At 58.8% G+C, this 57,671-nt stretch carries 54 protein-coding genes (2 of these 54 running past the window's edge); 36 read left to right on the top strand and 18 right to left on the bottom strand.

The window, feature by feature from the left end:
* The 7 genes from HKD27_RS08295 to HKD27_RS08265 all read left to right on the top strand — a co-directional run.
* Positions 1–802, top strand: the 3' portion of a protein-coding gene (locus tag HKD27_RS08295) for a molybdopterin molybdotransferase MoeA (protein ID WP_194689140.1). Its footprint begins 395 nt before the window's first position; 802 of the gene's 1,197 nt are visible here — the last part of the coding sequence; its start codon lies off the left edge, out of view; it ends in the stop codon at positions 800–802.
* The gene (gene moaA / locus HKD27_RS08290) at positions 792–1,826 is read left to right on the top strand and encodes a GTP 3',8-cyclase MoaA (protein ID WP_194689139.1); all 1,035 of its coding nucleotides are present in this window, start codon (positions 792–794) and stop codon (positions 1,824–1,826) included. The genes HKD27_RS08295 and moaA overlap by 11 nt, the downstream gene beginning before the upstream one ends.
* Before the next feature lie 46 nt (positions 1,827–1,872).
* Positions 1,873–2,355 carry a cyclic pyranopterin monophosphate synthase MoaC gene (gene moaC, locus HKD27_RS08285; protein ID WP_062447451.1) on the top strand — a complete coding sequence of 161 codons (483 nt, stop codon included), beginning with the start codon at positions 1,873–1,875 and terminating at the stop codon, positions 2,353–2,355.
* Positions 2,352–3,191, top strand: coding sequence for an NTP transferase domain-containing protein (locus HKD27_RS08280; RefSeq protein ID WP_194689138.1), 840 nt, complete (start codon positions 2,352–2,354; stop codon positions 3,189–3,191). Before moaC ends, HKD27_RS08280 begins: the two co-directional genes overlap by 4 nt.
* Complete coding sequence (locus HKD27_RS08275) at positions 3,188–3,700, top strand: molybdenum cofactor biosynthesis protein MoaE (RefSeq protein ID WP_194263648.1); 513 nt, start codon at positions 3,188–3,190, stop codon at positions 3,698–3,700. Before HKD27_RS08280 ends, HKD27_RS08275 begins: the two co-directional genes overlap by 4 nt.
* A gap of 112 nt (positions 3,701–3,812) precedes the next feature.
* Positions 3,813–4,403 carry a hypothetical protein gene (locus tag HKD27_RS08270; RefSeq protein WP_228518388.1) on the top strand — a complete coding sequence of 197 codons (591 nt, stop codon included), beginning with the start codon at positions 3,813–3,815 and terminating at the stop codon, positions 4,401–4,403.
* Positions 4,403–4,618 carry a hypothetical protein gene (locus tag HKD27_RS08265; RefSeq protein ID WP_194689136.1) on the top strand — a complete coding sequence of 72 codons (216 nt, stop codon included), beginning with the start codon at positions 4,403–4,405 and terminating at the stop codon, positions 4,616–4,618. Before HKD27_RS08270 ends, HKD27_RS08265 begins: the two co-directional genes overlap by 1 nt.
* 26 nt (positions 4,619–4,644) lie before the next feature.
* Here HKD27_RS08265 and HKD27_RS08260 read toward each other — a convergent pair whose 3' ends face one another.
* Together HKD27_RS08260 and HKD27_RS08255 are read right to left on the bottom strand one after the other, a co-directional pair.
* A complete protein-coding gene (locus HKD27_RS08260) occupies positions 4,645–4,851 on the bottom strand; it encodes a molybdopterin-binding protein (RefSeq protein WP_041112564.1) in 207 nt (68 codons plus the stop codon).
* A 130-nt stretch (positions 4,852–4,981) separates the two neighbouring features.
* On the bottom strand, positions 4,982–6,121 hold the full coding sequence (locus HKD27_RS08255) for a type III PLP-dependent enzyme (protein WP_194689135.1): 1,140 nt from the start codon (positions 6,119–6,121) through the stop codon (positions 4,982–4,984).
* A gap of 414 nt (positions 6,122–6,535) precedes the next feature.
* Between HKD27_RS08255 and HKD27_RS08250 the strand changes: the two genes are divergently transcribed.
* On the top strand, positions 6,536–7,582 hold the full coding sequence (locus tag HKD27_RS08250) for a YihY/virulence factor BrkB family protein (protein ID WP_194689134.1): 1,047 nt from the start codon (positions 6,536–6,538) through the stop codon (positions 7,580–7,582).
* A gap of 25 nt (positions 7,583–7,607) precedes the next feature.
* Here HKD27_RS08250 and HKD27_RS08245 read toward each other — a convergent pair whose 3' ends face one another.
* On the bottom strand, positions 7,608–8,258 hold the full coding sequence (locus HKD27_RS08245; RefSeq protein WP_194689133.1) for a septal ring lytic transglycosylase RlpA family protein: 651 nt from the start codon (positions 8,256–8,258) through the stop codon (positions 7,608–7,610).
* Between the two features lie 153 nt (positions 8,259–8,411).
* Between HKD27_RS08245 and aroQ the strand changes: the two genes are divergently transcribed.
* The 4 genes from aroQ to HKD27_RS08225 are packed head-to-tail and all read left to right on the top strand — an operon-like array spanning position 8,412 to position 11,249.
* Entirely contained in the window at positions 8,412–8,861 is a 450-nt protein-coding gene (aroQ, locus tag HKD27_RS08240; RefSeq protein WP_041112562.1) for a type II 3-dehydroquinate dehydratase, read from the top strand.
* Entirely contained in the window at positions 8,858–9,313 is a 456-nt protein-coding gene (locus HKD27_RS08235) for an acetyl-CoA carboxylase biotin carboxyl carrier protein subunit (RefSeq protein ID WP_194689132.1), read from the top strand. The genes aroQ and HKD27_RS08235 overlap by 4 nt, the downstream gene beginning before the upstream one ends.
* Positions 9,313–10,665 carry an acetyl-CoA carboxylase biotin carboxylase subunit gene (gene accC, locus HKD27_RS08230; protein WP_062509723.1) on the top strand — a complete coding sequence of 451 codons (1,353 nt, stop codon included), beginning with the start codon at positions 9,313–9,315 and terminating at the stop codon, positions 10,663–10,665. Before HKD27_RS08235 ends, accC begins: the two co-directional genes overlap by 1 nt.
* Before the next feature lie 14 nt (positions 10,666–10,679).
* Positions 10,680–11,249 (top strand): NIPSNAP family protein, encoded by a 570-nt coding sequence (locus tag HKD27_RS08225; protein ID WP_194689131.1) that lies wholly within the window; start codon positions 10,680–10,682, stop codon positions 11,247–11,249.
* An 80-nt stretch (positions 11,250–11,329) separates the two neighbouring features.
* On the opposite strand, the gene HKD27_RS08220 is transcribed toward HKD27_RS08225, so the two are convergent.
* Positions 11,330–12,031, bottom strand: a complete 702-nt coding sequence (locus HKD27_RS08220; protein WP_194689130.1) for a YfdX family protein — start codon at positions 12,029–12,031, stop codon at positions 11,330–11,332.
* Positions 12,032–12,443: 412 nt separating this feature from the next.
* On the opposite strand from HKD27_RS08220, the gene edd reads away from it, so the two are divergent.
* From edd to HKD27_RS08155, 13 genes are all read left to right on the top strand, one after another.
* Positions 12,444–14,291, top strand: coding sequence for a phosphogluconate dehydratase (edd, locus tag HKD27_RS08215; protein ID WP_194689129.1), 1,848 nt, complete (start codon positions 12,444–12,446; stop codon positions 14,289–14,291).
* A gap of 12 nt (positions 14,292–14,303) precedes the next feature.
* Positions 14,304–14,927, top strand: a complete 624-nt coding sequence (gene eda / locus HKD27_RS08210; protein WP_194689128.1) for a bifunctional 4-hydroxy-2-oxoglutarate aldolase/2-dehydro-3-deoxy-phosphogluconate aldolase — start codon at positions 14,304–14,306, stop codon at positions 14,925–14,927.
* Positions 14,928–15,049: 122 nt separating this feature from the next.
* Positions 15,050–15,613 carry a metal-dependent hydrolase gene (locus HKD27_RS08205; protein ID WP_194689127.1) on the top strand — a complete coding sequence of 188 codons (564 nt, stop codon included), beginning with the start codon at positions 15,050–15,052 and terminating at the stop codon, positions 15,611–15,613.
* Positions 15,610–17,187 carry a bifunctional phosphoribosylaminoimidazolecarboxamide formyltransferase/IMP cyclohydrolase gene (purH, locus tag HKD27_RS08200; protein ID WP_194689126.1) on the top strand — a complete coding sequence of 526 codons (1,578 nt, stop codon included), beginning with the start codon at positions 15,610–15,612 and terminating at the stop codon, positions 17,185–17,187. Before HKD27_RS08205 ends, purH begins: the two co-directional genes overlap by 4 nt.
* The gene (locus HKD27_RS08195) at positions 17,184–17,534 is read left to right on the top strand and encodes a hypothetical protein (protein ID WP_194689125.1); all 351 of its coding nucleotides are present in this window, start codon (positions 17,184–17,186) and stop codon (positions 17,532–17,534) included. Before purH ends, HKD27_RS08195 begins: the two co-directional genes overlap by 4 nt.
* Before the next feature lie 212 nt (positions 17,535–17,746).
* Positions 17,747–19,072 (top strand): flagellar hook-length control protein FliK, encoded by a 1,326-nt coding sequence (locus HKD27_RS08190; RefSeq protein WP_194689124.1) that lies wholly within the window; start codon positions 17,747–17,749, stop codon positions 19,070–19,072.
* 15 nt (positions 19,073–19,087) lie between these two features.
* The gene (locus tag HKD27_RS08185; protein WP_194689123.1) at positions 19,088–19,828 is read left to right on the top strand and encodes a flagellar hook assembly protein FlgD; all 741 of its coding nucleotides are present in this window, start codon (positions 19,088–19,090) and stop codon (positions 19,826–19,828) included.
* 174 nt (positions 19,829–20,002) lie between these two features.
* Positions 20,003–21,682: a flagellar basal-body MS-ring/collar protein FliF gene (gene fliF / locus HKD27_RS08180; RefSeq protein ID WP_194689122.1), complete on the top strand. Its 1,680-nt coding sequence runs from the start codon at positions 20,003–20,005 to the stop codon at positions 21,680–21,682.
* Positions 21,679–22,692: a flagellar motor switch protein FliG gene (locus HKD27_RS08175; protein WP_194689121.1), complete on the top strand. Its 1,014-nt coding sequence runs from the start codon at positions 21,679–21,681 to the stop codon at positions 22,690–22,692. The genes fliF and HKD27_RS08175 overlap by 4 nt, the downstream gene beginning before the upstream one ends.
* A complete protein-coding gene (locus tag HKD27_RS08170) occupies positions 22,692–23,342 on the top strand; it encodes a hypothetical protein (RefSeq protein ID WP_194689120.1) in 651 nt (216 codons plus the stop codon). The genes HKD27_RS08175 and HKD27_RS08170 overlap by 1 nt, the downstream gene beginning before the upstream one ends.
* Positions 23,343–23,351: 9 nt before the next feature.
* A complete protein-coding gene (gene fliN / locus HKD27_RS08165) occupies positions 23,352–23,669 on the top strand; it encodes a flagellar motor switch protein FliN (protein WP_194689119.1) in 318 nt (105 codons plus the stop codon).
* A gap of 52 nt (positions 23,670–23,721) precedes the next feature.
* Complete coding sequence (gene flhA / locus HKD27_RS08160; protein WP_194689201.1) at positions 23,722–25,821, top strand: flagellar biosynthesis protein FlhA; 2,100 nt, start codon at positions 23,722–23,724, stop codon at positions 25,819–25,821.
* Between the two features lie 373 nt (positions 25,822–26,194).
* Complete coding sequence (locus HKD27_RS08155) at positions 26,195–26,953, top strand: NAD kinase (protein WP_062496143.1); 759 nt, start codon at positions 26,195–26,197, stop codon at positions 26,951–26,953.
* A gap of 3 nt (positions 26,954–26,956) precedes the next feature.
* Here HKD27_RS08155 and HKD27_RS08150 read toward each other — a convergent pair whose 3' ends face one another.
* The 3 genes from HKD27_RS08150 to HKD27_RS08140 are packed head-to-tail and all read right to left on the bottom strand — an operon-like array spanning position 26,957 to position 29,371.
* Positions 26,957–27,889 carry a 2-hydroxyacid dehydrogenase gene (locus HKD27_RS08150; protein ID WP_194689118.1) on the bottom strand — a complete coding sequence of 311 codons (933 nt, stop codon included), beginning with the start codon at positions 27,887–27,889 and terminating at the stop codon, positions 26,957–26,959.
* A gap of 37 nt (positions 27,890–27,926) precedes the next feature.
* Positions 27,927–28,394, bottom strand: coding sequence for a low molecular weight protein-tyrosine-phosphatase (locus tag HKD27_RS08145; protein WP_194689117.1), 468 nt, complete (start codon positions 28,392–28,394; stop codon positions 27,927–27,929).
* The gene (locus HKD27_RS08140) at positions 28,391–29,371 is read right to left on the bottom strand and encodes an AEC family transporter (protein WP_062496058.1); all 981 of its coding nucleotides are present in this window, start codon (positions 29,369–29,371) and stop codon (positions 28,391–28,393) included. Before HKD27_RS08140 ends, HKD27_RS08145 begins: the two co-directional genes overlap by 4 nt.
* 160 nt (positions 29,372–29,531) lie before the next feature.
* On the opposite strand from HKD27_RS08140, the gene HKD27_RS08135 reads away from it, so the two are divergent.
* Positions 29,532–29,843: a hypothetical protein gene (locus tag HKD27_RS08135; RefSeq protein ID WP_062496060.1), complete on the top strand. Its 312-nt coding sequence runs from the start codon at positions 29,532–29,534 to the stop codon at positions 29,841–29,843.
* A 20-nt stretch (positions 29,844–29,863) separates the two neighbouring features.
* On the opposite strand, the gene acs is transcribed toward HKD27_RS08135, so the two are convergent.
* From acs to HKD27_RS08100, 7 genes are all read right to left on the bottom strand, one after another.
* A complete protein-coding gene (gene acs / locus HKD27_RS08130) occupies positions 29,864–31,771 on the bottom strand; it encodes an acetate--CoA ligase (protein WP_194689116.1) in 1,908 nt (635 codons plus the stop codon).
* Positions 31,772–31,887: 116 nt separating this feature from the next.
* Positions 31,888–32,889, bottom strand: a complete 1,002-nt coding sequence (gene holA / locus HKD27_RS08125) for a DNA polymerase III subunit delta (protein ID WP_194263630.1) — start codon at positions 32,887–32,889, stop codon at positions 31,888–31,890.
* 3 nt (positions 32,890–32,892) lie between these two features.
* Positions 32,893–33,564, bottom strand: a complete 672-nt coding sequence (locus HKD27_RS08120) for a hypothetical protein (RefSeq protein WP_062496065.1) — start codon at positions 33,562–33,564, stop codon at positions 32,893–32,895.
* Positions 33,564–36,161, bottom strand: coding sequence for a leucine--tRNA ligase (gene leuS, locus HKD27_RS08115; RefSeq protein WP_194689115.1), 2,598 nt, complete (start codon positions 36,159–36,161; stop codon positions 33,564–33,566). The genes HKD27_RS08120 and leuS overlap by 1 nt, the downstream gene beginning before the upstream one ends.
* A 7-nt stretch (positions 36,162–36,168) precedes the next feature.
* Positions 36,169–36,687 carry a DUF3576 domain-containing protein gene (locus tag HKD27_RS08110; protein WP_228120134.1) on the bottom strand — a complete coding sequence of 173 codons (519 nt, stop codon included), beginning with the start codon at positions 36,685–36,687 and terminating at the stop codon, positions 36,169–36,171.
* Positions 36,688–36,822: 135 nt separating this feature from the next.
* The gene (locus HKD27_RS08105) at positions 36,823–38,931 is read right to left on the bottom strand and encodes a hypothetical protein (RefSeq protein ID WP_194689114.1); all 2,109 of its coding nucleotides are present in this window, start codon (positions 38,929–38,931) and stop codon (positions 36,823–36,825) included.
* A 927-nt stretch (positions 38,932–39,858) separates the two neighbouring features.
* Complete coding sequence (locus tag HKD27_RS08100) at positions 39,859–42,282, bottom strand: TonB-dependent siderophore receptor (RefSeq protein ID WP_194689200.1); 2,424 nt, start codon at positions 42,280–42,282, stop codon at positions 39,859–39,861.
* Positions 42,283–42,541: 259 nt separating this feature from the next.
* On the opposite strand from HKD27_RS08100, the gene HKD27_RS08095 reads away from it, so the two are divergent.
* Positions 42,542–43,738, top strand: a complete 1,197-nt coding sequence (locus HKD27_RS08095) for an SMP-30/gluconolactonase/LRE family protein (protein ID WP_062496076.1) — start codon at positions 42,542–42,544, stop codon at positions 43,736–43,738.
* 78 nt (positions 43,739–43,816) lie between these two features.
* Here HKD27_RS08095 and HKD27_RS08090 read toward each other — a convergent pair whose 3' ends face one another.
* The 4 genes from HKD27_RS08090 to minC form a co-directional block, all read right to left on the bottom strand.
* Positions 43,817–44,356: a YidB family protein gene (locus HKD27_RS08090; protein WP_408872035.1), complete on the bottom strand. Its 540-nt coding sequence runs from the start codon at positions 44,354–44,356 to the stop codon at positions 43,817–43,819.
* A complete protein-coding gene (minE, locus tag HKD27_RS08085; protein ID WP_062496080.1) occupies positions 44,241–44,519 on the bottom strand; it encodes a cell division topological specificity factor MinE in 279 nt (92 codons plus the stop codon). The genes HKD27_RS08090 and minE overlap by 116 nt, the downstream gene beginning before the upstream one ends.
* Before the next feature lie 4 nt (positions 44,520–44,523).
* The gene (gene minD / locus HKD27_RS08080; RefSeq protein ID WP_041110869.1) at positions 44,524–45,336 is read right to left on the bottom strand and encodes a septum site-determining protein MinD; all 813 of its coding nucleotides are present in this window, start codon (positions 45,334–45,336) and stop codon (positions 44,524–44,526) included.
* Between the two features lie 148 nt (positions 45,337–45,484).
* The gene (minC, locus tag HKD27_RS08075; RefSeq protein ID WP_194689113.1) at positions 45,485–46,213 is read right to left on the bottom strand and encodes a septum site-determining protein MinC; all 729 of its coding nucleotides are present in this window, start codon (positions 46,211–46,213) and stop codon (positions 45,485–45,487) included.
* A gap of 77 nt (positions 46,214–46,290) precedes the next feature.
* On the opposite strand from minC, the gene HKD27_RS08070 reads away from it, so the two are divergent.
* The 9 genes from HKD27_RS08070 to HKD27_RS08030 form a co-directional block, all read left to right on the top strand.
* Positions 46,291–46,959, top strand: a complete 669-nt coding sequence (locus HKD27_RS08070) for a glutathione S-transferase family protein (protein WP_194689112.1) — start codon at positions 46,291–46,293, stop codon at positions 46,957–46,959.
* 11 nt (positions 46,960–46,970) lie between these two features.
* Positions 46,971–48,146 (top strand): aminoacetone oxidase family FAD-binding enzyme, encoded by a 1,176-nt coding sequence (locus HKD27_RS08065; RefSeq protein WP_194689199.1) that lies wholly within the window; start codon positions 46,971–46,973, stop codon positions 48,144–48,146.
* A gap of 146 nt (positions 48,147–48,292) precedes the next feature.
* Positions 48,293–48,538: a hypothetical protein gene (locus HKD27_RS08060; protein ID WP_024717246.1), complete on the top strand. Its 246-nt coding sequence runs from the start codon at positions 48,293–48,295 to the stop codon at positions 48,536–48,538.
* Positions 48,539–48,584: 46 nt separating this feature from the next.
* Positions 48,585–49,817 carry a DNA recombination protein RmuC gene (locus HKD27_RS08055; protein ID WP_194689111.1) on the top strand — a complete coding sequence of 411 codons (1,233 nt, stop codon included), beginning with the start codon at positions 48,585–48,587 and terminating at the stop codon, positions 49,815–49,817.
* Between the two features lie 63 nt (positions 49,818–49,880).
* Positions 49,881–50,612, top strand: a complete 732-nt coding sequence (locus HKD27_RS08050) for a response regulator transcription factor (protein WP_370543913.1) — start codon at positions 49,881–49,883, stop codon at positions 50,610–50,612.
* A complete protein-coding gene (locus tag HKD27_RS08045; RefSeq protein WP_370544254.1) occupies positions 50,599–52,029 on the top strand; it encodes a sensor histidine kinase in 1,431 nt (476 codons plus the stop codon). The genes HKD27_RS08050 and HKD27_RS08045 overlap by 14 nt, the downstream gene beginning before the upstream one ends.
* Positions 52,030–52,199: 170 nt before the next feature.
* Positions 52,200–55,367 (top strand): efflux RND transporter permease subunit, encoded by a 3,168-nt coding sequence (locus HKD27_RS08040; protein ID WP_194689197.1) that lies wholly within the window; start codon positions 52,200–52,202, stop codon positions 55,365–55,367.
* Complete coding sequence (locus HKD27_RS08035; RefSeq protein ID WP_194689110.1) at positions 55,364–56,656, top strand: efflux RND transporter periplasmic adaptor subunit; 1,293 nt, start codon at positions 55,364–55,366, stop codon at positions 56,654–56,656. The genes HKD27_RS08040 and HKD27_RS08035 overlap by 4 nt, the downstream gene beginning before the upstream one ends.
* Positions 56,656–57,671, top strand: the 5' portion of a protein-coding gene (locus tag HKD27_RS08030) for an efflux transporter outer membrane subunit (RefSeq protein WP_228518386.1). The gene runs 655 nt beyond the window's last position; 1,016 of the gene's 1,671 nt are visible here — the first part of the coding sequence; its start codon is at positions 56,656–56,658; the stop codon falls past the right edge of the window. Before HKD27_RS08035 ends, HKD27_RS08030 begins: the two co-directional genes overlap by 1 nt.

Below are 57,671 nucleotides of genomic sequence, written 5' to 3'. Positions count from 1 at the left end.
TCGCCGGGGTTCCGACTGTGCAGCGGGAACGGAGCTTCTCGCGCCAGGTCAGCGTCTTGATGGCCCCGCCCTCGCTGTTCTGGCGGGAAATGGTCATGCCCAGGTTAGCGTATCGCGGATTCCGTCCATCGGGATTGTGGCCACGGGCGATGAACTTGTGGATGTCAGCGCGCCGGTACGGGACTGGGAGATCCGGCGTTCCAATGAATACGCCCTGACGGGTGCTCTGCTGTCACGCGGCTTCAACTGCATCGAGCGGTCCGTCGTACCCGATGATCTCGCGGAGACGGTCGTGGCCCTGCGAGAACAGCTCTCGCGCCATGACGTCCTGATCCTGAGCGGCGGCGTGTCGATGGGGGCGTTCGATCATGTCCCCAAAGCGCTGTCGAAAATCGGGGTGGAGCGCGTCTTCCATAAGGTTGCGCAGCGTCCGGGCAAGCCGCTGTGGTTTGGCGTTGGCCCTGAAGGGCAGCGCGTGTTCGGTCTGCCGGGCAATCCGGTGTCGGCCACGACCTGTGGCGTGCGGTATGTCATGCCCATGCTGCTGGCCGGGCAGGGGCTGTGTCGCCCCGAGCCTTACACGGTCATGCTCGATGCAGACGCCGATCTGATCCCGACGCTGACCCGTTTCCTGCCGGTCAAAGTCCGCCATGACGCTACGGGACAGGCTCTCGCAACACCGTGCCCCATGCCGACCTCTGGCGATTTCAGCTTCCTGGCATCTACGGACGGATTTGTGGAACTGCCGCGCGGTGAAGGTGTGGCCCCCCGTGGAACAGCTGCGATGTTTCATGGCTGGTAACCCGACGCCTGTTCTGACCGATCGTTTCAGCCGTCCGCTGCATGATCTGCGGATTTCCGTCATGGACCGCTGCAATTTCCGTTGCCCCTACTGCATGCCGGAAGCGACCTATCACGAGCATTTCCGCTTTCTGGAACCGAAAGAGCGCCTGAGCTTCGACGAGATCGAGCGTGTGGCGCGTGTGGCGGTTTCGCTCGGTGTTCGCAAGCTGCGGCTGACGGGTGGGGAGCCGCTTCTGCGTCCGAAACTGCCGGAACTCGTGGCGCGTCTGGCCGCCATTGAAGGCGTGGAAGATATTGCCCTGACCACCAATGGCGTCCTGCTGGAACGGCATGTCCGGGATCTGAAAGAGGCCGGGCTGAACCGCGTGACGGTCAGCCTCGACAGTCTGGATCCGGCGGTCTTTGCGCGAATGAGTGGTGGCCGGGCGCAGCTTGAGCCGGTTCTGGATGCGATTGACAGCGCCGCGCAGGCCGGATTTTCAGGCGGCGTGAAGCTTAATACCGTCATCCAGCGTGGACTGAACGATGCGGGTGTCGAGGCTCTGGCCGAACGCTTCCGTCATAGCGGCGTCGTGCTGCGCTTCATCGAATACATGGATGTTGGAACGCGCAATCACTGGGAGCGCGCCGAAGTGGTACCGTCGCGTGAACTGCGCGAGCGCATTGACGCCCGCTGGCCGCTCGAACCCGTGGATGCGCATTATCGTGGGGAAGTGGCCCAGCGGTACCGTTATTGCGACGGGGCTGGGGAAGTCGGCTTCATTTCCTCCGTGACTGCGCCGTTCTGCGGAGACTGCTCTCGTGCGCGTCTGTCGTCGGAAGGGCAGCTTTATACCTGCCTGTTCGCCTCGGAAGGCACGGATCTGCGCACGCTTTTACGCAGCGATGCGGATGACGCAGCCCTGTGCGACCTTCTGGCCGGGGTGTGGCGCCGCCGGACGGACAGGTATAGTGAGGAACGGGCTGCCTCTTCGGATGCGCCCGCACGACGCCGCATCGAGATGAACTATATCGGCGGCTAGAATTTGGTGGCCAGAATTCGGTGACCAGACCGGGAGATCGAAGACGATGAAGACGCTCACCCATGTCAACGAGCGCGGCGAGGATCCGCGCATGGTCGATATCAGCGGCAAGGATGTGACGGAACGCAGCGCCCATGCCCAGGCGCGTCTGGTTTTCCCGTCCGAAATGGCGCGGACCTTGTCGGATGCCGGGTTCATGACGGCCAAGGGTGCAGTGCTGACCGTGGCGCAGATTGCGGGCGTGATGGGCGTGAAATCGACGTCGCAGCTCATTCCGCTGTGTCATCCGCTGTCGCTCAGTGGCTGCCGGGTGGACATCACGATCGAGGGCGATGAGGCGGTGATCGACTGCCGGGTCTCGTGCAAGGGGCGCACGGGCGTGGAAATGGAAGCGCTGACAGGCGCGTCCGTGGCCGCGCTCACGATCTATGACATGTGCAAGGCCATGTCCCATGACATGGTCATCCGCGAGGTCCGGCTGATGGGCAAGGCCGGCGGCAAGCGCGACTTCCAGCGGATTGAATCATGACACCACTTTACGGCCTGATCCTTGCGGGCGGTGCCAGCAAACGCATGGGAACGGACAAGGCCGCGCTCGACTATCACCGCAAACCGCAGCTTCAGGCGGCGTTCGAAGTTCTGACGCCTGTTGTGGACCGGTGTTTCGTTTCAGTGAGGCCGGATCAGGCGTCCGACCCACTGCGGTCCAGCTTTCCGCAGATCGTTGATACGGTGGACGTTGATGGACCTGCGGCGGGGCTGCTGTCAGCCCATCGGGCTTATCCGGATGTGGCTTGGCTGGTTCTGGCCTGTGATCTGCCGATGCTGGATCGCGGTACGCTCGATACCCTGATCGCCGCAAGGGATGGAGAGCATGTCGCCGTGTCCTACCGCAGCGAGCATGACGGTTTGCCCGAACCGCTCTGTGCCATCTGGGAGCCGGAAGCGCTTGATCGACTGGAAACGCAGGTCGCGGGTGGGCGAATTTGTCCGCGCAAGCTGCTGATCAACAGCCCGACGAAGCTGCTGGAGCCGCATAAGCGTGGTGCGCTCGATAACATCAACACGCCGGAGGAACGCGACGATGCGGCCCGGCGCCTGAAGGATCTGCCGGGAGGGCCGATGATTCGCCTGACACTGGAATATTTCGCGCAGCTCCGGGAGCTGGCCGGAACGCGGGAGCAGTCGCTTGAGACCGCCTTCGCGACCGTGGGGCCGCTTTACGAGGAACTGCGTGAGAAATACGCTTTTCCGTTCGAAGCCTCGAAGCTTCGTGTAGCGATCAATGGCGATTTTGCGCCCTGGACACAGACTCTGAAGGACGGGGACCATATCGTGTTCATTCCGCCGGTGACGGGCGGATGAGCCGCTTTCGCATGGCGTCCGCGCCCGTGGATCTGAACGTGCTGCGTGAGGATCTTCATCTGGCCGAGGCAGGCGGGTTCTGTACGTTTGAAGGCTGGGTCCGCAACAGGAACGAGGGCCGTCCGGTGGATGGTCTGGAATATGAATCCTATGAGGCGCTGGCCCAGCTCGAAGGCGAGCGGATCGTGGCCGAGGCTCTGGAGCGTTTCGAGATCAGCCAGGCCGTGGCGATGCACCGCACGGGAAGCCTGAAAGTCGGGGATGTCGCGGTCTGGATCGGGGTCTCGGCGCCTCACCGGGATGCGGCGTTCCGGGCCTGTCGCTACATCATCGACGAGATCAAGCACCGGGTGCCTGTCTGGAAGAAGGAACATTATCTGGACGGGGATGCCGAATGGGTGGCCTGCCATCACTGCCAGACTGCTCCGCGTGCCTCGGAGACGGGGACGCATGATCACGATCATGACCACGGCCACGATCATGGAAGCTGCGGCCACCATCATCACTGACTGAGCGTTTCCGCGGGACCATATCTTTATGCCCTGCGGAGCGTTTTTAAGTTGTAATTGCAAATCATTCTCAATTAGGGTGACTCCGGTTCTGCTGATTCGGAGTTTTCCCATGACACGGCTGTCGCTTTCCCTGTCCGACCTCTGCTGCTGTGAACGCCTCGCGCTGTGGAGTATCCGCTGCCTCATCAGCCATTACCGCTTGCCAAGCTGCCCCGAGACAAAAACGACCGACGGTCTGTTTCCCGCCTGTTTCCGCCCGGCCCTTGATGCCGCGGAAGGGGCTTTTGCGGACGCCACCCACCTTCTGAAAGTTGCGGATCAGCCGCGCCTTGCGGTGAACGCACCGGGCATGCAGTCTCTCACGGCGCTGGAGGAACGCTTCCTGCGCGGGATCATCGCAGCCCAGAACGAGGGTCAGCGCGAAGTTTTCGTGCTTCTGGCTGAAGTCTTTCCCGACAGGTTTGTCCAGGGCTGCCTGGCCACCGCGCTGACCCTGCTGGCGGACTGTCTGGCAGGAGCCGGGCACTGGCTGCCCAAAAAACTGCTTAAAGACGAGACCACGATTTCGGGGGGAGGGGCGCTGTCCTCGATCAACCGCTGGCGGTCGGTCAGTCCGTCGCGGATGCGGGTTCTCTGGCCGCAGGATAGTGGGCCCTTACATGCTGGCATGTCGCATGACGCCAGCCGGATGATGCACTGATGATGTCGCTGAGTGGACGCCCCGCCCGGAACGGGGCAGAACCGCAGCGTCCGGGACTTGAGGAACTGGAACACATGACGGTCTGTCTGCTGCTATTGGCTGTCGGAGCAGTCGGGTTCTGCTGGCTGGCGTGCCTGAACCTTGAGATTTCCGTGGAAGATCTTCTTTCCGCGCTCGGATACCAGTCCGGACTGGAAGCGTCTTTCAGGAACTGAGGCTCCCGAAGGCGCTTCCTTGACGATCAGTCCACGCCGACCATGACGCTGGAGGCCTTGATGACGGCATAGGCCTCTTTGCCGACTTCGAGGCCAAGATCCGCGACGGCTTCATTGGTAATGGCGCTTGTGATGACCGTGCCGTTGACGTCGATGGTGATGTGGGACGTCGTCGCGCCCTTGAGAATGTTCGTGATCCGGCCCTTGAGCTGGTTGCGTGCGCTGAGCTTCATGAAAAAACCTTCCATAAGGATGGCAGACAGGAATGCCTGTCTGTCCCATATCGGAAGGCTTCACGCCCGCGTCCAGAGAGACGGGGCTGGAAAATGCCTCCGGACCCCGATTGGTCCGGAGAGGCCGTTTTCAGATGTAATATTCGGTCAGTGGCGGGAAGCCATTGAAGCCCACGGAGGCGTAGGTCGAGACATACGCGCCCGTGGCGAGGATCTCGACCCGGTCCCCACATTCCAGAGAGTCCGGCAGGGGGATGCGGTTCTTCTCATACATGATGTCCACGCCGTCGCAGCTTGGGCCGGCGACCACGCAGGGGGAGCGGGTGGCGTCGTCTGAATCGCGGGACGTGCGGAAAGTGTAGCGGATGGCTTCACCTTCCGTCTCGGCCAGGCCACCGAAGCGCCCGATATCAAGATAGACCCAGCGCGGATCGGTTACGGCACCGCCGCGACGGCTGACGAGAATGACCTCGCTCGACACCACGCCGGACTGCCCGACCATGTAGCGGCCTGGCTCCAGCAGGATTTCAGGCGCACCGTCCGGAAAATGCGTCCTGAGGGACGCATGGATCGTGTCGGCGAAATCCTGAACGGAGGGCACGTTCTCGCGGTAATGCGTCGGGAAGCCGCCACCCAGATTAAGCATCTGAAGGTTCACGCCCTGCGCGCGCAGATCATGATACAGGCCGGCCGCCTTGGCGATCGCATGATCATAAGCGGCCACGCCCGTCTGCTGGCTGCCGACATGGAAGGACAGGCCGTAAGGCTTCAGGCCCAGTTCACGGGCACGCAGCATCAGCGCGTGCGCGTTGCTCAGCGTGGTGCCGAACTTGCGCGACAGGGGCCAGTCCGCGCCTTCGTTCTCGACGGCCAGGCGGCAGAAAACGCGCGCGCCAGGAGCGTGCTTTGCAAGCTTCTCCAGCTCTTCGATGCTGTCGAAAACGAACAGGCTGATGCCCAGATCATGCGCTTCGCGGATCCATTCGGCCTTCTTCAGCGTGTTGCCGTAGGAAATCCGGTCCGGGGTTGCGCCGGCATCCAGGCACATCCGGATTTCCGCAGGGGATGCGACATCGAAGGACGAGCCCAGGGCCACAAGGCGGTCGAGGATGGCCGGGGCCGGGTTGGCCTTGATGGCGTAATAGATTTTCGCTTCCGGGAGCGCATCGTGCAGGGCACGGTAATGCGCCCCGACGACGTCGAGATCGACGACGAGGCAAGGGGTTGCCGGCTGCTGCTCGGCAAGGAAGCGGGTGATTTTGGGAGTCATGACACTCAATTCCCAGAACCGGACTCGTCAGGGAACGATATCGCCCTGCGAGTATGTTGCGAAACGGTCGAACGGACCGGCGAATAGCGGGAACCCGTAAAGGATGGATTCCTGAAGGCCAGAACGCTTGACGTCGTTGCGTAACCTCGAGTGGGCCAGTGGCACGTGCGTTGCTGCGTGAGGGCGGGATATGAGACCAAATCCCCCGCCACGCAACCGATAATTTTGCATTGTGATGGTTTTGCCAATATTGGTGAGCTGAATCAGGGCGAATTCGGAACGCTGAAGGCATCTTCCGCGTCTGTACTGGCTCATGTCGTTCAATCCGGACTGTTCGTTACGGATATTCCGGTACGGAACGGCAAAGACGCCAAGACTGCTGCCCCCAACAGGACACTGCCGAGGACACCCTGCGTGAGTTTGACCCCCGAATCTGCGACCCTCTCCGGCTCCCGAACCGCGCCCGGACATGCCGTACCTTCGGAGGCCGGACACTCACCTGCTGCGGCAGGCACAACAGATTCGGAACCCGTATCCTCTCCAGACAGGCTGCACCATGCGGCCTGGCGCGTCATCGCGAAGCATCTGTTTGCCGAAGTGGGCTCAAGCCAGACATCCCTGTCGGCAGCGGGTTGCGCCTTCTACGCCACGCTTTCCCTCTTTCCTGCCATTTCCAGCCTGATTTCCCTGTATGGTCTGGCCTTTGATCTTCAGACAGTCGAGCCGCAGCTCGAAGTCCTCCGCCATCTCCTGCCGCCCTCGGCTTACGATCTGATCGGGGACCGGATTCACGAACTGATTTCCCAGCCTCATTCGTCCCTGACGATCGGGCTAATCTTCTCGCTCGCGGTCGCCCTCTGGTCGGCTTCGGCGAGCACGAAGTCGATCCTTTCCGCGCTCAACATGGCCTATAATGCGCAGGAAACCCGGAGCTTCCTGAAATTTCAGGCCATCGCGCTGTCCACCACGCTGACGGCCATTCTGGGGGCCGCGCTGACACTGGCCCTGATGGTGGCCGCGCCAGCACTTGTGGATTACCTGCCGCGTCACGTCAGTTTCCTGAGCGATCCGCCGTTTCCGGTTGATCTGCTGCTCTCTTACGGCGCGCCGATGGTCGTGCACACGCTCGCGCCGCTTCTGATGCTGCTGTTCGTCTTCATCGCAGTGACGTTGCTCTACCGGTTTGCGCCCTGCCGCGTGCATACGCAGTGGCGCTGGATTTTTCCGGGTTCGGCGCTGGCAACCGTCCTGTGGGTCATCACGTCGCTCGGCTTTTCATGGTATGTCGCGCATTTCGCAAGCTACGGTGCAACCTACGGACCGCTCGGTGCCGTAGCTGCCATCATGATGTGGTTTTTCGTGAGTGCGTATGTGGTGCTGTTCGGGGCGGAACTGAATGCCAGCCTCGAGGCCCGGGCCGGTCAGAGGCAGGAAGTGCCCCCTCAGACCGGAGCAGCCTGACAATCAGGTCAGGCCACCGTGAAGATCAGTGATGGTAGTGCGGCGTACGATGTGTGCCGCTGCCCTGCCGTGAGGCAGGGGCGATGCTGGTTCCCGCTGCCTGAATGGCCTGTGCGCTCGTGTCCGACGGATCGGCTTCGGCCACTTCCGGCTCTGTGGCGGGATGCACGGACGGCGCAATATCCGTCATTTTCGCAATCGTGACATGGGCCGTGCCTGCGCCGAGCATGCCGATCTTTGCGGCGGCGGCATGAGACAGATCGATGATGCGGCTGTTGAAAGGCCCACGGTCATTGACCGTCACCACGACGGAGCGTCCCGTATCCTGCGACGTTACGAGAAGCTTCGTGCCGAGGGGCAGGGAGGGATGCGCTGCTGTCAGATCGTTGGTGTTGAATGTCGTCCCGCTGGCCGTGCGGTGTCCATGAAAGTGCCGTCCATACCAGCTTGCCATTCCATGCTGGGACCATGCGTGCGCGGCCTGGTGGGCACGGTTTGCAAGTGCGGCCCGAACGGAGTCTGCCCAGCTCGTCTTCGGCGTCCCATCAGCAGCAGAATCGTCGCTCGCGTGAGCGGCGTGATGACTGGCCAGCCCGGCAAGCGCAACGGCGAACGTCATGCTGCGCAGGGGGATGCAACGGAAGGGATTGCGAAGGACAGACAGATCAAAGCGCACTATATCAGGTTCTTCTCCAGTGGACGGGACGGGCTCAGATCGTACCAGATAGCACAAAAATGCGGCCCTGTCCCCTTTTGGACACCCTGAAGACGGCAGCAATAGGGCAATGACGCTTTCATGACAGCTCCGAAAGTGCTATCGCGCGGCCAGATGAAACGCCCTCTGATCACCGTTCTCAACGGTCCGAATCTCAACATGCTGGGTCTTCGCCAGCCCGGAATCTATGGTCACGCCACGCTCGATGATGTCGAGCAGGTGTGCATTCAGGCTGCCGAACGGCTTGATGTCGCCATTGATTTCCGCCAGACGAACGGAGAGGGTGAACTCGTGTCCTGGGTGCAGGAATGTCGCGGCCGTGCAGACGGAATCGTGATCAATCCTGCCGCTTACGGGCATACCTCGATTGCCCTGCTCGATGCGCTTCTGGCGGTCGAACTGCCCGTGGTTGAGGTTCATATTTCCAATATCCATCGCAGGGAGCCGTTCCGTCATCACACCTACGTCTCGCAGGCCGCCATCGGCGTGATCTGTGGCCTCGGCGTCAGGGGATACGCGCACGCGCTTCAGGCAATAACCGACATGATCGAAGACGAAGGATGAGCCGTATGCTCGTGGACAAGGATGCCATTCGGGCATTGGCCGATATTCTGACGGAAACCGGCCTGACCGAAATCGAGATCTCCGAAGCTGACAGCCGGATCCGTGTGGCCCGCAATGTCAGCGTGGTCCAGGCTGCTGCTCCGGCCGCCGCGCCTGTGGCACCTGTTGCCCCGGTCGCCGCAGTGCCCGTCGCTGCTCCGGCAGATCCGGCCAAGCATCCGGGCATGGTTCCGAGCCCGATGGTCGGCGTGGCCTATCTGACGCCGGATCCGGCATCCCCGCCATTCGCTGTTGAAGGTCAGCTGGTTGCTGCCGGCCAGACGATCATGCTCATCGAAGCCATGAAGACCTTCAACCAGATCAAGGCGCCCCGCGCCGGTACGCTGACGAAGTTCCTGGTCGAGTCCGGTCAGCCGGTCGAGTTCGGCGAAGCCCTGGCGATCATCGAGTAATGATTTCCAAGGTCCTCATTGCCAACCGGGGCGAGATCGCGCTGCGTATCCAGCGCGCCTGCCGCGAGATGGGCATCAAAACCGTTGCCGTGCATTCGACGGCAGACGCCGATGCAATGCATGTGCGTCTTGCCGATGAAGCCGTCTGCATCGGTCCGCCGAGCGCACGCGATTCCTATCTGAACGTCGCAGCCATTCTTTCGGCTGCGACGATCACGGGAGCGGACGCCATTCATCCGGGCTATGGCTTTCTGTCGGAAAATGCCGAATTCGCCGAGACCGTGGAAGAACACGGCCTCGCGTTCATCGGCCCGACAGCCGAGCATATCCGCACGATGGGCGACAAGATCACGGCCAAGACGACCATGCGCGCGCTCGGCGTGCCGCTGGTTCCGGGCTCTGATGGCGCCCTGCCGGATCTTCAGGCCGCTCGTGAAGTGGCTGAGAAGGTCGGTTATCCGGTCCTGATCAAGGCTGCCGCCGGTGGCGGTGGACGCGGGATGAAGGTCGCCCAGACCGCGGATGATATCGAGGAAGCCTGGTCAGTGGCTCGTGCGGAAGCCCGTGCAGCCTTCGGCAATGACGAGGTCTATCTCGAGAAGTACATGAACCGTCCGCGTCATATCGAGCTTCAGGTTCTCGGTGATGCGCATGGCAACGTCGTGCATTTCGGTGAGCGTGACTGTTCGCTCCAGCGCCGTCACCAGAAGCTTCTGGAAGAAGCCGGTTCGCCGGCCCTGACGGATGCCGAGCGTGAGGAGATCGGCCGCACCGCGACCGAGGCCCTGTCACGCATGGGCTATCGCAATGCCGGAACGCTTGAGTTCCTGTATCAGGACGGTCAGTTCTGCTTCATCGAGATGAACACGCGTCTTCAGGTCGAGCATCCGGTGACGGAGATGGTCTGCAATGTGGATCTCGTGCGCGAACAGATCCGCATCGCATCCGGTGAACCGCTCGGTTACACGCAGGCTGACGTCAAGATGTCCGGCCATGCGATCGAGTGCCGCATCAATGCGGAAGATCCGGAAACCTTCATGCCGAGTCCCGGTACGATCAAGGTGTTCCATGCGCCGGGCGGGCTGGGTGTCCGCATGGACAGCGCCATTTACGCTGGCTATCGCATTCCGCCTTACTACGACAGCATGATTGCCAAGCTGATCGTGCATGCCCCGACCCGCGCCGAAGCCATTGCCCGCATGCAGCGTGCTCTGGACGAATGCGTGGTTGACGGTGTGAAAACGGTCATTCCGCTGCATCAGAAAATTCTGGCGGACCCGTCTTTCCAGAAGGGGGATTATACGATCCACTGGCTGGAGAATTTTGTCGCTGCCCAGCAGGCAGGGAAATAAACCGGAGACAGCCCATGAGTTACGCAGAAACCATCGTTCTCGATGTCCGTATCGGACAGATGCCGCAGGTGGTTTCTGCCCTCACGGGGCGTGACGGGCTCGCCGTCTGGGTGAGCGAGATCGGTGTTCTGAACCGGGTCGTCCTCTTCCGGACGGCAGACACTTATGACGCCCTTCTGGAAGGGCGTCCGGATGTGCTTGCAGCCATTCCTGAAGAACCTGTGCAGAATGTCGAGGTGACAAGCTGGCGCGTCATTTCCCCGCTGCTTCCGGCCGGGGAGCACGGTAGTCTCTATGAATGGCGCTGCTACGATCTGAAGCTTGGACAGGTCGGGAACGTGGAAGAGGCTTTTGCCGCTGCGGTTACGGCACGTCTGGAACTGTCTCCGCTGCTTTGCGGGATGATCTCGATCGAGGGAACGCCCCGGCTGGCGCATATCTGGCCGTATGCGGACATGAATGCCCGTCTGGAGATCCGGGCGCAGGCTGTGGCCAGCGGTGTGTGGCCGCCGAAAATCGGTGGCGGTCTGGTTGCTATGGAAAATGCGATCCTGCTTCCGGCACAGGGCTCCGCCTGGAGCTGAGATATCCTGGAAAACAGGCACAAAAAAAGCGCTGCAGGCCAAACCTGCAGCGCTTTTTTTTATATGAGGGCCTTTGAAGATTACTTCGTGGCAACTGCCGGAGCCGGAGCCGGAGCCGCGGTGGCCGGGGCCTGTGATTCAACGGCGTTTTCGGACACGAAGATCACCGAATCCAGAGCCTGGTTCAGTGCATCAACGGCGTCCTGCGGGTGATGGCCCTCCGTGAACACGGTCGCACGATAGACCGCGCCCTGGACCGGGGTGATGGGAGCAAGCGCCAGAATGAAGTCCGTATCTTCGCCGACGACCTTCATGGTTTCAGCGGCCTGATCCGTATTGCCGGATTTCAGCTGCGCATTGGCCGAGGCAACAGCCGTCTTCTTTTCAGGAGCAAGGGTTTCGTTCACGATGAATTCACCGCCAACCGGGAGCCAGTCGGTCTGTCCCACAACAGGCTGGTGGTTTGCTGCAACAGGATGCTGCGGGGCGGGGTGCAGATCGTTTTCGGCGGCCTGAAACTTCTTGTCAGCCTTTTCGGCGGCGGCAAGACGCTTCTGGGCATCATAAAGTGCCGGGATGGCGGCTTCGGTCTTGCCGCCCGTCTGAAGGATATCACGGGCGTTCATGATGTCCTGGAAGGCGCGCTGTCCATCAGCGGAAAGGTGATGAAAAGCCCGGTGTGCCTTGAACTGCTCCCAGTGTGAGTGAAGTGAAGCGGCACCGGCCAGAGGTGTTGCGCAGAGAAGGGCTGAAATCGCAGCCATGGCGGGAATGAATTTCATGATATCGTCTCCGTGAATATTCGGTTCTGACTCTCATGGATATTTCATGGGGACAGATCGGGCAAATTACCGATCATTTAGTGACTGTGGGCGTGGCTGATTTCTTTTGCAGCCGTGCCCCGCACTGCGCGTCAGCCTTCGTGCGGGGGCATCCGGGATTTATGAAAACCGGTATTAACACATCTTATTCACATTGTTGCTCTGACGGTGTTATTTTTGGAACTAAGAGACCATATGGCGTGATGTCTTGAAATAAAAATGAGAATATCAAGGTTTTCATTTGCGGATGGCTTGCTCTGGGAAGGGGCTTTCCGTATGTACGATGCCTCAATCACGATACCGTGCCTTGCGCCGGAAAGTCGGCCTTTCCTGAACGCATTGCAGGCATCAGCCGAGTAGCGAGTATTTCCAGATGTCTCTGAATCCCGTCGTCGAGAGCGTGACTGCCCGTATCATCGAGCGTTCGAAAGTCTCCCGTCGCCGGTATCTCGCCCTGATGGAGCGCAACCGCGCCAAAGGCGTGCTCCGGCCCAAGCTGGCCTGCGGTAATCTGGCGCATGCCATCGCAGCATCCAGCCCCGACAAGCCGGATCTGATGCGTCCCACCGGGACCAATATCGGCGTCATCACGACCTATAACGACATGCTCTCGGCGCATCAGCCGTATGGTCGTTATCCCGAGCAGATCAAACTGTTCGCCCGTGAAGTCGGTGCCACGGCCCAGGTTGCGGGCGGTGCGCCTGCCATGTGTGACGGTGTGACGCAGGGGCAGGAGGGCATGGAACTCTCCCTGTTCTCCCGTGACGTGATCGCCATGTCCACGGCGGTCGGGCTGAGCCACGGCATGTTCGAAGGCGTGGCGTTGCTGGGTATCTGCGACAAGATTGTGCCGGGCCTTCTGATGGGCGCCCTGCGCTTCGGTCATCTTCCGGCCATGCTGATCCCGGCAGGCCCGATGCCGTCTGGTCTGCCGAACAAGGAAAAGCAGCGCATCCGCCAGCTCTATGTGCAGGGCAAGGTCGGTCAGGACGAGCTGATGGAAGCGGAAAATGCCTCCTATCACAGCCCGGGCACCTGCACGTTCTATGGTACAGCCAATACGAACCAGATGATGGTCGAGATCATGGGTCTGATGATGCCGGACTCGGCCTTCATCAATCCCAACACGAAGCTGCGTCAGGCCATGACGCGCTCGGGCATTCACCGTCTGGCCGAGATCGGTCTGAACGGCGAGGATGTGCGTCCGCTTGCCCATTGCGTGGATGAAAAGGCCATCGTGAATGCGGCAGTGGGGCTGCTGGCGACGGGTGGTTCGACTAACCATTCGATCCATCTTCCGGCCATTGCCCGGGCCGCCGGTATCCTGATCGACTGGGAAGACATCAGCCGCCTGTCGTCTGCGGTTCCGCTGATCACCCGTGTTTATCCGAGCGGTTCCGAGGACGTGAACGCGTTCAACCGCGTGGGTGGCATGCCGACCGTGATCGCCGAACTGACGCGCGCCGGAATGCTGCACAAGGACATCCTGACGGTGTCACGTGGCGGTTTCTCCGATTATGCCCGTCGCGCTTCGCTGGAAGGCGATGAGATCGTCTACACCCACGCGAAGCCGTCCACGGACACCGATATCCTGCGCGATGTGGCTACGCCTTTCCGCCCCGATGGCGGTATGCGCCTGATGACCGGTAATCTGGGCCGCGCGATCTACAAGAGCAGCGCCATCGCGCCTGAGCATCTGACCGTTGAAGCGCCGGCACGGGTCTTCCAGGACCAGCATGACGTCATCACGGCCTATCAGAATGGCGAGATGGAGCGTGATGTTGTCGTGGTCGTCCGGTTCCAGGGACCGGAAGCCAACGGCATGCCGGAGCTTCACAAGCTGACGCCGACGCTCGGCGTGCTTCAGGATCGCGGCTTCAAGGTGGCTCTGCTCACGGATGGTCGTATGTCCGGTGCGAGCGGCAAGGTGCCGGCCGCCATTCATGTCGGTCCCGAAGCGCAGGTTGGCGGTCCGATCGCCCGCGTGCGGGACGGTGACATGATCCGCGTCTGTGCCGTCACGGGACAGATCGAGGCTCTGGTGGATGCCGCCGAGTGGGAGAGCCGCAAGCCGGTTGCTCCGCCGCTCCCAGCATTGGGAACGGGCCGCGAACTGTTCGCGCTGATGCGTTCGGTGCATGATCCGGCCGAGGCTGGAGGGTCGGCCATGCTGGCCCAGATGGATCGCGTGATCGAAGCCGTTGGCGACGACATTCACTAAGGAAGAGTTCTGATGATCGATACTGCCAAACTCGACGCCGTCATGAGCCGTTGTCCGGTCATGCCGGTGCTGGTGGTCAATGACGTGGCGCTGGCCCGCCCGATGGCCGAAGCACTAGTCGCCGGTGGCCTGTCCACGCTGGAAGTCACGCTGCGCACGCCCTGCGCCCTGGAAGCCATTCAGGAAATGTCGAAAGTGCCGGGCGCGCTGGTCGGTGCGGGAACGGTGCTGAATCCGTCCGACATGGACCGTGCCGTAAAGGCTGGTGCCCGCTTCATCGTCAGCCCGGGTCTGACGGAAGCGCTGGCAAAGGCGTCGGTCGAGCATGACGTCCCGTTCCTGCCGGGCGTTGCCAATGCTGGCGACATCATGCGTGGTCTGGATCTGGGCCTGTCGCGTTTCAAGTTCTTCCCGGCCGTGACGAATGGCGGCATTCCCGCGCTCAAGAGCTTGGCCAGTGTTTTCGGCAGCAATGTCCGCTTCTGCCCCACGGGCGGCATTACGGAAGAGAGCGCGCCGGACTGGCTGGCCCTTCCGTCCGTGGCCTGCGTCGGTGGATCCTGGGTGACGGCCGGGACGTTCGATGCGGACAAGGTCCGGCAGCGCGCCACGGCTGCGGCACTCTTGACGGTCTGACCGAACCGCTTCTGGTCTGATCGTCAAAGCGTTTTTCGGATGCCGTCAGAATGTTGCGGCATCCGTGAACGTTTTGTGAACAAATGGTTTGCGAGACACGTCGAAGCAGACCATAAGGACGCGTGACCGGACGTTCCCATCTGCTGATTGGCGGCTTTGCCGTGCTGTGCGCGATGCGCTGGCATATCCTGTCGCCTGAACCGCTCTCCGTCTGCACGGGATTGCTGGGTAGTCTTCTGCCAGACATCGATACCGAACGCTCCATGCTCGGCAGCCGGCTGAAATTCCTTTCCCGTTTTCTGGCAAAGACCTTTGGTCATCGTGGCCTCACACATTCCGGGGTGATGCTGCTTCTGGCCGCGGCCGCGCTGCACGGTCTGATGGGACCCGAGAGCCTGCGTGGCCCCTGGGGTGCGCTTCTGCTGGGGGCAGGGACGCATATCGCGGCTGATCTCCCGACAGGGGGGTGCCAGTTCTTCGCACCGCTCAGCCGCTCGCGACTCTCGCTCTGGCCCTATGTCCGGACTGGCGGGATCGGAGAAATCATGCTTCTTGTGCCCATTCTCTGCCTTCTGGGTTGGGCAGGATTTTCCGGAAATGGCCCTGTTCCGGGTCATGTTCCTCCCTCTGCGCATCACTCGCGGTTGCGCGGACATGTTTTGAAGGATATTTCATTCTCATCATGACTGAGACCCGACTCCCCGTCCGTCGCGCCCTTCTCTCCGTTTCTGACAAGACGGGACTGATCGAACTGGGGCGTGCGCTCGCCGCCCACGGTGCGGAACTGCTTTCGACGGGAGGGTCTGCGAAGGCCCTTCGTGAGGCGGGTCTGACAGTCAAGGATGTCTCGGAGCATACCGGCTTCCCTGAAATCCTGGACGGCCGGGTCAAGACCCTCGTCCCGCAGGTGCATGGTGGCATTCTAGGTCGCCGCGACCTTCCGGCCCATGTCGCGCAGATGGCGGAACACGGCATTGCGCCGATCGATCTGGTCTGCGTGAACCTCTATCCTTTTGCCGCGACTGTCGCGTCCGGGGCAGGGGACGAGGACTGCATCGAGAACATTGATATCGGTGGGCCGGCCATGATCCGCGCCGCCGCCAAGAACTTCGATCACGTCACGATCCTGACCGATCCGCGTCAGTATGCGGCTGTCATCGCCTCGCTGGAACAGGGTGGCACGGTTCTGGCGGAACGTCGCGATTACGCTGCCTCCGCCTATGCCCATACGGCTGCCTATGACAGCATGATCTCCCGCTGGTTCGCGAAGCAGGCCGGTGAGATCCTTCCTCCCGTTCTGACACTGAGCGGCACCCGCGATGATCTGCTGCGCTATGGTGAGAACCCGCACCAGAAGGCCGCCTTCTATCGCGACGGCAGCCAGCGTCCGGGCGTTGCAAGTGCACGTCAGGTTCAGGGGAAGGCCCTGAGCTACAACAACATCAACGACACGGATGCCGCATTCGAAGCCGTCGCTGAGTTCGACGAGCCGACGGTTGTGATCGTCAAGCATGCCAATCCGTGTGGCGTGGCTTCTGCTACCACTCTGGAACAGGCCTGGATCGCGGCCCTGCGCTGTGATCCGGTCTCGGCTTTCGGTGGCATCGTTGCGGTCAACCGGACGCTGGATGGCGCCACGGCCCAGAGGGTCAGCAAGATCTTCACCGAAGTGATCGTGGCTCCCGATGCTGATGCGGAAGCAATCGAGATCCTGTCGCGCAAGAAGAACCTGCGTCTGCTGCTGACACAGGGCGTGCCGGATCCGGCCGCCGAAGGGCTTGCGTTCCGCTCCGTCGCGGGTGGCTTCTTGGCTCAGACCCGTGATGCGGGCCGTGTGACGGAAGCCGATCTGAAGGTCGTGACCAAGCGCGCACCAACGGCTCAGGAAATGAAGGACCTGCTGTTTGCGTTCCGTGTCGCAAAGCACGTGAAGTCAAACGCTGTCATCTATGTCCGTAACGGGGCAACGGTCGGCATTGGCGCCGGGCAGATGTCCCGCGTAGACAGCGCGCGTATCGCAGCGCGCAAGAGCGAGGATGCTGCGAAGGAAGCCGGAGAGCGCGCACCGCTGACGACAGGTTCGGTCGCGGCGTCGGACGCCTTCTTTCCCTTCGCTGACGGTCTTGAGAGCGTCGTTGCGGCGGGCGCTGTGGCTGTCATTCAGCCAGGCGGCTCCATTCGCGATCAGGAGGTGATCGATGCGGCAGATGCTGCCGGGATCGCCATGGTATTCACCGGCATGAGGCATTTCCGACATTGAAAAAGCTCGCTTTCGCCAGCCTGGTCCTGGCTCTGTCCGTCTCCGCAGCCGAGGCTGCTCCCTGCGTCTATGACATGACGCCGCTGCCCGTCACGCAGGGGATCGTCTCCGGCATCACGCCTACGGGCGTGAAATTGCGCGATGGAACCGCAGTCATTCTGCCGGACGAACTCCTGGCAGGTGTCCGGCTGAACCAGAAACTGGCTGTCAGGGGTCTGATCTCTACGACGACGCATACGGTTCAGGCGCTGGCTCTGGAAGGCAACCCGCCTGTATGCCCCAGCGCGCCCACAATCCCGCGCGGACCTTTTGCGGGGTCTCCGGCTTATGATGCGATCCATCCCTGAGTCCTAAGGTGCCAGTCGCTGCATGTTTCTGAGGGGATGAGCCTTTCAGTTCTGTAGCCCCTGACATTGTGCTCTAGCGCCCCCGAGAAAGCCTGAAAAAAGGTTTTCTCGGGGGTGTATGCTTTTGGGGCCGCTAAACGCTTTCTTTACTGTTCCTGTGCCAACAGTTTCCCCGGGTTTCCCATTGTCAGCGGATCCGGAGGCACACAGTTTTGTCACATGTCACGACATCCGCAGTTGTAACGACAACGGGGGCAGGACGGCTCGAAACCCTGCCGCAAACCCAGCTGGCGTCGAATGAGCGTTTTCGTGATTTTCTGGAAAGCTATGTGCACCAGAAAACCCCTGCACATGCAGATGCGAGCCAGAAAGCTTCAACAGACAAGCCCCGCGCCATAAAAGCTGCGGCATCTTTATCCCAGGAGAAGGGGCAAACCCAGATTCAGAAAACCAGCTCTGAAATGGCCGCCGCCACGAAGCGCAATGAAACTGCAAGCTCTCAGCAGCATTCTGCTTCTGCGAAGCAGGTTAGTGCAACGGCTCAGAATACTGTATCGCCCCATGCCGCTCAGACGAGCGCCATGGCAGTTAGTAAGGAACAGCCTCAAAAAGTCGCCGGGGACGGGCAGCAGAAGACGTCTCAAACGAATTCCACAAAGAGCAGTGACAAATATTCGGTTGCTGGTGGGCAGAAGGCAGAAAAACCTGCCCTGACGCAGGGTGAGGGGGCTGACGCTGCTGATGACCATTCAACGGAGAACGTATCGCCACAGGCAAATATCCCTGTGGCTGGATCGAACGTCTCTGCTGCGGACGATGCGGTGCAGAAAAACCACCCGTCATTAGCTGACACCACACAGTCAAATTCAGAAACGGGTGGGATCGAAGCATCCACTCAAAAAGAGACCAGCTTTTCGGTAGAGCAGGATAGTGCAGAAGTAAAAGGAAATACTGTCTCGGATATGACGACTGCAGCACAGAGCGTTCCGGCATTTCAACTGGACTCTGTATCCGCGGAGAAAACATCCACTGATTCAGCCACTGAGACGTCTCATGCCGCTCAGTCAGAAAATGCTTCCGAGACGGCGGGCAATAATGAACAGGTCTCCCGTCATGACGAGCAGCAGCCTTTGCTCTATCAGAAGAACAGTAACGGAAGCACGACAACTCATATTGAAATAAATGTCGGCCACCACGAAAAAGTCCATGTGGAAATTGGTGAAACGACTGCCATGGAGCAGCGGATTCACATCAATACCGACAATCCGGAAGTCTATCAGTCTTTAAAAGACGACCGCGATACATTGCTTGCAAGTCTGGCGCAGAGTTCCGTTTCCGTGACTGCCTCGCAGAGCATCATCCCCCCGAATATCCAGATCAGTCTTTCGCAACCCTCTTTTCTGGGCATGTCATCCCAGGATGAGCGGCAGGGAAGCAATAATCAGTCAGGAGGGGAAGCAAGGGGGACCTCATCTGCGACTGATACTCCAGCCCCTGAACGCCGATTTCTGCGTGGCGTCGTCGATCTCACCGTCTAACATAGGATTCGAAACATGGTTTCTTCAGTTGGTACAACGACCGCCAGCACGTCGCTTCTAAGTCAGGCTATTGCAGCCGCGAAAAGCAATGCGGCAGCAAACGCAGCCTCTGCTTCTTCCAGTACGTCAACGAGTGCCAGCAGTTCGAGCAGCTCGCTGTCATCTCTGGGGGGGAATTTCAACCAGTTCCTCACGCTGCTTACAACACAGCTGCAGCATCAGGACCCCAGTAACCCAACCAGCACTGATTCCTTTACGGCCGAACTCGCTCAGTTTGCCGGCGTCCAGCAGCAGGTCGAGACCAATACAAATCTGACCAGCCTGATTTCTGCGACGCAGGACAACCAGATGGCTTCAGCGGTCAGCCTGATCGGCAAGACGACAACTGCGAGCAGTTCCAGTCTGCCGCTTCAGAGCGGTTCTGCATCCCTGTCGTTTACCGCGCCGCAGGCAGAAGATGTCGCGATTGCCGTAACGGACAGTACGGGTACGGTCGTGAAGTCCGAAACAGTCAATGTATCCGCAGGAACAAGTACCTGGACATGGGACGGCAAGAACAACAGCGGTACGCAGTTAAGCGATGGCGCTTATACGGTTGCTGTAGAGGGAAGCTCTACTGATGGTACCAGCGTTTCTCTTCCAACTACGATAACGGGGACTGTCACTGGTGTTTCAAAGGGAATAACGGGCGTTAATATTGATATGGGCGATGCTACCATTGACATGAGCGATCTGACCGGATTTTCGACCACCTGATTCCAGTGACTGATAATGCCCATTGTTAGGCGTACGTTAACCTTTTTGCTCCACAATCAGCATTATCGACAGTTGGGTTTAGGGGTGAGTGCTCATGTGGGCAATGCAGGAAGGTTTTTCTAAAGAGAGTCGCCAAGATGACGATTCACTGAAAAACTGGAAAGAGAGCAGCCGGTGAAAGCGCTTCTAGCAAACCTCAAGCAGTTGGGACTGCCGCGTCTGGCTGCTCTTGGCGGCGTTGGCGTTGCTATGCTGGTCCTGCTCGGCGTGCTTGTCCTTCATGGAGTCAACGCCACAAACGGCCTGCTCTACCGTGATCTGGAAGCGCATGAAGCGGGTGAAATCGTAGAGCAGCTTGCAAAGGCCCACATCAAATATCGTCTTCAGGATCAGGGCAGCACGATTATGGTACCTGATGACGACGTTGCACGTGCCAGATTGCTTCTGGCTCAAAGTGGCCTGCCATCAGGTGGGTCTGTCGGATACGAGATATTCGACAAGGGCAACAGCTTTACGGCCACGCAATTCGAACAGACGATCAATGAAACCCGTGCACTCGAGGGCGAATTGGAACGTTCAATCCGTCTGATTCATGGCGTCCGGAATGCTAGAGTGCATCTTGTGCTGCGTCACAGGGAGCTTTTTTCAACAGATGAACAGAATGCTCAGGCGAGCGTCCTTCTTTCAATGGACGGTGGACGTCGGCTGGATGAAGAAAGCATTGCGGCAGTCGTTAACCTGGTTTCAGCAGCGGTCCCCGGGCTGGACGCCCACAATATCTCCCTGATCGATAATCGTGGTCATGTTCTTCTCAAGCAGGGAGAAGGAAACTCGAACGGCGGTCAGTCTGCGGAAGAGCAGCGGCAATTGATTGAACAGCGTATCGCGCGTGAAGTCGAGGATCTGCTGGGATCTTCACTGGGGCCGGGGCATGTGCGTGTAGAAGCCAATGTCACCATGAATAACGATCATGTTCGGGAAACCCAGGAAAATTATGATCCCGACCAGCAGGTTCTGAGGTCGCAACAGACCAAGACAGAAAAAAGCATCAATGCCCAAGGCTCTACCAACACGACGGTGGCAAATAATCTTCCGAACGCCAATGCGGGGCAGCAGCAGAATGGAAGTCAGAGCAACCGGCAAGAACAAACGAATAACTATGAGATAAGCAAGACAGTCCGGACCCTCGTTCAGGATCAGCCACGCATTGCCCGTATCAGTATGGCCGTCATGGTCGATGGTATCAGCCAGTCTGATGGAAAAGACCATGCGTCATGGCAGCCGCGCAATCAGGAAGAACTTGGTCGGCTAACCGCGTTGACCAAAAGTGCTGTTGGCTTCGATCAGAGTAGGGGTGACGTAGTTACCGTGATGTCCATGAAGTTTACGGATATGGACATGGAAATGAAGCCAGAGCCTTCCGGCTGGAGCAAGTTTTTCACCCATTCAAATCAGATGGAGGCGATAAGGTTTGGATTATTCGCAGCCTGCCTGGCGATGGTTCTGTTCTTTGTCGTGCGCCCATTACTCCGGCCGATTGGAGAGTCCAGCTCTGGGAAATTGCTCAATTTTGCCACTTCTGAAGCCCGTACCCCAAGTGCCGATCTTTCTTCGCAAGGCGCTGTTTATCTGCCCGACAGTCAATCCGAGAGAGCAAGAACTCCTATGCTCGAGGCGGCTTATGTGAATGCTGAACCGGTTGATGAAGAAACAGTCTCTGTCAGTGGAGTACAGGGACGAATTAGAGCCTCTTCCGTTCAGAAAGTTGTAGATCTCGTGGAAACTCATCCATCTGAAAGTATTGCTTTGGTAAGAGGATGGTTGATTCCTTCTCAGGAAGGAGCGGGAGGATGATGGATATGGAAAAGAATATCTCCGGCGTACAAAAAGCGGCCATTCTGATGATGGCCTTGGGCGAGGAAAACTGTTCTCGTTTGTTCGAGCAGATGCATGAAGAAGAAATTAGAGAAATTTCATCTGCAATGGCTCAGTTGGGTATTGTTTCGTCAAATACCGTCGAAAAAGTATGCCATGAATTTAGCCAGGGTTTAGGGTCTGCTGAAGGTGTAGTCGGAGATCTGGAAAGTACGGAAAAGCTTCTCAAAAATGCTCTTCCCGCCAATCGGGCTGCAGCAATCATGGAGGAAATCCGTGGGCCTGCCGGGCGTACGATGTGGGATAAGCTCGGTAATGTATCAGAGACAGTTCTCGCGAATTATTTGAAAAACGAATACCCACAGACTGTTGCCGTTATATTAAGTCGGATCAAACCTTCTCATGCGGCTAAAGTTCTGGCGCTTTTCCCGGAAGAATTTTCATTAGATATCATGATGAGAATGCTTAAAACGGAAACAATACAGAAAAACGTTCTTCAAAGCGTTGAAAAGACACTGAGATCGGAATTTGTGTCAAATATTCCGCGCGGAATAAACCGGAATAGCCATGAGGTTCTGGCTGACATATTTAACAATTTTGATAGGCGCATTGAAGGTAGATTTATGACTGCTCTGGAAGAGCGGAGTCAGGATGATGCCGAACAGATCAAAAGTCTTATGTTTACATTCGAAGAGCTCGTCAATCTTTCCAGTGAGAGTTTGATAGTATTGCTGAACCAGATACCTCGGGAAAGCCTGCCGCTGGCCCTTAAAGGTGCAAGCGATAAATTGAGACAGGCGTTTCTTGCTTCCATGTCGGAGCGTGCAGGTCGTATTCTTATGGATGAAATTGAAGATTTGGGTCCTGTGCGAGTAAAAGATGTTGATACTGCACAGAACCAAATTCTTATTATTGCGAAAGATCTTGTAGACCGAGGCGAAATTGATCTGATTGATCAAGAACAGCCTGGAAATGAGATGATTGTCTGATGGTCCACAATTTCTCAGGAGGCAATAATGCTTCTGGAATTCTCTACGCGGAGGACTTCGATAGGGTCTTGCCGGGCAATGTAGAGAAAAATGACGATATACCGCCGCCCATCGAGAACGAAAACACTAATACGCTATCTGATGAACTTTTAGAAGAATCTTATCAAAGGGGACTGCAGGAAGGAAAATTATCAGGAAAGGAATTATTTGATAATGAAAAAATAAGCATAGAGAATTTTTATAAAAATGAAATAAAAAAAGAAATATATAGAATATCTGATAGTATAAAAAACATAGAGAAGGATATTTCTAAGCAGGCTACGTCTTTTTTTCTGAAAATGCTTATGAATCTGTTTCCGGAGCTTTTGATGCAGTATGGAATGGAAGAGGCAAAGCGAACGATCGAAAAAAATAATTTATTCATAAAAGATAAATTGCAGCTGGAATTAACTTGTTCTCAAGAACTTTCTGAAAAAATAGAAGGGTATTTTAGAGAATCTAAACAAAAAACAATAAATATTATTGTGGATGAAGCGAAGAAAGGAGGGGATTTCAAGGTTTCTTGGGATACAGGTCTGTTTGTTCGGAATGCGGATAAAGTTGTTTCTGAAATAACGTCAGAAATTCTCTCGCTCTCTCATGAAAAGTAGGAGGAAAAAATGCTGGATAAAAATGATTTCAGTATAGAAAAAGAACAGTTTTCAAAAGAAGAAATTTCAGGCGGTAAAACGCCTAATGATTTGCAGGCTATTTATGACATTCCTGTTACAGTAAGCGCAGTATTAGGGATGGCTACAATGCCGATAAACCAATTATTGAAGCTGGGGCGGGGAGCTGTGGTGGAGTTGGACCGGAAGATTGGAGATCCAATCGATATTCTTGTCAATAATCGCTTAATTGCAAGAGGTGAGGTGGTCATGGTGGATGAGACGCGTTTAGGCGTCACCATGACTGAAATTGTAAAGTCAGAAAATTAAAAACCATCTCAGAAGAAAAATGAATAATATAAAGAAAAGTTTCTCTTCCGAGATGGGAAGGATTTTTTCATCAAATAATATTCCTCAGAGCGTACTCGCTTTAAAAAAGTGGGTTCCTGGCTCGGATATTGGGCTTGCTCTCTCTGTTTCGGCACTGTTGTCGATACTGGTTTTGCCTCTTCCGACGTTTGTTTTAGACGTCGGATTATCGCTGTCGGTTACGTTATCCATCTTGGTTCTGATGGTTGCGTTATTTTTAAATAAGCCGCTTGATTTCACATCTTTTCCTACACTCCTTCTACTAACAACCCTGCTGAGGCTTTCGCTTGAGGTAGCAACTACGCGCTTGATTCTGAGTCACGGATACGAAGGTACCTATGCTGCGGGCCATGTTGTCGCGGCTTTTGGTGGCTTCTTGATGGGCGGAGACGTAGTTATCGGGGCTATTTTGTTCTCGATACTTCTGGTTGTTAACTTTATGGTTATTACCAAAGGCTCGGGACGTATTGCCGAGGTTGCGGCTAGGTTTTCTCTGGATTCCATGCCGGGAAAACAAATGGCAATTGATGCTGAACTATCCTCAGGCGCTATTACTGATTCTGTCGCACGTAAAAAACGTAGAGAACTTGAAGAGGAAAGTGGTTTCTATGGCGCGATGGATGGTGCTGCCAAATTCGTGCGTGGAGACGCGATTGCTAGTCTGATCATAACCGCTATCAATATTGTAGGCGGATTAACTATAGGTGTTGTTCGCCACGGTATGCAGATAGCAGATGCAGCTACCTCGTTTACGACGTTGACAATAGGTGATGGTCTTGTTTCGCAAATCCCTGCCCTGTTGGTTTCTACGGCTTCAGGTATTGTCGTAACAAAGGGTGGGACTGAAGGCGGAGCTGACGTTGCTCTTGTTCGTCAATTGGGTGGCAATTCTAAACCGCTTGCCTTGGCTTCCGGCTCGGCAGTGGTTTTGGCATTAATCCCAGGTCTGCCGACATTTCCCTTTTTGTTTCTAGCAGTTTTGGCTGGGGGAGCGGCTTGGATAAGATACCGGACTCCCGTGGTTGGTACGGATAATGATGGAGATTCTGTTGTAGTTCCCGAAAGTCCTGTTCCCGCAGAAGTTCCAATTTCGGAAAGCCTGAAGGTTGATCTATTGAGACTGGAATTGGGCTTTAATCTGTTGGCGATCGCAAGCGGTGAGGGGACGCGTTTAACAGAAAAAATAAAAATACTTCGTCGAACAATTGCAAGCGATATGGGTTTCGTCCTTCCACCTGTTCGTATCCAAGATAATCTGCTTTTACCGCCTGATTCTTATTCAGTTTCTATTAAGGAGATAGAGGTCGGTCAGGGTGAAGTCAGGCTGAATAAGTTTTTAGCGATGGATCCACGGGGGGGAGAGCCAAATATCGAGGGAGAAAAAACCAAAGAACCCGCTTTTGGCTTGCCTGCATTGTGGATAGATCAAAATCTGCGGGAAAATGCCATTGTTCAGGGGTACACGGTTGTTGATCCTGCAAGTGTAATCATCACGCATTTAACCGAATTGGTTAAAGATAATATGCCAGACCTTCTTTCTTATTCGGAGACGCAAAAACTGCTGGATGAGATGCCTAGAGAGCAGCAGAAATTGGTCATAGATCTGGTTCCCTCTCAGATTTCAGTTAGTGTAATACAAAGAACTCTGCAGTCCCTTCTTGAAGAACGGGTATCAATCCGTGATCTGGTTAGTATTCTAGAGGCTTTGCAGGAGGGATGTAGCCAAGGATTAAAAACTGTTGCAGCGTTAGTTTCTCATGTTCGGACCAGACTGGCTCGTCAAATCAGTGCATCAGTCATTGGTCCTCAGGGATATATTCCAATTGTGACCCTCAGTCCTGACTGGGAGATGTTTATTTTGGATCATTTGTCTAATTCGGGCGAAGAAAAACAGATTAATTTTTCTCCGTCAAAAATGAATGAGTTCGTGTCTCGCGTTAAATTCTGTCTTGATAGTGCCTCCAAGCAAGGGGAGGTGCCAGTAATATTGGTTTCGAGAAATATCCGACTTCCCATCAGGCGCATAATAGAACGTATACAGCCTTCTATAAGCGTTTTAGCACAAGAGGAAATTTCGCCGCGCGTCAAAATACGTACTATTGGGTCAATATAATAATTTCATTATATTTTTGATAGTCGATTTGAGTTGTTTGACCGCTGGCTGTGGATGTCAGAAGGTGGCGAGCGAGGGATTTTCTCGAAATGCGAAATCTTACCGGCCCGGCCTGATGGACGAATGAGTGGCGGCCATTCTTTCAAGTTTCTGATATGGATAATACGGTCGCTTCAACGTGCCAGTACGATACAATATTTCCTTTCTTCAGGCTCCACTGAATGTCTGTTATCGATCCAATTTTGAGATGGGCAGAGATTTCTGATGCTATTGTTGGCTCTGAAAAATAATGCTTCCTCAAGCCGTTCATCTGCTAAGGAGACCGGCAATAGGGAAAATGATCTCTGCTGATTTCAGGCTGATGCGATTTTTTATGAAAATTCATTTTGTTGCCTCTTCAACGGACAGCGCCCAGGCGGCACTGGCCCGACTTTCACAGAAATACGGAGATGTGCGGCTTCACGAGGCGGATGTTGTTGTCTGTCTGGGGGGGGACGGTTTCATGCTCGAGGCCCTGCACAAGGTTCTGGATAAAAGCATTGCTATTTACGGCATGAATTATGGGACGGTTGGGTTCTTGATGAATGCTGCCGATGAGGGAGACCTTTTACAGCGTCTCGAAAATGCCCAGCCGTCGGTTCTCCACCCGCTGCACATGACTGCCACGACAGTGGCCGGGAAAGTCAAAAGCGCACTGGCATTCAATGATGTGTTTCTTTTCCGTCAGACGCGGCAGACGTCCCGTATCCGGATAGAAATAGATGGCCGGTTGCGTCTTGAGGAACTGATCTGCGACGGAATAATCGTTTCCACGCCGGCCGGATCAACAGCTTATAACCTGTCCGCTCATGGACCTATTGTGCCTTTGAGCGCCAATATTCTTCCTCTTACACCGATTTCCGCTTTTCGGCCCCGGCGTTGGCGGGGCGCCCTGCTGCCGTCGAGCGCAGTCGTAAAACTGACACTGCTTGATACTGAGAAGAGGGCAACAGCAGCAGTAGCAGATTTTACGGAAATCCGTGATGTGGCCGAGGTTGTTGTCCGGGAAGACCGTTCCCGGAAAGCCACGATCCTGTTCGATCCCGATCACGGTCTTTCAGAGCGGATCATTGCCGAACAGTTCGTGGCATAGGTCTTAGATGACGGGTGTCAGCAGGGTTTTATCGGTGAAATAGGCAATCAGGTTGTCTACGACCAGATTAGCCATAGCCGTTCTGGTTTCGATGGTGGCCGACGCCTGATGGGCCTGCAGAACGGTGTTTGGCAGGCTTAGAAAAGCCGGGTTGATATTCGGCTCGTTCTGGAAAACGTCGAGTCCGGCGCCAGCGATGCGTTTCTCCTGCAAGGCGCTCAGAAGTGCGGCTTCGTCCACCACTGTTCCACGGGCGATATTGACCAGGAAACCGTCCTTGCCCAGAGCATCCAGGATGTCTCTATCGATCATGTTGGCGGACCGTGGGCCGCCTGAGACCGCTAGGATCAGGACGTCGCACCAGGTTGCCAGGGCCTTCAGATCAGGTTCGAAGTAGCAATTGCTTTCAGGCCGGGCGTGTGAGTTGAAGTAGGCCACCTCCATACCGAACGCCGAGACGCGTTTGGCAATCGCCTGGCCAATATGTCCAAATCCTGCGATGCCCACTTTTTTCCGTGTCAGGCTTCGTCCGAGGGGAGGCGTGGCGGACGGCCATTTTCCAGCACGAACGAAGGCATCGTTCGTTACGATGCCCCGCATTACTGCCATCATCAGCGCAACGGCCATGTCGGCCACGTCGTCCGTCAGAGTGTTCTGGGTTGTGGCGACCCCGATGTTGCGGCGTCTTGCCTCATCCAGATTGATGCGGTCCGTACCCACACCATTGACGGAAATGACTTCAAGATTGGGCAGGGCGTCCATGATTTCGGAAGGAACCCCGGACCCGCCACCTGTCGTGATCCCGCGGATGGCAGGAGCAATGTTCTTCAGATTTTCCAGCGATGTGTAGGGGTGGAGTGTAAACGATTTCTCCAGCCTTTCCTTCATGACCGGCACGAGGGGATCAATCGTCAGAATGTCAGGTTTGGATGACATGAAACTCTCCATTTCTGTTCCGCTCAAGCTAGAAGCTTCAGGGGCGGGGACCAAGAACTGTTCTGGCAAGGGCGGCACAAGCGGCCTCGACGTCCTCCCATGTCGTGACGAACCCTTCATCCGGCCCGTAATAGGGGTCGATGACGTCCTGTCCGGTACGGGCGGGAATATGGTCCAGCATCAGGGAAAGGCGCGCTTTTGAGTGGTGAGGGCGCATCTGCCTGAGGATGGCGAGATGGGAACGGTCCATCGCAATGATGTAGTCAAAGCGATCGAAGTCTTTTTCGGTGACCAGGCGTGCCCGAAGCGGTGAGGCATCCAGACCCTGTCGGGACGCGACGACACGCGCACGGGGGTCAGGAGCCTCGCCGAGATTCCAGCGTCCGGTTGCCGCAGAGTCGATATCGAGGGTCAGTCCGCGAAGGCTGGCTTCGCGGCGCATGGCCAGTTCGGCCAGAGGTGAGCGGCAGATATTGCCCGTACACACGAAAAGAAAACTGGTCATGCACCTGTCAGCCAAATGAAAAATGCCATCGTGAAGATTGAACTTAACGTTCCAAAGAACAGAACGGATGCAATTTCACGTTCCAGCACATGATAGCGCATGGCAAGGATGACGTTGATCGACGCACTGGGGATCGCCATCGTCAGGACGCTCTCCTGAAGGGCAGGCAGGGGAAGGTGCCACAGACGGGCCAGCGCATAGATGATTCCGGGAATAATGACATTCCGGACGCTGACAATCACGCCGACCAGAGGGCTGAATTTCACCTGACGCGTAAATAGCACCACGCCCGATGCGAACAGCGCCGCGCCACCTGTCGTGCGGCCGAGCAGCTGAAGTGAGCCCTTCAGAAACTGTGGCAGGAAGGCGCCGGCACTGACCAGAACAAGCGCCATCATCGGAACCCAGACGACCGGCTCCCGGCAGGAATGCATCAGATGCCCGAAAAGCTCACGGAGTTCGTTCCGGGTTTCCCCTTCAGTCTCGACCCGATGGCGGGTGCCGCGGTCATGTCCCATCAGGATCAGGGTGGTGGGAAGCTGCACCAGATTCATGGCCAGGGACGCGATCGAAATCGGCACCGAACTGGCCGGCCCGAAGATCTGTCCCAGGACAGGAATACCGATGAAGGGAACGGAGGGGCCCGTGATGGTCATTGCGATCAGGGCCGCTTCGCCCAGGCGGCGTTTGAGCAGTACGCGCAGAATGGCGAAGATCAGGCCGTAACCGCCGATCATGGCCAGCAGGATCAGAGCTGCCACCGGCCCCGCTGCCAGAACCTGGTTGCGGGGCGTACTGAGGATGGATGCCAGCAGTTCCAGTGGAAGCGCGTAGAGCATGACCAGACGTGTCAGAACACCAGCCTGCTGGGCATCGAAATCTTTTCGGTATGCCGCGAAATATCCAAATCCCAGCGTCACGAGAATCGGGAGAATGGACTGAACGATCGTCAGCAGCAGGGCAGGCGAATTCGTCATAGATGATCCATGTGAGAAAATCCGGTCAGGAAAAGATCACCTTTCGTAACGGTCGCTCCAACATTCGTCTATCCCCATGGCAGATGACAGTTGACCGGAGCCACGGAGAATGGCTTTGTGGAGTGATCTTGTCCTCTTTCAATCGGTGCCAGATCACGTGATGCAATCCATACTCGATACGTTGTGGGGTCTGATCCTCGGACTGCTGGGCGTGGTTGTGGCCGGTGTGGCGATCACCGAGGTCATGGCCCGCACCGTCCTGGCCAGTCTCGGGATACAGGGCAACTCACAGACGGTGCTGCTGTTCCTGCTTCTGGGAGCGCTGATCGTGGCGTCGTTCAGGATTTTCGGACGGCTGTTTGCCGTGCTGCTGGTCGCGGCTTTTTCCGTCTATTTCATGCATGTCGTCTTCGGGTTCCTGAGCGACGCGCTCATCCCGGTTCAGACATCGGGCGGGACGACCGATGTCTGAACCCTGTCAGGACTGACAGATCAGCTTTCCGGCACCTGGATCAGCGCGATCAGCGTTGCAACGATCTCAGGATCAGCAAGGGTGGACAGGTCGCCAAATCCTTCGGTCTCTCCGCAGGCAATCTTGCGAAGCAGGCGGCGAACGCTTTTCCCCGAGCGGGTCTTGGGAAGGTCCGGCACGACATGGACGCGTTCCGGCGCCGCATAGCGGCCCACTTTTGATGTGATGGCCTTCGCCGCCCGGATGTGAAGATCTTCGGGCGCGTTATCGCGTGGGACGACATAGACGACGATTCCCTGTCCCTTGAGGTCATGCGGAACGCCAATCGCTGCACTTTCCGCAATGGCCAGTTCAGTCGCCAGAGCGTCTTCGATCTCGGCAGAGCCGATCCGGTGACCGGAGACGTTGATCACGTCGTCAACGCGTCCAGTGATCCAGTAATACCCGTCTTCGTCACGCCGCGCGCCGTCACCCGTGAAATAGTAGCCGGGATAGGGCTGAAGATAGGTGCGCTCGAAAAGGGCAGCATCATTCCAGATCGTGAGCGCCCGGCCGGGCCAGGATCCCCTGAGGCAGAGCACACCCTCCGTTGCGCCTTCTTTCGGAGCGCCGCGTTCATCCAGAAGAACCGGATGGACACCGGGCAGGGGGAGCGTGGCGGAAGCCGGCTTCTCCCGGACGGCGCCCGGAACGGGCGAAATCATGATCCCGCCGCTTTCGGTCTGCCACCAGGTATCGACGAAAGCGCAGCGCCCGCCACCGACATGGTCATTGAACCAGGACCAGGCTTCCTGGCTGATAGGCTCGCCGACAGTCCCCAGAACGCGCAGGGAGGAGAGGTCATGACGCTGCACAACCTCATCGCCTTCGCGCATGAGAGCGCGGATTGCGGTAGGAGACGTATAGAACGTCGTGACTTTGTGGTCCTGAATGACGCTCCACCAGCGGCCCGGTCCTGGATAGGACGGCATGCCTTCGAACAGCAGAATCGTTCCGCCGTTCAGCAGGGGGCCGTAAACGCCATAGGTATGCCCGGTGATCCAGCCGATATCGGCGGTGCACCAGAAGATGTCGCCTTCCTGATGATCGAAAACCAGTTCATGGGTGTAGGACGCCCAGACCAGATAGCCGCCGGTGCCATGCACGATCCCCTTGGGCTTTCCGGTGCTGCCCGATGTGTACAGCAGGAACAGCGGGGCTGAGGCCGGCATGTCCTGCGCAGCGCAGTCGGCCGATGCCTCATCCAGAAGGGGTGTCAGCCACAGGTCCCGTCCCGCCGTCAGATCAACCTCGTCCTGCGTCACGCTCACGACCAGAACATGCCTGACGGCCAGAGCTTCCGGACGGAGGTCCAGAGCGGCGTCCAGCGTCGTCTTGAACGGGATTCGCTTGGGACCACGGCGTCCCATATTGGCAGTAATGACCAGCACTGCGCCACTGTCAGCCAGTCGGTCGGCAATCGCTTCCGGAGAGAACCCGCCGAAAAGAACCACATGGATGGCTCCGATCCGCGCGCAGGCAAGCATGGCGATCAGGCCTTCCGGCACGGACGGTAGGTGAATGGCAACCCGGTCCCCGGTCTGCACGCCCTGTTCACGCAGCACGTTCGCCATGCGGCAGACGCGCTCGTGGAGCGTCCGGTAGGTGAAGGTCACAACCCGGTCGGCCTCTTCGGCTTGCCAGACAAGGGCGTTCTGATCGCCGCGCGTCTCAAGATGCCGGTCCAGGCAGTTGACGCTCGCATTGAGCACCCCATCCGGAAACCAGCCGCGTTCGGTGCAATGGGCCTGACTGGGCGTGGTGCTCCAGTTCAGCCGTGTGCTCTCACGCTCCCAGTAATGTTCAGGCGCGACAGTGGCCTGCTCCACCAGATGGCCATAGTCCGCCGGAGTCAGGCGGAATGTATGAGGTTGGGAGGAAAGAGACATGGACCTGAAACCTTACGCACGAAAGACGAACGCCATATAGCGGGCGCATCGTTATATTTGGCTTGCAGGATCGGAAATAGAGGAAAATTACTCATCCCCATTCCTGCCCGAATGGTTCAGGCCTTCCTGACGGTGCACAGAGAGGCGATGTGCCGCCTGCACAACGCCATGTCGGGGGATGCGCTCTGCTTGCAGGCCAGTTCGAACGCCTGCGTTTCCCGGGCCGCCGCTGCCAGTGCCGCAAGAGGCCACCGGTCAAGCGCCTGATTGAAAGCCGCCGTCCGCTTGAAGAATACGGGGGGCCTGAGCGTCTTCATGGACTCGGCCCGCCCCTGACCATCCTGCACGCCCTGCGCAACCTTCTGAAGTCGCACCAGAACGCCCAGAACGGTCCGCGCAACGGCTACGGGGTTGGCACCATCGGCCAGCGCCCGTTCAAGAGCCTGATCGGCCATCATGCGGTTTCCGCACAGCGCGGAAAAAGCGGCGTCTTCCAAAGAATTGCCGCCCGCATCGCCGACACAGTCCTGAACGGCCTGTAGATCGAGACGGCCATTTTCGCCCGCATACAGAACAAGTTTTTCGATTTCGCCCCGCACGCCACTGCGGTCGGAGCCAAGCACGCCCATCAGCCAGCTCAGGGCATCGCGGTCGATCGTCACACCGGCCTGACCGAGAGCATCCGTCACGGTCTGGGAGAGGGCGCGTCCTTCTTCGGGATAACAGGCGATGGACGCGACCTGCTTGTGGGCTTCGGCGAGCGCACGCAGTTTCGAGCGCGCCGTAATTCCCGGAGCCTCGATAACGATCAGCGTTTCCGTGTCGGTTTCAAGCACCCGCTTGAACAGAGGGGCCAGACTGTCCTGACCCTCACGCACCCAGACCACCCGTCGCCCGCCGATCAGGGAAAGCGCCGTGGCCTCTTCTTCAAGCCGGTCCTGCGTTTCCCGATCCAGCTGAGCCACCTGGAACGGATCATCCGTCGTCCCGGCCACCAGCCTGACCGCCTGCGCGGCACGCTCACGAATAAGACCCGTATCTTCGCCATGAAGCACGATGGCCCGCCAAGACCCGGCATCGGCCAGTGTCCGACTGATGCTTCGTGCGTCGATCTTCACCACTTACTGCGCAGACGTGCTGGTCGTGCTTCTGGACAGACGGCCCGTTGCGGAAGCCGGGAAGCCATCGACACCTGTCCGGTCGGTGGCGGCATTGCCGTTGTCATCCGGCATGCGGTCCGTGTTCAGATAGCGCGGCAGTTCATCCGGCGCGGCTTTCTCGGGCATGTTGTGATTGCGGAACCAGATCGCGATCTGCTGCGTCATGGTCTGCGCCAGCGTATCCGAGACGCGTGCCTGAAGCGTTTCATCATTCAGCGTCTGGGCGAAATACTGCTCGAACGTGGTGTTAAAACCATCCAGCGTCGTCGCATCTCCCTGCGCCAGCAGGCGCGGATTCTGTTCGACCGTGATTAGCACCCAGTGCGCCGAGCCCGTGCTCCGGGTGCGGCCGGACGTATTGTCCTGATGGATGTCGACCGCTTCCTCATTCATGCCGGAAGAGACTTTCAGCATGTATTTATGAGGATCTTCCGGCCCGGCGCCGGCCAGGTTTTTCTGCAGGGCCAGACGGAGTTCCTGGCCATAACGCCCCGGAATGTTGTCCACATAAATCTGTGCCAACTCTTCCGACATGTCGGTTTTCGGGGTCAGCTTTCCATAGAGGGGGGAAAAACCACACCCCCCCAGCAGAAGGAAAGCCGTGAGCAGAAAGGCGCCGCGCCGGTCAGACATCAGCCCGCCACCACGAAATTGACGATCCGGTTCGGAACATGGATTTCCTTCACCAGCCGTTTTCCTTCAAGCAGACGGGCCACGTTCGGCTCGCTCTTCGCTGCGGCCAGCACCTCTTCCTTCGGCGCATTGGGAGGAACCTCGATAGTTCCGCGCAGCTTGCCAAGGATCTGTACACCGATCGTCACACTCTGCACGGCCAGCCATTTTTCTTCGGCTTCCGGCCAGGGACGCTCCACAACAAGTGCACTGCCCGGTTCCAGAACCGCCATCATGTCTTCCGCAAGATGGGGCATCATCGGAGCCGTCAGCAGACACAGCACGCGGGCCGCCTCACGGCGCGCAGCGGCAATACCAGCGCCTTCGATGCGCTCCGCATCCGCCAAAGCCGAGGTCAGCTCATGCAGGCGGGCCACGGCAACATTCGGCGTGAAGGCTTCGAGAGCTTCACCGACGGCGGCAATGGTCCGGTGCGTGACACGACGCAGGTCATCCCCCGCTGCACCATGCGCACTGTCGGCGGCATCCCGTGCGGCCACGGAAGCCACGAGACGATGCAGTCTCTGGCCAAAGCGTGCAGCAGCGGCAACACCTGCGGCTGTCCATTCCATGTCCCTCTCCGGCGGGCTGTCGGAGAGAACGAACCAGCGGGCCGTATCCGCGCCATAACGCTCGATGATGTCGACCGGAGACACCGTGTTGCGCTTGGACTTGGACATCTTTTCCGAGCGGCCGACCTGAACCGGCGTTCCCGTCTCACGGCGCACGACCTGATCGCCCTGCCGCTCGACCTCTTCGGGATACAGCCAGCCGCTGTCGTCCCGGTAGCTCTCATGCGTCACCATGCCCTGGGTGAAGAGACCGGCAAACGGCTCGTCCACATCCAGATGCCCGGTTTCATGCATCGCGCGGGTGAAGAAACGCGCATAGAGCAGATGCAGGATCGCATGCTCGATGCCGCCGATATACTGGTCCACCGGCAGCCAGCCATTCGCCGCCGCCGGAACCGTCGGGGTTTCAGCATGCGGGCTGGTGAAGCGGGCGAAATACCAGGAACTGTCAACGAACGTGTCGAACGTATCGGTCTCACGAACCGCAGGCTTGCCGCAATGCGGGCAGTTGACGTGCTTCCAGGTCGGATGGTGATCGAGCGGATTACCGGGACGATCAAATGTCACGTCTTCCGGCAGGATGACGGGAAGCTGCTCATCCGGCACCGGAACCGGGCCGCAGGTATCGCAATGGATAATGGGAATGGGGCAGCCCCAGTAGCGCTGCCGTGAAATGCCCCAGTCGCGCAGGCGCCAGTTCACGACGCCCTTGCCAGCCCCCAGACCTTCAAGGCGCTCAATGACTTTCGTCCGCGCCGCAGCAGGATCCAGCCCATCCAGGAAACCCGAATTGAACAGGGTCGCATCACCCGAAACCGCCTTCTTGCCCAGGACAAAGGTCTCGGCATCCTGCCCCGGAGGCAGCAGAACCTGCGGAACCGGCAGGTCGTACTTGCGGGCAAAGTCGAGATCGCGCTGATCGCCGCACGGGCAGCCGAAAACAGCGCCGGTACCATAGTCCATCAGGACGAAATTGGCGATCCACACAGGCGCCGTCTTTTCGGGATCAAGCGGGTTGGCCACCCGCAGACCCGTGTCGAACCCGCGCTTTTCGGCAGCTTCGATCACTTCCTCGGATGTTCCGAGACGGCGGCATTCCTCAATGAAGGCAGCGGCCTGCGGGTTGCTTTCCGCAACCTTGCGGGCCAGCGGATGTTCTGCCGAAATTCCGATGAAGCTCAGGCCGAACAGGGTGTCGGGACGCGTCGTGAAGACTTCGACGCTGTCGAGATCCTCGTCATAGCCTGCGGGCGGCTGATGCAGTGCAAAGCGGACCCGGGCGCCTTCCGAACGGCCGATCCAGCGCTCCTGCATCGTCCGGACGCGTTCGGGCCAGCGATCAAGCGTCTTCAGATCATCAAGCAGGGGCTGAGCGAATTTCGTGATTTTCAGGAACCACTGGGAGAGCTTCTTCTTCTCGATCAGCGCTCCCGAGCGCCACCCGCGCCCGTCCACGACCTGCTCGTTCGCGAGAACCGTCTCATCGACCGGATCCCAGTTGACCAGAGAATCCCGCCGCTCGACCAGGCCGGCGGCCAGCATGTCGGTGAACAGCTTCTGCTGCTTGCCGTAATATTCCGGCAGGCAGGTCGCGATCTCACGGTCCCAGTCCAGCGAGAACCCCAGACGCTGCAGCGTACCCCGCATGGTGGCAATGTTGTCCATCGTCCACTTGCCAGGATGGACATTGCGTTCACGGGCGGCATTTTCTGCCGGCAGACCGAACGCGTCCCACCCCATGGGGTGCATGACAGCGAACCCACGGGCCCGCTTGTAGCGCGCGACCACATCCCCGAGCGTGTAGTTTCGGACATGTCCGACATGAAGCTGCCCCGACGGGTACGGGAACATCTCCAGCACATAGTATTTCGGACGATCGGCCGGGGGAACATCCGGAACCGCAAAGGTATTCCGCCGCTTCCATTCGTTCTGCCAGAACGGTTCGCGGTTCTGGAAATCGAATGCGGGGGCTGTGGTATCGCTCATGTCTGACTCAGTTGTCCCGCTCGCCATTTTCGGCACGCAGTTGACGTGCGCGGGTCAGGATACGGGTAGTAATATCGGAAGTGGTGGTGGCGGAAACGGGGGTGTCTTCCCACTGGCCATCCTGCAGAACCTGCCGGAACACGGAGACCCGCAGAGCGTCCGAACGCAGGCGACGGTCCAGCACATAGGCCGCAATCTTGAACCGCTCGTTCTGGCTGGAGGACGGCTGATACCAGTCGGTCAGGATGACACCGCCCACGGCATCGGCAGAGGCCAGCGGCATGAAGGACAGGGTGTCGATCGCTCCGCGCCACAGATAGGCGTTCACACCACCGCGAAGCTCGTCAGCGCCACCTTCGGCACCGCGATCCACACCGAGAAGATGATTGCGGGGCGCGGTCAGGGTGCTGGGGTCACGCCCGCTGCCACAGGCGGCAAGAGCGCTGAGCGCCAGAAATCCCAGGGCAAGCCGGGTTGTCGGTCGGTGTAGGGGGCGAAGAACGGTCAACTGGATGCGAGACATCATGTGTGGTCCTGCGGGCCGCGCCAGGGCCGGTCACAAGCAAGGATGCAGACTGGCGAGGCCTGCAGCCGGCAACTTCTGTTTGAGTGTTCATATCGTGCCGGCGGCAAGAGGCCAAGCACCTGAAGGAAGATGTTCTTATCCTTCGGCCACGCCGGCCTTTCTCAGCGCTTCAGCCAGTCTCGTTTGCAGTGTCTTCCCCCCGAAAGGAAAGCGGTCGATTGCTCTGGAAATGGTCAGATCCGGTACCAGACGAAGAAGGTGACGACAGACCTGATGCGCCTCTTCGGCACAGTCGCCCATTTCAATCAGGGCGATGAGATAATAAACCAGAGAACTCGGGCAGGATGGATAAAGACCGGATGACAACCGACCCATCGAGATTACTTCCTGATAGTCTTCCCCTAGCAACAGGACCATCATGAAAACTGGGCGCAGCAGTTCAAGCAACTGTGAGCGATACCCGTTTTCCAGCAGTAGCTTCACCTTTCCGGCTGCCGCCTTCGTCTCCCCACCCAGCAGGGCCAGAACAATCTCCGCCATCAGAAGATCAGGAGAATCCTTGTGAAGCCCCTCGATCCGCAAGATTCCCTCAGCCGCGGACTGGGCAACCGAGAGAGCCGTACTGTGCATGGCAGGCTCGTGCATCAGATACGCGGCGAGAAGAACTTCGACTGCATGCAGATCCGGCATCAGCGCAATGGCGGTACGAACGCTGCGAAGACCTCGGGCAAAAACAGCTTTGGCTTCAGGGCTCCATTCATTCAGGAAGCGGATATAGCAGTGCAGGGCATCAATGAGTGCAATCGCACCGTCGTCCCCGTCAAGATCGCTGGCGCGTTCCAGCAGAGATCCAATTCTGTCGAAAAGCGAAGAATCATGCCGCAGGAGCAGCATGAAAGCCCGTAGCGCCATTCCAAGTGCTGAAAGTTCTGCATCCGGTCGGGTCGCAATGCGCCGGGCTTCGGTGACAAAGATGCTCCACTGCATTGCCTGGGCAGGTGCCAGAAGGCTGTTTTTTGCGGTATCCGGACCGGAATGTGGGAAATCGTAATGCGTTCCCCATATGATGACTCCCCCGCGCCGCGCGTCCAGAACGCGGAGGATCAGTCGGTTTTTGGCACCATCAGGACCTGCCCGCAGATTCCCGGAAATGATGTAATCCATGCCCCAGTTCCGATAGACCGCGGCCGCACTCACAGGGTCGGGCAGGGAGGTTTCGGGGAGTGCAAGGATGTCGAAAATCCCCATGTTGACGAACATGAGTTCCAGTTGATCCCGCAGGCGCTGGCCCTGTTCTGCAAGCGTTTCATTCGCAGAAAACGGGGTCAGGAAAACCAGCGTGATTTTCCGGGGTTCTGCCGCAGCCGGATGTTGTGAGGCGTAATGCAACGGCAGGGCAAGCATCGGATCCGGGCGCATCACCGGAGCTGTGAAAGACGCTTCAGGGACTCGGGTAGCCAGACCTGCCTGGGAGAAGTCCCGGTCCAGATCCTTGCCGAAGCTTTCAGTTGGAATGCTCTTGATCAGCGCCTGTGTTGCCGGAGTAAGGATATGTCCTTCGGCGTCTCCGAAAAGATGTGTCATCTGGTCAGCGAGTGCGGCTGCCCGACCCTTGTCACCACGATGCAGGGCCATCTGAACTCTGGCACGCCAGGCAACTTCATTCAGATCGTCAAACTTCAACAGGCGTTCAGCCACGTCCTCGACCTGATCCGGATCTGTCAATTCCCGGACGGCATTTTCATAAACCTGCTGGAGATGTGTTGAGAGGCGCTCCCTCTGCTGGACAAGCCATTCGTCCAGCGCCGGATCCACCCCTGCCAGCTCTCCGAGCAGCGGTTCGTCAGGCAGGGTCACGCTGTCGATCGTCCGGACACTGACTGTGAGCAGCCTCTCGGCATCCACCGAAGTGAGAGCCGGCTTCAGGGCCAGTGAGTGCCGCTGGACATCAATGACGTCCACGCCTAGCGGACTCAGCGCATCCAGAAGACGGTGAATTTCCTGCCGCAGAGATGCGCGCGCCATCTCTTCAGGGCGTTTGCTCCATAGCAGTTCCGCCAGCCGGGAGCGAAGGACAGGTTTCCGGTCAGAAAGAGCCAGAATAGCCAGAAGGGCCCGTGTCTTGCCCCCTACCGGAAGCACGCTCTCGCCTGTGAGAGTTCTTGCTTCCATCTGCCCGATCAGTCGCACGCGCAGAAGGGTGGGGTCGGTCTCGCGGATATGACGGGATGAACTGTCCATCATCTTCGCCGCCTCCACGATCAGCATCTCCTGTCGAAAAGGACAGAAGTTCCAAACCGTTTCAGTATGTCATTATAAGCAACGCGGATCATGGCAATTCTCAACCCAGTCAAACCTGCAAGACCTCTACAAAAAGGTATTATGTAGGATGCCAGCTGCGAATGCGCTCTATCCTACTCAGGATTTGGTACTACCAGAAAACAGATCACCTTTTTGATGGAAAAGAGGTGTCGTGCAAGGCCGTAGCAGAAGCCTTGCTTAAAAGACTAACCAGAAAAAGTTTAGATAGCATAAACAGGGCGTGTAATCTTCATCCCCGACGATATGCCCTGTCGAGGGTTTCGATTTTCCTGTTTTCCCTGATGTTGCCGGTTTGGATGAAGAATTCCTGACGTCTTCCACTGACTTATATGGCGCAGATACGGTTGCAGCGATACCATAACTGCGATACGAGAGACGTGTTTGTCCGCGTAGCTCAGCAGGATAGAGCACAGGATTCCTAAGGTTTTGAATTGGGCGCCATGATGGGAAACCGCATGGTGGATTCGCTCAAATTCGGGGAACGCTCTGATCGTCTCGATCGTGCCAATCCCGAGCCAAGCTTTCCGGCGTGCCGGTAAGAAGGTGTAGAGACTGTACGGGCGACACCTTGGCGTTCTGGCCATGGTGAAGAGACAGTCCAGACCACGAACATGCTTGCGGGCATGGCGGTGAAAACCGAAGTGGTATGAATCCTGGGGCCGGAGGTTCGAATCCTCTCGCGGACACCAACAAACACAATATTTCCAGAACCACATTTCTTGCCCCCGCAGGTCAGGGGACGCGGGTTCTTCCCGCAGCAGGCCTTGCGGTTGTCCGGGTGGGGAGACCTCCGGGCAGATGGTCACCTAAAGCGAGATGATGTCTCCATCACCTCGCTGTGTTCAGCGCTCAGAAGCGTGCTGAAACATCCAGGTAATAATACCCGCCACTCATGCCGAGCTGGGATGTGCTCATGTAATATTTGGGCACACCGAGATAACGGTTCCCTTCAGGAACGACGGACGGAAATTTGGCGAAGATGTTGTTCCCGCCAATCGTGGCGCTCCATTTGGGCGTGATGTTGTAGGTAACGGAGGCGTTCGTCGTCCATTTCGGCACATTCTGGAACTCCAGGAAGTGGCTCGTGGAATAGGTATATGGCCCTGTATAGTAGGTGAGTTGGGACGTTGTCTCGCCATAGCGGATTTCATGGACGGAGACCGCCCATTTGTTCCGGGCAGAATGCCAGGTCCCACCGAAGATGATCTTGCTGCGGGGATACGCCGTGGTGAGGTAGGCGATATACTGGGCGTTCAGGAGGGCCGCGCCGGTTGTGCTGGTCGCCTGATGGCGCAGGCGCGTGCGATTCAGGTTGATCGCGACATCCCAGTCCGCATGACCATAACGACCGAAATCGGTCGGATAGGTCGCCGTCAGATCGAGACCCTGTGTCCGGGTGTTGGCGACATTGGCAAACCAGTGCGTGGCGAGCTGGCTTCCAGTCCAGTTTTCAGATCCTGCCGGCAGGTTGAAGCCGTCAGCCTGGAGTGCGCTGTAGGCCTGCGATCCGTAGATCGTACCCCCGGGCATGATCCGGTCGCGCAGGTCGATCTGATACACGTCGACGGTAACGTGCAGCTTCTTGATCGGTTCGACGATGATGCCGCCTTCGGCACTCGTGGACGATTCCGGCTTCAGGGTCGAGGCGCCGTTGGCGAGCGCGCCAGCGGAGTTCGCCGCAATGATGCCGCTGGCAGCCGTTGGAGAGACGGAGAGTGCGGAATAATGCTCCTGCGCGAGCGTCGGCGCATGGAAGCCATTGCTGAATGTGCCGCGGATCGCAAAGCGTGGGCTGAAATCGTAACGGGTCGAGATCTTGCCGGTCTTGGTGTTGCCGACATCCGTGTAATGCTCGACGCGGCCAGCCAGATCGATCTGCCAGTGCTTCATCAGGTTCGTTGAGATGTCGAGATAGCCCGCCGCAACGTCACGGGACCATTTGCCCGCATTGGCCGGGTTGGTGCCGGGAAAGCCGTCCGAGCTGGAATAGGTGTAGCTCGCCGGAGAGCCTGTGCCGATGGCATAGGCCTCGTAACGATAGGACGCACCACCAGCGACGTTGATGGCATAAGGCCAGAAGGAGGTGCGGAACTTGCGGCTCAGGTCGACGCTGTTCGTCCACTGCGTGTCGTTATAGGACTGTGCTGCGAAGGATGTCGGGGTCTGCCCCGTGGCGGTGTACAGGCCCACATTTGTTGAGCTCTCGGTATCGAAGGCATCGTAGTCCCGTCCGAAGACCGATGAAACATCCCAGTGCCAGCCCGCCAGTGTCCCCCTGAAGCCGGCCGTCAATTCGTAGTCGTCCTCGTTCAGGGCTTCGATGGGCGCATAGCCGTAAGGGTAGATTGAGGCATAGCCGGGATAGCTGGCGAGCGTGGAAGGCAGGCGGTAATTCTGATATGATTCCGCATGCCGGTGCGCATAGGTCGCGCTGGCATAGGCCTGCACGTTGTCAGTGATGTCGTAGCCGGCATTGATAGCGACGCTCTCACGGGTCTGCTCGGGCTGCCCGAGAAGCTGATTGACATAGGTGTTGGTCCGGTTGTCCGCCCCGGACCGGACCGTATGGTCCTGATGAACGAAATCGCCGCCGATATGAACGAAACCGCGATTGTTCAGATTCAGGCCGCCGTCGATGAACACGCCCTGCTGGAAACCATCGCCTTCGCTCGTGATTCCTGTGTTCGAGCGCATGGTCAGACCATGGTTCTGCTTCTTCAGGATGATGTTGACCACGCCTGCAATCGCGTCTGAACCGTACTGGGCGGACGCACCGTCACGCAGAACTTCGATATGGTCGATCATGGACATGGGGATCATGTCGATATCGACAGGCGTTGACCCCTGCGCCGGGCCGCCATCCGCATAGATATTCGCCGTGGTATGGCGCCGCTTGCCGTCCACCAGAACGAGCGTTTCGTTGGGGTTGAGCCCGCGGAGCGAAATCGTGTCGGTCAGGGCACCCGCATCAAAACCGCCTGTGGGAACGGTGAGGGATGGCAGCAACAGCGCCAGGGAGTCGCGGAGTGTGGGCTGGCCTGTACCTGTCAGCTGGCGATTCGTCACGATGTCGACAGGAGCGATCGAATCCCGCGCCTTCTTGCCGAACTCACGCGTCCCCGTCACAACGACCGCTTCACTGCCCCCCGCCACTTCCACCGGCGGTTTCGGGACCGGCCGGGAAGTGGCCTTCCGGGACGGAGGGGTTGCATGGGTCTGTTTGTGCTGAACCGGAACGGATTGCGTTGTCGCAGCGCGGCCTTCGTCCATCATCAGGACAAATGTAGAGCCAAGAAGGGAAGTCCCCAGAAGGGTTACATGACGAAGGGAAAGCTGGGTCAGCACTTTTACCACGCAATAAGTTAGTAATTTATACGAAACACAAAATCGTTTCGTATTTGCGGAACGTCAACATAATTTTCCGGTTCAGGAAAAATGTCGATCACATTTTGTAGGGGCTGTGGCGTTCCTTACACGCTTGGGGCGTTATGGAAACGGTGTGTCTTGCAAATGGATTCCGGAGAGTTTGTGCATGAAGCGACGTCATTTCCTGCGGGCAGCATCGGCGGCCCCAGCGTCTCTCGCAGTTTCTGCAGCGCTGCCGGTTGCTCAGGCGCGCGCAGCTGGAAACGAGGATAACGGCACAGGGCCTTACGGGGAGCTTGATATTGTTGCCGAATTCGATGGCCCTGGCCCCTCGGGGATCGTGGTTCTCCCGAATGGCAGAATTTTTGTCGGTTTTCCACGCCATGCCGTGGATCATAAGGGAGCAACTCTCGGCGAACTGGTCGGTGGGAAGGTCGTGCCTTATCCCAGTGCCGAAATGAGTCTCCCGGGGAATGTTCCGGCAGAGTGTCTTGTTTCCGTTCACGGCATGACCATGGATCGGAACGGCAGGCTCTGGGTGATTGATGACGGCAAGCGCGCCGGACATCCCCTGCAGCCGGGGGCAGCGAAGATCGTCTGCATCGATCCGGCAACAAACCGGGTCGCGCACAAGATCATCCTCAAGGCGCCGGTGCTTCTGCCGGACAGTCACATGAACGACCTGCGGGTGTCGCTGTCCCATGGGGCGCAGGGGACGGTCTTCGTGACCGATTCATCATTCGGAACAAGCCCCGGACTGGTGATCGTTGATGTCGCGACCCAGCAGGCCCGTCGCGTGCTGACGACGCATCCCGCAATCCTTCCGGAAACCGGATTTCTGGCCATCGTGGAAGGCGAGCCCCGCCGCTATATCCCCGGTCATCCGCAGTTGGTCTCAGGCGGCGTGGATGGGATCGCGCTGACGAAGGACGAAAAACGTCTCTATTTTGCGCCCCTGACCAGCCGCCGCCTGTATAGCTTGTCCGTGGATCTTCTCGCAGATCCGGCGTCGGACGATGCCGTACTGGGCCCCGCAATCCGTGATGAAGGCGAGAAGGGCGTGGCGGATGGTCTGGCCCTGGATGACCAGAACCGGCTCTATACGACAAATTACGAGCACGACTGCATCCTGCGGCGCGACCCGGATGGATCGTTCAAAATGATGCTCCGGGATCCGCGTGCCCTCTCACCGGACGGGATTTTTGCAACCGCGGATCATGTCTACTGCACGTTCGGGCAGTGGAACCGGCTGGCGTCGTTCAATGGCGGCACCGATCGCAGGGTCACGCCCTATCTTCTGATTCGTTTTCCGATCGAGCAGTCGCAGCCTTATGATGCGTTGCCGCTGGGGCAGAAATCCTGAGCCCCGATACGAAAAAGCCCCGGCGGAACCTCCACCGGGGCTTTCTTTTTTACAGGTATTGAATGCTAGAGGGGTAGCTCAGGCCGTCGTTGACGGAGCCTGGCCCTCAGGCGTGTGCTTGTCGACGGCAGCGGGAAGAAGCTGAGCCAGTGCGGGCAGGATTGTGCCAGCGGGAAGGCCTGTCTTGGCGACGATCGTCTGGATCTGCTGATCCGTCAGGAGGCTGCGCAGTTCATCCGCCGTAATGGGCAGGTTCTCGCCATGGCCGATCCAGGACTGGATCTTGTCGGTCAGGCCAGCGCTCTGGGCCTGGCTGATAAGCATGTTCAGGCCATCTCCCTTGAGGAAATCGCCAATGCTGCCGCCAAACTTTTCGCCCAGCTGTCCGCCGATGGCGCCGACAGCCTGGTTCATGAGGTTTCCGAGAAAGCCGCTCATCCGTGTTCTTCCATTTCTTTCAGACGCGGCACTCCGGCCGCCGTCGGGTATCTGGTGGTCAGGGTTACGAGACCCGTTTGCCGCTGAGCTGCTGCGGAACCTCGACGTCGATTTCGAGCATGGAGCAGCCGCTGCCACGGTCCACCTTGATCTGGACCTTGTCCTGGTCGACGGCGACATGACGCGCGATGACTTCCATGATCTCCTTGTGAAGCTGGCGGATCAGATCGGACTCACCGGCCTCACCCGCACCGCGCTCATGCGCAAGCAGGATCTGCAGACGGTCCTTGGCGACGCTGCTGGACTGCTGGCGCCGGGCGAAGATGTTTGAGAGAAAACTCATGAACTCATGCGTCCCTCTTGAAAAGCCAGTCAAAGAAACCGCGCTTCTCGACTGGAACCGAGACCTCGAGCTTCTCGCCGCTCAGGCGACGGGCTGCTTCGAAATAGGCGCGGGCAGGAAGGCTTGTGGGTGCGGCCAGCGTGACGGGCGCACCGACATTGGAAGACTTCAGCACATCCTCGCTTTCGGGCACGATGCCGAGCAGCGGAATGGACAGGATTTCGAGAACGTCTTCGACGCTCAGCATTTCCTTGCGCGCGGCGCGGGCAGGGTCATAGCGCGTCAGGAGCAGATGCTTCTCGACTTTCTCGCCCTGTTCGGCCTTCTGGGTCTTGCTGTCGAGCAGGCCGATGATCCGGTCGGAGTCACGGACCGAGCTGACTTCCGGATTGGTCACGATCACGGCCATGTCGGCGTGATACATGGCCAGCTGCGCGCCACGCTCGATCCCGGCCGGGCTGTCGCAGATGACCCAGTCGAACTTCTCGCGAAGCTCATCCATCACGCGGGCTACACCCTCGGAGGTCAGCGCGTCCTTGTCACGGGTCTGGGAAGCGGGGAGGATGGACAGGGTTTCGCAGCGCTTGTCCCGGATAAGGGCCTGCGACAGGCGGGCATCGCCCTGCACGACGTTGATGAGATCGAAAACCACCCGGCGTTCGGCGCCCATGACCAGATCGAGGTTCCGAAGGCCGACATCGAAATCAACCACCACGACATTCTGCCCGCTCTGAGCGAGAGCGGCGCCGAGCGCGGCGGTCGATGTCGTCTTGCCGACGCCACCCTTGCCGGAAGTGACAACCAGAACCTTGGCCATGAATACTCCAAAAAAACGTCTTTGCGGTCTGCGGTTGCCTGTGACGGGTTACCGCAACCGGTTTCCCATTCTATGAAAGTTTTATACCCTGCGGCAACCTGCGAATAGGGGCGCTTTCGTGGCAGGCCCCATCAATTCACAGTTCAGTTTACGCCGTCAGGGGGAGAACCCGAACGCGGTCCTCGTCCAGGGTGGCCTGCGCGGCCTGCCCGAGGATCGCGGGATCGATGTCTTCAGTCACGGCATAATACCCGTCGAGAGCCAGCAGTTCGGCCAGCATCCGGCTTGCGAAAATCCGGCTCTGGGACTGTCCGCCCACTCCGGCGATCGCCCGGCCCCGCAAGGTTCCGTATACATGAATGGACCCCGCAGCCACGATCTCCGCGCCGGACGAGACCGATCCGAGGATGATCACGTCGCCCTGCATGTGCTGGATGCTCTGCCCCGAGCGGACGGTCTGCTCGATGATGAGTGTTCCGCTACTGGAAACCGGTGCCGCGGCGCTCACGGCCGGATCTTCCGGAATCTCGACTTCCCCGGCCGGGCGCCCACCGTCGAGCGTCTCCGGCCAGTCCCAGTGTGCCACCGCCGGCCAGTGACGGCTCCCGCCCTCGATGCCGATGACCCGGACACCGCGGCTTCGGATATCATCCAGAAGAGTCGTCAGGCCCGGCGTGGTTTCGCTGAGGAGGCCGAGGTCCAGAATGACCGGTTTTCCGGTGAAAAGCCCGCCTGAACGCGCGATCTGGTAGTCGAGACCTTCCAGCCACGCGGGAAGAGGTGCCTCGGGAGACAGGACGAGTGCAAGGAAAGAGCGGCCGCGTGCACGGATGCGCATGGGGGTGTTCGAAGAGGGTGCGGAAACGGGATCGGGCATCGTGAAAATCGTCGGACCTGTGTCGGGCAGTCGGTGAGGCTCTTGTGAGCGGGTATCGGCTGACTTAGAAAGTGGCAATGCGTATCCTGCATCACCTTCCACTTTCTCCGCAATGCCGTCTCGTGAGGCTCGTCCTTAGCGAGAAGCGACTCCCGTTTGAACCCGTCATCGAGCGGGTCTGGGAACAGCGTGAGGAATTCCTGCATCTCAATCCCGCGGGCGAGGTGCCCGTGCTGGTTGAGGAAAATGGTCTGGCCGTGCCGGGCGGGCGTGTCATCTGCGAATATCTCGAAGACGCCTATCCCGATACACCGCTTCTTGGGCGTACTTTCGCCGACCGCGTCGAGACGCGACGGCTCGTGGACTGGTTCGACACCCGTTTCGCGCAGGAGGTCACCCGCAACCTGCTCGGCGAAAAGGTCGACAAACGCCAGTTCGGACGCGGCCACCCGGACGGCAATGCGCTGCGGGCCGGCTATGCGAACATGCGCTTTCACCTTGATTATATCGGCTGGCTGGCGGAGACGCGGTCCTGGCTTGCGGGGCCTGCGCTGTCGCTCGCCGATTTCGCGGCCGCGGCCCATCTGTCGGCGCTGGATTTCATCGGGGACGTGAACTGGTCCAAAGCACCTGCGGCGAAGGACTGGTATGCGCGGGTAAAGTCGCGCCCCTGTTTCCGGGGGCTGCTGTCTGACAAGGTCAGTGGCATCACGCCGCCGGCGCATTACGCCAATCTGGATTTCTGAGAGCCGCCATGATGAACCCCGATGTGATTGTGCTCGGAGCCGGTGCAGCGGGGCTGATGGCTGCGGCGACGGCCGGTCAGAACGGGGCACGGGTCCTGGTTCTGGACCACGGTCCGGAGCCGGGACGCAAGATCCTGATTTCGGGCGGCGGCCGGTGTAATTTCACGCATCTCGAGACCGGCCCCAACTGTTTCATCTCGCAGAACCGCCATTTCCCGCGTTCCGCACTGGCGCGATACACGCCGCAGGATTTTCTCAAGCTGGTGAACCGCTACGGCATTGCCTGGCATGAGAAGGCGCGCGGGCAGCTCTTCTGTGACGGCTCGGCCGGGCAGATCGTGGACATGCTGGTCTCGGAATGCCGGACCGCCGGGTGTGAGTTGCGGATGCAAACCCGCATTCTGGATGTGCGGCAGGCGGAGCACGGCTTCATCGTCGTCACGGATGGGGGCGAGATCCGGACCGGGGCGGTGATTCTTGCGACGGGTGGGCTGTCCATTCCCAAGCTGGGGGCGTCCGACCTGTCGCTGCGGCTGGCGCGGAAATTCGGTTTGCGGGTTGTGCCGCCAGCGCCTGCGCTCGTGCCGCTGGTTCTGGCAGATGCTGATCCGGAGCTGGCGGGCGTGTCGCTGCCGATCGTGGCGCGCGTGGGCAAGAAGGGGCCGCGGTTTGAAGACGGAATGGTCTTCACCCATCGGGGCGTGTCCGGCCCGGCGATCCTGCAGATTTCATCCTATCTTGAAGCCGGGGAGGCGGCGCAGATCGATCTTCTGCCGGGGCAGAATGCATTGAACGTGCTGCTGAAGGTCAAGAAAGACCGTCCGAAGGCCCTGCCGCCGAGTCTGCTGGAAGCACTGCCCCAGCGGCTGGCCCGCGTTCTGGCTGCCGGGCTGGGGGACACGATGCTGGCGAACCAGCCGGACCGCGCGATCAAGGCACTGGCCGAGCGTGTGTCAAACTGGCAGCTTCGCCCCGCCGGCACGGAAGGATACGCCAAGGCGGAAGTCATGCGTGGCGGGATCGATACGCGGGATATGTCGTCCCAGACGCTGGAGGCCCGGGACATTCCGGGGCTATATGCGATCGGGGAGGCCGTGGATGTGACGGGCTGGCTGGGCGGTCACAACTTCCAGTGGGCCTGGGCGAGTGGCGTTGCAGCAGGGCGCGCGGCGGCCGGACATCGTTAGTCGCTCACCAGTCCGGGGCGTCAGCGTGTCTTTGCCACAGGATTGCCATCCTGACGTCCGATCACGCGGCAACCGATGAGGTGGCGATCCGTTTCCGCTTTTCCAATTCCGGTTTTCTGAAACTGGCCGATCAAGGACACATCGAAATGTCTCGTTCCGTTTTCCGTCATGTTCTGCGTGCTGCTGCCGGTCTGTCCTTTCTGGGGCTTGGCGCCTGTGTCGGCACGGCGGCGTCCGGTCCCGTCGCGCCGGGCACGCCCATCGCGGGATATGGCTATACCTGCAAGGCGGGGATCTACACCTGCAAGATGCCGACGCAGGTTCCGCTTGGCGCTCCGTGCTCGTGCCCGGGTCTTGGTGCCGCGTCTTACGGGAATATCCATCAGCCGTAAGACACCGGCCATTGGCCCCGTTGTGCTGAGGGGGTAGGACTGCGCCATGCAGGAGAATATTTCCGGAATGGCGCAGTTTCTTCCCTGGATCGTGGCGGCTGTAGCGCTGCTGGTCGCATTTCTGGCTGTTCTGCGGGGCGGCAATGGCGGTGGCCGGTTCGAGCGTCTGCTGGAGCGTGAGGCGCAGGAGCGCTCACAGGACGTCGAATATCACCGGGCGCATCTGTCGGAAGTGGAGCGTGTCTTGTCCGGGCGGCTGGACCAGTTCCGGCTGGAGACCAGCGAGCGTCTGAGCACGCTGGCGCGTAATCTGGGGCAGGATCAGGCCGAGGGACGGCTCCTGCTGTCCGATGCACTGCGCGAGATGGCGCAGAGCCAGAACGAACAGATCGAGCGCATTCGTGCGACCGTGAACGAACAGCTTCATGGTGCTGTCGAAAAGCAGATGCAGACCAGCTTCCAGCGCGTGGTGGAGCAGTTCAGCGCCATGCAGAAGGCGCTGGGCGAGGTCACGAGTGTGACAGCGCAGATCGGTGATCTGAAGCGGCTGTTTTCCAATGTGAAGACACGCGGTGGCTGGGGCGAGGCGCAGTGCCGGGCCATTCTGGACGATATTCTCCCCGAAGGCAGCTACGACACGAATTTCCGTCTTGGGACGGCAGGCGAGAATGTCGAATTCGCGGTAAAAATGCCCGTGCGCGGAACGGAGGCGCCACCACGCCTTGCGATCGACAGCAAGTTCCCGACCGAAGCCTATGAACGTCTACTGAATGCTTCGGAAGCAGGCGACGCACTGGCCGAACGGCAGGCCCGGCGGGAACTGGAAAATGTCATCCGGTTCGAGGCGAAGAAGATCGCGTCCAAATATATCCTGCCGCCGGTGACGGTCGAATTTGCCGTGCTGTATCTGCCGACGGACGGGCTCTATGCTGAAATTGCCCGCATGCCTGGCGTGATTGACGAGATCGGCCGATTGTATCGGGTGATGGTGATGGGGCCGTCGCTGCTGCCCGCGATGCTGCGGACCGTGCATCTGGGATATGTCACGCTGACGCTTGAGGAGCGGACGGAGGCGATCGCCGGGCTTCTGGGGGCAACGCGGCAGGAAATGCTGCGGATGGATCAGGTTCTGGAGAAGCTGCATCGCAATGCCGGGACGATGGGGAATACGATCGAGGAAGCCCGCCGCCGGACGCGCGTGCTTGGGCGCAGGTTGCGGGCTCTGGATGGAACGGCCGATGAAATGGAAGAGGCGCTGGACGAACCGGCCGGCCCCTGAACATTTTCCCCTTTAAGACCGATTTTAATTGGATGACATGGGGGAGTGCCTCATGTGAGGATCATGACCATGACGTCCGTACAAGAACATGGGGTGCCCGAGCGCACTGTCGGATCCTCTCCCCGGCTCCTGCTGATCGAGGATGACGACAGCATTGCGGCCGAGGTCGCCGAGGAACTCACGACCCGTGGCTATGAGGTCACGCGCGCCGCGACAGGTGTCGAGGGGCTGGATCACGCCTGCATGGGGCAGTTCGATCTGATGATCGTGGACCGCATGCTGCCGGAGCTGGACGGGCTGACCGTCATTGAAAGCGTGCGCGCCCAGCGGATCAACATTCCCGTTCTGGTGCTCTCCGCGCTTTCGGCGGTGGATGACCGCGTGAGCGGCCTCAAGGCAGGCGGAGACGACTACCTCACCAAACCCTTCGCCATGGAAGAGCTGGCGGCACGTCTGGAAGCGCTGCTGCGCCGTCCGACGGACAGCCGCGTGACGATGCTCCGGGTCGGCCCGCTTGAAATGGATCTGATCGAACGCCGGGTATTCCGCAACGGGCAGGAAATCGATCTCCTGCCGCGGGAGTTCCGGCTGCTGGAATACATGATGCGCCGTCCCGACACCGTGCTGACGCGTACCATGCTGCTGGAGGACGTCTGGAACTACCGGTTCGTTCCGCAGACGAACCTGGTGGATGTTCATATCGGGAAGCTGCGTCGCAAGATTGATCTGGCGGGTGAACCGCCGCTCATTCACAGCATCCGCGGTGCCGGGTTCAGTCTGCGTGTCCCGGGCTGACCTGCGCGTTTCCGAAATCTTTCAGGCTGATCTTTTCCGCACGGCCACGTTCCGGCTGACACTGGCCTTTGTTGTGGCGATCATTGCCGGAATGGCGCTGCAGTTCGGACTCGTCTATGGCCAGATGAGCGGATACGAGCAGCAACGCTCGACGGATCTTCTCCAGCGTGAGGCCGATCAGCTGGTTCATGAATCTCCGGCCCAGCTTGAGTATGAAGTCCGCGAACGCAGCAAGACCGATCTGCGCGTGATCCTCAACGGGGCGGCCCTGTTCGACATGAGCCGTAACCGGATTGCAGGTGACATCAAGAAATGGCCGGTCGGGCTTGAAGTCTCTCCAAAGACGCAGCGTCTGTGGGATGCGCCGCCGGGGGATACGCCCTACGAAATGCGATATCTGGCCGTTGAAGTCGAAGGGACGAACGGCAACCGCGACCGTATTCTGGTTCTGGCCCGTTCGCTGCACATGGCCAATGAACTGCGCTATATCACCAAGCGTGCGGCGCTGATGTCCGTGGTGCCGGTCGTGGTGTTCGCCCTGATGGCGGGGATTTTCCTGAGCCACCGGGCGCTGGGGCGGATCAAGGACATGCATGAGGCGATCGACCGCATCATGGATGGCGATCTGCACGAGCGCCTGCCGACCGGCCGCGAGCGCGACGACATCGAGCGGCTTGCGGTCTCGGTCAACCGGATGCTGGACCGGCTGGAACATCTGCTCGACGAGATCCGGGATGTGGGCAACGATATTGCCCATGATCTGCGGACGCCTCTCGCACGGGTGAAGGCGCGGCTGGAGCGTGTTTCGGCCATCACGAACGACCCGGCCGCGCTTCAGGGGGCGATCGAGCGGGCGACGCTGGATCTCGAACAGTGTTTTTCCGTTATCACGGCCCTGCTGCGGATCGGCGAGATCGAGAATGGCCGCCGCCGGGCGGGGTTTGCCATGCTGGATCTGCGCGAACTGCTGGCCGGCGTGGTGGATCTGTATGAGCCCATCGCCGAGACCGAAGGTGTTACGCTGGAAGTGCTGGATTCGGATGAACCGGTGCCGCTTTTCGGAGACAAGGATCTGCTAAACGAGGTTCTGGCCAATCTCGTGGACAATGCGATCAAGTTTACGCCTGCGCCGGGAACGGTCCGGCTGAGTGCGGGGCAGGGGCCTGACGGGGCGACTTGGCTTCAGGTTGCCGATACGGGGATCGGCATTGCCGAGGATGAGCGCAAGGCCGTCATGGGCCGGTTCTATCGTTCGGATAAAAGCCGTCATGTCCCGGGAAGCGGGCTGGGGCTGAGTCTGGTCTCGGCGATCCTGCGGCTGCACGGAGCTTCAGTGGATATCGTCTCCGCCCATCCCGGCCAGGCGCTGCCCGGAGCGGTTTTCACCATTCATTTCGCGCCGCCGGCCTCTGTCTGAAAAGTGCTTGAATGTGTCGTACTATGTCAATGTTTGCCGTGTGTCTTGATATTTAAACAGAATTTTCCTTGTCGTCTGGGTCTCGATGGATATGACTCGGATCAATTTGCAAGGGGACACCCGTTGAGAATGACCGGACCAGGAAGAGCCCCAAGGGGTTGTCTGACCGCATGAATGCCATTGTCGTTACCGCGCTGAAGCGGCCTTATACCTTCGTTGTTCTGTCGATCATGATCCTGATCTTCGGGGTCAGGGCCATCGTTTCCACGCCGACGGATGTCTTTCCTTCGATCAAGATCCCGATCGTGGCCGTTATCTGGTCCTATACGGGTCTGATGCCTGACGACATGTCCGGACGTATCGTCTATTATTACGAGCGTGCCCTGACAGCGACCGTCAGCAACATCGAACATATCGAAAGCTCGTCTTATTACGGGCGCGGTATCGTGAAGGTGTTCTTCCAGCCGGGGACCAATACGGCGGTAGCGCAGACGCAGATCACGTCGGTCTCCCAGACGGTCATCAAGCAGTTGCCGAACGGTGCCACTCCACCGCTGATCCTGGCGATGGATGCGTCTTCCGTTCCGGTCCTGACATTGCAGGTCAACAATCCGACCATGTCCGGGTCGGAAATCTACAACATGGCGTCCAACCTGATCCGGCCGGAGCTGATTTCCGTGCCCGGGGCGGCCATTCCCAATCCCTATGGTGGTCTGGCTCCGGACATCATGGTGGATATCGATCCGATCAAGTTGCTGGCCCACAGGCTTTCGCCTGAGGACGTGGCCGCGGCGCTGAACCTGCAGAACATTGTTCTGCCGGCCGGTGACCAGAGGATTGGCCAACTCGACTGGATGGTGAAGACGAACTCGACGCCCCTTGATCTGGCGGTGTTCAACAAGATGCCGGTCAAGCAGGTCGGCAATTCCGTGATCTATCTGCGCGATGTCGCGTGGGTGCATCGAGGAGGGCCCCCACAGATCAATGCGGTCCTTGTGAAGGGGCAGCAGGCGGTGCTGATCGTCATCCTCAAAAGCGGTGATGCGTCCACGCTGTCTGTCGTGAGCGGGATCAAGAAGCTTCTGCCACAGGTCGAGGCAACGCTGCCGGCCGGAACGACAATGAATGTCCTGACCGATGCGTCGAGCTTCGTGAAGGAATCGGTCGTGGACGTGGTGCGTGAAATGATCACCGCGGCTATCCTGACCAGTCTGACGGTTATGCTGTTCCTGGGTTCGTGGCGCTCCACCGTGATTGTGGCGACGTCCATTCCGCTGGCGATGCTGTGCTCGATCATCGGGCTGAGCATTGCCGGGCAGTCCATCAACGTGATGACGCTGGGCGGTCTGGCGCTGGCGGTCGGTATTCTCGTGGATGACGCGACTGTCATGATCGAGAACATCGATGCGCATCTCGAGACTGGTAAGGAACTCGAAGACGCCATCATCGATGCCGCGAACCAGATCGTTATTCCGACTTTCGTCTCTACGACCTGTATCTGTATCGTGTGGCTGCCGCTGTTCGAACTGACGGGTATTTCCGGCTGGCTGTTCATGCCGATGGCCGAAGCCATCATCTTTGCGATGATCGCATCCTTTATCCTGTCGCGGACACTGGTTCCGACCATGGCGAACTGGATGCTGGCGGCTCAGGTGCGGATGCATCGTGACCCTGAATGGCACAATCGCAAGCTGAGTATTTTTGGCCGCTTCCAGCGGGGTTTCGAGGCGCGGTTCAACAGTTTCCGCGAGCATTACAAGACGATCCTCGAGACCCTGATCTCGATCCGTGGCCGTTTCGTGACGCTGTTCCTGCTGGCGGCGGTCTCGTCCATGGCGCTGCTGCTGTTCATCGGGCAGGACTTCTTTCCCGAGATCAAGTCGGGGACGCTGCAGATGCATATGCGTGCGCCGATCGGCAGTCGGCTTGAAGAGACCGGCAAGATCGCCGGGCTGGCCGAGCGTCGGATCCGCAGCCTGCTGCCGGGCCAGGTGGTCAATGTCGTGAACAACTGTGGTCTGCCATTCAGTCAGCTGAACCAGGCCATGATCCCGTCTCCGACTGTGGGGGCGCAGGACTGTGACATCACGATCCAGCTTCGCAATTCTGAAAGTCCGATCCCTGAATACCGCAGGACGCTCCGCAAGGGGCTGACGAATGATTTCCCTGGCACCATCTTCACGTTCCAGCCGGGTGATCTCACGGCCAAGATCCTGAACTTCGGTCTGCCGTCCCCGATCGACGTGCAGGTGGTGGGACGTGATCTGAACGACAACTTCCGCTTTGCCACACAGCTCGCCAAGAAACTGCGCCATATTCCGGGTATTACGGATGTCTCCATTCAGGAGCCGATGACGCAGCCGACCATCATGGTGAATAACCGTCGAAGCTTTGCGCTGGGAACAGGCATTACCGAGCGGGACGTGGCGCTGAACGCGCTGGTCACGCTGTCCGGCAGTGGTCAGGTCGGTCAGACCTATTACCTGAATGCGCAGGGCACATCGCAGCTGATCGACGTTCAGGCGCCTGCGAACTATCTGCAGACCATGAACGATCTGGAAATCCTCCCGATCGACAAGGGAGACGGCAACCCGACCAACCAAACGCCTCAGCTTCTGGGGGGGCTGAGTGAACTGGTGCAGACCGGAACACCGGCGGAAATCGCGCATTACAACATCATGCCGGTCTTCGATATTTATGCGGCGCCTGAAGATATGGACCTGGGAACTGTCTCGAGGGCGGTGAACCGGATCGTGGACAACGAGCGCAAGCTGCTGCCGCATGGATCGAGTATGGTGGTCCGCGGTCAGGCCGTGACGATGAATGACGCCTATGTCCAACTGATCGGCGGTCTCGCGCTCTCGATCGTGCTGGTTTATCTGATCATCGTCGTGAATTTCCAGTCCTGGCTTGATCCGTTCGTCATCATCACGGCGCTTCCAGGGGCTCTGGGTGGTATCTCCTGGAGCCTGTTCCTGACCCATACGGCCATGTCGGTTCCGGCCCTGACAGGTGCGATCATGTGCATGGGAACGGCTACGGCCAACGCCATTCTTGTGGTGTCGTTCGCCCGTGAGCGGATGGATCATCATGGCGATGCCATCACGGCGGCGCTGGAAGCGGGTTATGAACGTATCCGCCCGGTTCTGATGACAGCGCTGGCGATGATGATCGGCATGATCCCGATGTCCATCAGCAATTCCGACAATGCGCCGCTGGGCAAGGCGGTGATCGGCGGGCTTCTCGTGGCAACTGTTGCCACCCTGCTTTTTGTTCCCTGCGTTTTTGCCCTTATTCATTACAAGCGGCCTGCTGGGCCTGAAGGAGACCGCGCGTGAGCCATTCTGCGGATCAGGGGCAGGTGCCTCCGACAAACCATCCGGCACGCACGGGTTCTGGAACGCGTGGCAAGCTTGTCCTGCTGGTGGTGATCCTGCTGGCGATCGCACTGGCGGCCTGGGGGATCGTGCAGCGGGGAACGCATTATCATTCCCTGACCGGCGCAACAGAAGACGCGGCCATTCCGCCCGTCACACTGATTGCGCCGCAGCCGGGTCCGAAGACGCGGCAGGTCGATCTGCCCGCCAATCTCGCGGCCTGGTACGAGGCGCCGATCTACGCGCAGGTCTCGGGCTATGTGAAGATGTGGTACAAGGACTATGGCGCGCATGTGAAACGCGGTGACGTTCTGGCGGAGATCAGCACTCCGAGCATCGACGCCCAGTTCGAGGCGGCCAAGGCGCATTACAACGTCATTCTGGCGCGGTACAATCTGGCCCTGATCACGACCAGGCGCTGGACGGCCCTGAAGGGAACACAGGCCGTGTCGCGCCAGGAAGTGGACGTGCAGGCTGCCAATGCCGCCGCCCAGAAAGCCGAGCTTGAAGCTGCGCGTCATGATGTGGACCGCTTCCAGGCCCTTGAGGACTTCAAGAAGATCGTCGCGCCGTTCGACGGGATCGTGACGTCGCGTCTGGTGAACGTGGGCGACTACGTGAACGCAGGCGGCGGCAATCTCAATTCACGGGGCACGGCGTCCGAACTGTTCTCGGTGGCCGATGTGCACCGGATGCGCGTGTTCGTGTCGGTTCCGCAGGATTTCGCCAGCGTCATTTCCCCGAAGATCGAAGCTGATCTGACGGTCCCGCAGTATCCGGGAAGCCGCTTCCGGGCGACGTTCCTTGCAACCGCCAACGCCTTCAATGCCGCGACCCGTACGGTCACGACCGAGCTGACGCTGGATAACAGCGACAATCTGCTGTGGCCGAACTCCTATGCGACGGCGCATATTTCGGCCGCGGGCAATCCGAATATCCTGATTCTGCCGGAAGGCGCGATCATCTTCAGGGCCGAGGGAACACAGGTGGCGAAGGTCATCAATAACCACGCCCACCTGGTGAATGTGACCGTCGGTATCAACTTTGGCACGACAGTCCAGGTCCTCAGCGGTATTACAAAAGACGACCGTGTGGTTGCCAACCCTACTGCTGATCTGCTGGAAGGGGATGAAGTCAAGATCGTCCCGACCACGCCGGGATACAACACGCCGAGCAAGGCGCAGCAGGATGCGGATCAGCAGCCTGTCCGTCAGCATGATGCAAACCCTGAGGAGGCCGGATCTCGCTGATGAAACCGGAATGTTCCCAGTCATCCCCGCTCCAGTCATCTCAGTCCACCACGGCTTCTTCCAGACGTAACCGCTCCAGATGGCGAATCACGACAGCTCTGGCCGGCGTGTTCTCCATCGGACTGGCGTCATGTGATCTGTCGCCTGAATATCATCCCCAGAAATTCCTCTATCCCGAAGGATGGGAAGGGAAGGGGCTGATGGGCAATGCGCAGCCCGCGGATGGCGTTGTCCGCAGTGACTGGTGGACCATGTTCAACGATCCCATTCTCGATGGGCTCGAAAAGCGCATGCTGGCCGTCAATCCCGATCTGCAGGCCGCGGCGGAAGCCTTCACACAGGCCCGCGATGTGGCTCGCGAGACGGAAAGCCGTCTGTATCCGCAGGTGACCGGCGCGGCTCATATGAGCGACAACAAGGGCTCCCTCGGCCGGCTGTATAACAACCCGGCCACGAGCAGCAGTCTCGTTTATGAGTCCAATCAGGCCTATAGCGGTGCTGCGACCTGGGAACCGGATTTCTGGAACTCGATCCGTAACACCACGCGGATGCAGAAAAACCTGGCGCAGGCTTCGGCAGGCCAGTACGCGCTGGCCAGGCTGAGTCTGGAAGCGGAACTGGCGTCCGACTATATCGCCCTGCGCGGGCTTGATGCCCAGAACGCGGTTTATGATGACTCCATCCGCTACTTCCGTGCCGCGGTCGAGATCACGGAACTGCGTCAGGCGGGTTCGATTGGTGCCGGCCTGGATGTTTCGCGTGCGGAAACCCAGCTCTATTCCGCGCAGGCGGGCAAGAGCAATCTGATCGCCCGACGCAACGTCATGGAGCATGCGATTGCGGTCCTGCTCAACACGGCCCCTGCAGGTTTCCATATCGCGCCCGTCAAGGACGTGAAAATGCATTTCGGGGTCGTGAAGATCAATGCGGGACTGCCCGCGTCGCTTCTTGAGCGTCGCCCGGATATCGCCATTGCCGAGCGGCAGATGGCTGCCTCGGCCCGGGCCATCGGTGT

This window comes from Gluconobacter sp. R75690 (genome assembly GCF_015244525.1).
GTDB lineage: Bacteria > Pseudomonadota > Alphaproteobacteria > Acetobacterales > Acetobacteraceae > Gluconobacter > Gluconobacter potus.
Note: the sequence above shows the minus strand (reverse complement) of the source record. Positions and strands in the feature narration are given on the sequence as shown.

Bases quoted from the DNA above. Each gene is read 5' to 3' on its own strand.
- moaA (WP_194689139.1), top strand. From the start codon at position 792: ATGGCTGGTAACCCGACGCCTGTTCTGACCGATCGTTTCAGCCGTCCG.
- moaC (WP_062447451.1), top strand. From the start codon at position 1,873: ATGAAGACGCTCACCCATGTCAACGAGCGCGGCGAGGATCCGCGCATG.
- HKD27_RS08280 (WP_194689138.1), top strand. From the start codon at position 2,352: ATGACACCACTTTACGGCCTGATCCTTGCGGGCGGTGCCAGCAAACGC.
- HKD27_RS08275 (WP_194263648.1), top strand. From the start codon at position 3,188: ATGAGCCGCTTTCGCATGGCGTCCGCGCCCGTGGATCTGAACGTGCTG.
- HKD27_RS08270 (WP_228518388.1), top strand. From the start codon at position 3,813: ATGACACGGCTGTCGCTTTCCCTGTCCGACCTCTGCTGCTGTGAACGC.
- HKD27_RS08265 (WP_194689136.1), top strand. From the start codon at position 4,403: ATGATGTCGCTGAGTGGACGCCCCGCCCGGAACGGGGCAGAACCGCAG.
- HKD27_RS08260 (WP_041112564.1), bottom strand. From the start codon at position 4,851: ATGAAGCTCAGCGCACGCAACCAGCTCAAGGGCCGGATCACGAACATT.
- HKD27_RS08255 (WP_194689135.1), bottom strand. From the start codon at position 6,121: ATGACTCCCAAAATCACCCGCTTCCTTGCCGAGCAGCAGCCGGCAACC.
- aroQ (WP_041112562.1), top strand. From the start codon at position 8,412: ATGAAACGCCCTCTGATCACCGTTCTCAACGGTCCGAATCTCAACATG.
- HKD27_RS08235 (WP_194689132.1), top strand. From the start codon at position 8,858: ATGAGCCGTATGCTCGTGGACAAGGATGCCATTCGGGCATTGGCCGAT.
- accC (WP_062509723.1), top strand. From the start codon at position 9,313: ATGATTTCCAAGGTCCTCATTGCCAACCGGGGCGAGATCGCGCTGCGT.
- HKD27_RS08225 (WP_194689131.1), top strand. From the start codon at position 10,680: ATGAGTTACGCAGAAACCATCGTTCTCGATGTCCGTATCGGACAGATG.
- HKD27_RS08220 (WP_194689130.1), bottom strand. From the start codon at position 12,031: ATGAAATTCATTCCCGCCATGGCTGCGATTTCAGCCCTTCTCTGCGCA.
- edd (WP_194689129.1), top strand. From the start codon at position 12,444: ATGTCTCTGAATCCCGTCGTCGAGAGCGTGACTGCCCGTATCATCGAG.
- eda (WP_194689128.1), top strand. From the start codon at position 14,304: ATGATCGATACTGCCAAACTCGACGCCGTCATGAGCCGTTGTCCGGTC.
- purH (WP_194689126.1), top strand. From the start codon at position 15,610: ATGACTGAGACCCGACTCCCCGTCCGTCGCGCCCTTCTCTCCGTTTCT.
- HKD27_RS08185 (WP_194689123.1), top strand. From the start codon at position 19,088: ATGGTTTCTTCAGTTGGTACAACGACCGCCAGCACGTCGCTTCTAAGT.
- HKD27_RS08175 (WP_194689121.1), top strand. From the start codon at position 21,679: ATGATGGATATGGAAAAGAATATCTCCGGCGTACAAAAAGCGGCCATT.
- HKD27_RS08170 (WP_194689120.1), top strand. From the start codon at position 22,692: ATGGTCCACAATTTCTCAGGAGGCAATAATGCTTCTGGAATTCTCTAC.
- fliN (WP_194689119.1), top strand. From the start codon at position 23,352: ATGCTGGATAAAAATGATTTCAGTATAGAAAAAGAACAGTTTTCAAAA.
- flhA (WP_194689201.1), top strand. From the start codon at position 23,722: ATGGGAAGGATTTTTTCATCAAATAATATTCCTCAGAGCGTACTCGCT.
- HKD27_RS08155 (WP_062496143.1), top strand. From the start codon at position 26,195: ATGAAAATTCATTTTGTTGCCTCTTCAACGGACAGCGCCCAGGCGGCA.
- HKD27_RS08150 (WP_194689118.1), bottom strand. From the start codon at position 27,889: ATGTCATCCAAACCTGACATTCTGACGATTGATCCCCTCGTGCCGGTC.
- HKD27_RS08145 (WP_194689117.1), bottom strand. From the start codon at position 28,394: ATGACCAGTTTTCTTTTCGTGTGTACGGGCAATATCTGCCGCTCACCT.
- HKD27_RS08140 (WP_062496058.1), bottom strand. From the start codon at position 29,371: ATGACGAATTCGCCTGCCCTGCTGCTGACGATCGTTCAGTCCATTCTC.
- HKD27_RS08135 (WP_062496060.1), top strand. From the start codon at position 29,532: ATGCAATCCATACTCGATACGTTGTGGGGTCTGATCCTCGGACTGCTG.
- acs (WP_194689116.1), bottom strand. From the start codon at position 31,771: ATGTCTCTTTCCTCCCAACCTCATACATTCCGCCTGACTCCGGCGGAC.
- HKD27_RS08120 (WP_062496065.1), bottom strand. From the start codon at position 33,564: ATGTCTGACCGGCGCGGCGCCTTTCTGCTCACGGCTTTCCTTCTGCTG.
- leuS (WP_194689115.1), bottom strand. From the start codon at position 36,161: ATGAGCGATACCACAGCCCCCGCATTCGATTTCCAGAACCGCGAACCG.
- HKD27_RS08110 (WP_228120134.1), bottom strand. From the start codon at position 36,687: ATGATGTCTCGCATCCAGTTGACCGTTCTTCGCCCCCTACACCGACCG.
- HKD27_RS08105 (WP_194689114.1), bottom strand. From the start codon at position 38,931: ATGATGGACAGTTCATCCCGTCATATCCGCGAGACCGACCCCACCCTT.
- HKD27_RS08100 (WP_194689200.1), bottom strand. From the start codon at position 42,282: ATGATGGACGAAGGCCGCGCTGCGACAACGCAATCCGTTCCGGTTCAG.
- HKD27_RS08095 (WP_062496076.1), top strand. From the start codon at position 42,542: ATGAAGCGACGTCATTTCCTGCGGGCAGCATCGGCGGCCCCAGCGTCT.
- HKD27_RS08090 (WP_408872035.1), bottom strand. From the start codon at position 44,356: ATGTCGCCGTCGACCAGGACAAGGTCCAGATCAAGGTGGACCGTGGCA.
- minE (WP_062496080.1), bottom strand. From the start codon at position 44,519: ATGAGTTTTCTCTCAAACATCTTCGCCCGGCGCCAGCAGTCCAGCAGC.
- minD (WP_041110869.1), bottom strand. From the start codon at position 45,336: ATGGCCAAGGTTCTGGTTGTCACTTCCGGCAAGGGTGGCGTCGGCAAG.
- minC (WP_194689113.1), bottom strand. From the start codon at position 46,213: ATGCCCGATCCCGTTTCCGCACCCTCTTCGAACACCCCCATGCGCATC.
- HKD27_RS08070 (WP_194689112.1), top strand. From the start codon at position 46,291: ATGCGTATCCTGCATCACCTTCCACTTTCTCCGCAATGCCGTCTCGTG.
- HKD27_RS08065 (WP_194689199.1), top strand. From the start codon at position 46,971: ATGAACCCCGATGTGATTGTGCTCGGAGCCGGTGCAGCGGGGCTGATG.
- HKD27_RS08060 (WP_024717246.1), top strand. From the start codon at position 48,293: ATGTCTCGTTCCGTTTTCCGTCATGTTCTGCGTGCTGCTGCCGGTCTG.
- HKD27_RS08055 (WP_194689111.1), top strand. From the start codon at position 48,585: ATGCAGGAGAATATTTCCGGAATGGCGCAGTTTCTTCCCTGGATCGTG.
- HKD27_RS08050 (WP_370543913.1), top strand. From the start codon at position 49,881: ATGACCATGACGTCCGTACAAGAACATGGGGTGCCCGAGCGCACTGTC.
- HKD27_RS08040 (WP_194689197.1), top strand. From the start codon at position 52,200: ATGAATGCCATTGTCGTTACCGCGCTGAAGCGGCCTTATACCTTCGTT.